This window comes from Streptomyces sp. NPDC057900 (assembly GCF_042887885.1).
Classification (GTDB): Bacteria; Actinomycetota; Actinomycetes; order Streptomycetales; family Streptomycetaceae; genus Streptomyces.
Genome location: NZ_JBHVOI010000004.1, coordinates 394,850 through 452,119, shown reverse-complemented (window position 1 = coordinate 452,119; position 57,270 = coordinate 394,850). Strand labels below are relative to the sequence as shown.

General features: G+C 71.8%; 45 protein-coding genes and 1 tRNA gene (2 of these 46 only partly in view). 18 read left to right on the top strand and 28 right to left on the bottom strand.

Features of this window, described 5'->3' with window-relative positions; genetic code table 11:
* From ACFVQ0_RS19520 to ACFVQ0_RS19485, 8 genes are all read right to left on the bottom strand, one after another.
* Window positions 1-655 carry the beginning of a lantibiotic dehydratase gene (locus ACFVQ0_RS19520; protein WP_390089576.1) on the bottom strand. The gene continues 2,069 nt to the left of window position 1, outside the view, so the window shows 655 of its 2,724 coding nt (coding positions 1-655); the start codon lies at window positions 653-655; its stop codon lies beyond the left edge, outside the window.
* Between the two features lie 47 nt (window positions 656-702).
* Entirely contained in the window at window positions 703-2,289 is a 1,587-nt protein-coding gene (locus tag ACFVQ0_RS19515) for a nitroreductase family protein (RefSeq protein ID WP_390089574.1), read from the bottom strand.
* A 28-nt stretch (window positions 2,290-2,317) separates the two neighbouring features.
* Window positions 2,318-4,294, bottom strand: a complete 1,977-nt coding sequence (locus tag ACFVQ0_RS19510; RefSeq protein ID WP_390089572.1) for a TOMM precursor leader peptide-binding protein — start codon at window positions 4,292-4,294, stop codon at window positions 2,318-2,320.
* Window positions 4,284-6,512 (bottom strand): TOMM precursor leader peptide-binding protein, encoded by a 2,229-nt coding sequence (locus ACFVQ0_RS19505; protein WP_390089570.1) that lies wholly within the window; start codon window positions 6,510-6,512, stop codon window positions 4,284-4,286. Before ACFVQ0_RS19505 ends, ACFVQ0_RS19510 begins: the two co-directional genes overlap by 11 nt.
* A gap of 4 nt (window positions 6,513-6,516) precedes the next feature.
* Window positions 6,517-8,298 carry a BTAD domain-containing putative transcriptional regulator gene (locus ACFVQ0_RS19500; RefSeq protein WP_390089568.1) on the bottom strand — a complete coding sequence of 594 codons (1,782 nt, stop codon included), beginning with the start codon at window positions 8,296-8,298 and terminating at the stop codon, window positions 6,517-6,519.
* Window positions 8,299-8,582: 284 nt separating this feature from the next.
* Window positions 8,583-11,162 (bottom strand): ABC transporter permease, encoded by a 2,580-nt coding sequence (locus tag ACFVQ0_RS19495; protein ID WP_390089566.1) that lies wholly within the window; start codon window positions 11,160-11,162, stop codon window positions 8,583-8,585.
* Window positions 11,159-11,947: an ABC transporter ATP-binding protein gene (locus ACFVQ0_RS19490; RefSeq protein WP_390089564.1), complete on the bottom strand. Its 789-nt coding sequence runs from the start codon at window positions 11,945-11,947 to the stop codon at window positions 11,159-11,161. The genes ACFVQ0_RS19495 and ACFVQ0_RS19490 overlap by 4 nt, the downstream gene beginning before the upstream one ends.
* A 419-nt stretch (window positions 11,948-12,366) precedes the next feature.
* Entirely contained in the window at window positions 12,367-13,821 is a 1,455-nt protein-coding gene (locus tag ACFVQ0_RS19485) for an MFS transporter (RefSeq protein WP_390089562.1), read from the bottom strand.
* A 247-nt stretch (window positions 13,822-14,068) separates the two neighbouring features.
* Between ACFVQ0_RS19485 and ACFVQ0_RS19480 the strand changes: the two genes are divergently transcribed.
* Window positions 14,069-14,524, top strand: a complete 456-nt coding sequence (locus ACFVQ0_RS19480; RefSeq protein WP_390089560.1) for a MarR family winged helix-turn-helix transcriptional regulator — start codon at window positions 14,069-14,071, stop codon at window positions 14,522-14,524.
* A gap of 25 nt (window positions 14,525-14,549) precedes the next feature.
* Here ACFVQ0_RS19480 and ACFVQ0_RS19475 read toward each other — a convergent pair whose 3' ends face one another.
* From ACFVQ0_RS19475 to ACFVQ0_RS19465, 3 genes are all read right to left on the bottom strand, one after another.
* A complete protein-coding gene (locus ACFVQ0_RS19475; protein ID WP_390089558.1) occupies window positions 14,550-15,443 on the bottom strand; it encodes a cellulose-binding protein in 894 nt (297 codons plus the stop codon).
* Between the two features lie 210 nt (window positions 15,444-15,653).
* Window positions 15,654-18,173 (bottom strand): SUKH-4 family immunity protein, encoded by a 2,520-nt coding sequence (locus tag ACFVQ0_RS19470; protein WP_390089556.1) that lies wholly within the window; start codon window positions 18,171-18,173, stop codon window positions 15,654-15,656.
* Between the two features lie 5 nt (window positions 18,174-18,178).
* Window positions 18,179-19,156 carry an SMI1/KNR4 family protein gene (locus ACFVQ0_RS19465; RefSeq protein WP_390089554.1) on the bottom strand — a complete coding sequence of 326 codons (978 nt, stop codon included), beginning with the start codon at window positions 19,154-19,156 and terminating at the stop codon, window positions 18,179-18,181.
* 304 nt (window positions 19,157-19,460) lie between these two features.
* Here ACFVQ0_RS19465 and ACFVQ0_RS19460 point away from each other — a divergent pair, with 304 nt between their 5' ends.
* Window positions 19,461-19,994 (top strand): YwqJ-related putative deaminase, encoded by a 534-nt coding sequence (locus ACFVQ0_RS19460; protein WP_390089552.1) that lies wholly within the window; start codon window positions 19,461-19,463, stop codon window positions 19,992-19,994.
* Window positions 19,995-20,004: 10 nt separating this feature from the next.
* Window positions 20,005-20,538, top strand: coding sequence for an SUKH-3 domain-containing protein (locus tag ACFVQ0_RS19455; protein WP_390089551.1), 534 nt, complete (start codon window positions 20,005-20,007; stop codon window positions 20,536-20,538).
* A 23-nt stretch (window positions 20,539-20,561) separates the two neighbouring features.
* Here ACFVQ0_RS19455 and ACFVQ0_RS19450 read toward each other — a convergent pair whose 3' ends face one another.
* Window positions 20,562-21,869 (bottom strand): sensor histidine kinase, encoded by a 1,308-nt coding sequence (locus tag ACFVQ0_RS19450; RefSeq protein ID WP_390089549.1) that lies wholly within the window; start codon window positions 21,867-21,869, stop codon window positions 20,562-20,564.
* 192 nt (window positions 21,870-22,061) lie between these two features.
* Here ACFVQ0_RS19450 and ACFVQ0_RS19445 point away from each other — a divergent pair.
* The 6 genes from ACFVQ0_RS19445 to ACFVQ0_RS19420 all read left to right on the top strand — a co-directional run bounded on the left by ACFVQ0_RS19445 (window position 22,062) and on the right by ACFVQ0_RS19420 (window position 26,863).
* A tRNA-Gln gene (locus ACFVQ0_RS19445) sits at window positions 22,062-22,133 on the top strand.
* Between the two features lie 108 nt (window positions 22,134-22,241).
* The gene (glmU, locus tag ACFVQ0_RS19440; RefSeq protein WP_390089547.1) at window positions 22,242-23,690 is read left to right on the top strand and encodes a bifunctional UDP-N-acetylglucosamine diphosphorylase/glucosamine-1-phosphate N-acetyltransferase GlmU; all 1,449 of its coding nucleotides are present in this window, start codon (window positions 22,242-22,244) and stop codon (window positions 23,688-23,690) included.
* 120 nt (window positions 23,691-23,810) lie between these two features.
* A complete protein-coding gene (locus tag ACFVQ0_RS19435) occupies window positions 23,811-24,785 on the top strand; it encodes a ribose-phosphate diphosphokinase (RefSeq protein WP_024490433.1) in 975 nt (324 codons plus the stop codon).
* Window positions 24,786-24,997: 212 nt separating this feature from the next.
* Complete coding sequence (locus ACFVQ0_RS19430) at window positions 24,998-25,585, top strand: 50S ribosomal protein L25/general stress protein Ctc (RefSeq protein WP_390089545.1); 588 nt, start codon at window positions 24,998-25,000, stop codon at window positions 25,583-25,585.
* Between the two features lie 104 nt (window positions 25,586-25,689).
* Window positions 25,690-26,283, top strand: coding sequence for an aminoacyl-tRNA hydrolase (pth, locus tag ACFVQ0_RS19425; RefSeq protein ID WP_390089543.1), 594 nt, complete (start codon window positions 25,690-25,692; stop codon window positions 26,281-26,283).
* Between the two features lie 109 nt (window positions 26,284-26,392).
* Window positions 26,393-26,863: a hypothetical protein gene (locus ACFVQ0_RS19420; protein WP_390089541.1), complete on the top strand. Its 471-nt coding sequence runs from the start codon at window positions 26,393-26,395 to the stop codon at window positions 26,861-26,863.
* Window positions 26,864-26,889: 26 nt separating this feature from the next.
* On the opposite strand, the gene ppc is transcribed toward ACFVQ0_RS19420, so the two are convergent.
* The gene (gene ppc, locus ACFVQ0_RS19415; protein WP_390089539.1) at window positions 26,890-29,619 is read right to left on the bottom strand and encodes a phosphoenolpyruvate carboxylase; all 2,730 of its coding nucleotides are present in this window, start codon (window positions 29,617-29,619) and stop codon (window positions 26,890-26,892) included.
* Between the two features lie 342 nt (window positions 29,620-29,961).
* Here ppc and ACFVQ0_RS19410 point away from each other — a divergent pair, with 342 nt between their 5' ends.
* The 3 genes from ACFVQ0_RS19410 to ACFVQ0_RS19400 all read left to right on the top strand — a co-directional run bounded on the left by ACFVQ0_RS19410 (window position 29,962) and on the right by ACFVQ0_RS19400 (window position 33,598).
* A complete protein-coding gene (locus ACFVQ0_RS19410) occupies window positions 29,962-30,936 on the top strand; it encodes an acyl-CoA desaturase (RefSeq protein ID WP_390089537.1) in 975 nt (324 codons plus the stop codon).
* Entirely contained in the window at window positions 30,933-31,619 is a 687-nt protein-coding gene (locus ACFVQ0_RS19405) for a TetR family transcriptional regulator (RefSeq protein WP_390089535.1), read from the top strand. The genes ACFVQ0_RS19410 and ACFVQ0_RS19405 overlap by 4 nt, the downstream gene beginning before the upstream one ends.
* A 308-nt stretch (window positions 31,620-31,927) precedes the next feature.
* Window positions 31,928-33,598 carry an FG-GAP repeat domain-containing protein gene (locus tag ACFVQ0_RS19400; RefSeq protein ID WP_390089533.1) on the top strand — a complete coding sequence of 557 codons (1,671 nt, stop codon included), beginning with the start codon at window positions 31,928-31,930 and terminating at the stop codon, window positions 33,596-33,598.
* 30 nt (window positions 33,599-33,628) lie between these two features.
* Here ACFVQ0_RS19400 and ACFVQ0_RS19395 read toward each other — a convergent pair whose 3' ends face one another.
* Window positions 33,629-34,426: a trans-aconitate 2-methyltransferase gene (locus ACFVQ0_RS19395; protein ID WP_390089531.1), complete on the bottom strand. Its 798-nt coding sequence runs from the start codon at window positions 34,424-34,426 to the stop codon at window positions 33,629-33,631.
* Between the two features lie 118 nt (window positions 34,427-34,544).
* On the opposite strand from ACFVQ0_RS19395, the gene ACFVQ0_RS19390 reads away from it, so the two are divergent.
* Entirely contained in the window at window positions 34,545-35,039 is a 495-nt protein-coding gene (locus ACFVQ0_RS19390; protein ID WP_073738442.1) for a MarR family winged helix-turn-helix transcriptional regulator, read from the top strand.
* Here the strand turns inward: ACFVQ0_RS19390 and ACFVQ0_RS19385 are convergent.
* A complete protein-coding gene (locus ACFVQ0_RS19385) occupies window positions 35,001-35,831 on the bottom strand; it encodes a LuxR C-terminal-related transcriptional regulator (protein ID WP_390089529.1) in 831 nt (276 codons plus the stop codon). The two genes, ACFVQ0_RS19390 and ACFVQ0_RS19385, sit on opposite strands and share 39 nt — an antisense overlap.
* 273 nt (window positions 35,832-36,104) lie before the next feature.
* Between ACFVQ0_RS19385 and ACFVQ0_RS19380 the strand changes: the two genes are divergently transcribed.
* Window positions 36,105-36,563 (top strand): GNAT family N-acetyltransferase, encoded by a 459-nt coding sequence (locus ACFVQ0_RS19380; RefSeq protein ID WP_390089527.1) that lies wholly within the window; start codon window positions 36,105-36,107, stop codon window positions 36,561-36,563.
* A 13-nt stretch (window positions 36,564-36,576) separates the two neighbouring features.
* Here ACFVQ0_RS19380 and galK read toward each other — a convergent pair whose 3' ends face one another.
* From galK to galT, 3 genes are read right to left on the bottom strand one after another with little or no spacing between them, the layout of a single operon-like run.
* Window positions 36,577-37,764, bottom strand: coding sequence for a galactokinase (gene galK, locus ACFVQ0_RS19375; protein WP_390089525.1), 1,188 nt, complete (start codon window positions 37,762-37,764; stop codon window positions 36,577-36,579).
* Window positions 37,761-38,741, bottom strand: coding sequence for a UDP-glucose 4-epimerase GalE (gene galE / locus ACFVQ0_RS19370; protein ID WP_390089523.1), 981 nt, complete (start codon window positions 38,739-38,741; stop codon window positions 37,761-37,763). Before galE ends, galK begins: the two co-directional genes overlap by 4 nt.
* Window positions 38,738-39,781, bottom strand: a complete 1,044-nt coding sequence (gene galT / locus ACFVQ0_RS19365; RefSeq protein WP_390089521.1) for a galactose-1-phosphate uridylyltransferase — start codon at window positions 39,779-39,781, stop codon at window positions 38,738-38,740. The genes galE and galT overlap by 4 nt, the downstream gene beginning before the upstream one ends.
* A gap of 277 nt (window positions 39,782-40,058) precedes the next feature.
* Here galT and ACFVQ0_RS19360 point away from each other — a divergent pair, with 277 nt between their 5' ends.
* On the top strand, window positions 40,059-41,729 hold the full coding sequence (locus tag ACFVQ0_RS19360) for a sodium:solute symporter family protein (RefSeq protein ID WP_390089519.1): 1,671 nt from the start codon (window positions 40,059-40,061) through the stop codon (window positions 41,727-41,729).
* A 15-nt stretch (window positions 41,730-41,744) separates the two neighbouring features.
* A complete protein-coding gene (locus ACFVQ0_RS19355; RefSeq protein WP_390089517.1) occupies window positions 41,745-42,050 on the top strand; it encodes a hypothetical protein in 306 nt (101 codons plus the stop codon).
* A gap of 43 nt (window positions 42,051-42,093) precedes the next feature.
* Here ACFVQ0_RS19355 and ACFVQ0_RS19350 read toward each other — a convergent pair whose 3' ends face one another.
* The 5 genes from ACFVQ0_RS19350 to ACFVQ0_RS19330 all read right to left on the bottom strand — a co-directional run bounded on the left by ACFVQ0_RS19350 (window position 42,094) and on the right by ACFVQ0_RS19330 (window position 50,899).
* Complete coding sequence (locus ACFVQ0_RS19350; protein ID WP_390089516.1) at window positions 42,094-42,786, bottom strand: response regulator transcription factor; 693 nt, start codon at window positions 42,784-42,786, stop codon at window positions 42,094-42,096.
* 223 nt (window positions 42,787-43,009) lie between these two features.
* Window positions 43,010-44,821 (bottom strand): PQQ-binding-like beta-propeller repeat protein, encoded by a 1,812-nt coding sequence (locus ACFVQ0_RS19345; protein ID WP_390089515.1) that lies wholly within the window; start codon window positions 44,819-44,821, stop codon window positions 43,010-43,012.
* Window positions 44,822-44,954: 133 nt separating this feature from the next.
* Entirely contained in the window at window positions 44,955-46,838 is a 1,884-nt protein-coding gene (locus ACFVQ0_RS19340) for a PQQ-binding-like beta-propeller repeat protein (RefSeq protein WP_390089513.1), read from the bottom strand.
* Window positions 46,839-47,109: 271 nt separating this feature from the next.
* A complete protein-coding gene (locus ACFVQ0_RS19335) occupies window positions 47,110-48,912 on the bottom strand; it encodes a PQQ-binding-like beta-propeller repeat protein (RefSeq protein WP_390089511.1) in 1,803 nt (600 codons plus the stop codon).
* Between the two features lie 163 nt (window positions 48,913-49,075).
* Window positions 49,076-50,899 carry an ABC-F family ATP-binding cassette domain-containing protein gene (locus ACFVQ0_RS19330; protein ID WP_390089509.1) on the bottom strand — a complete coding sequence of 608 codons (1,824 nt, stop codon included), beginning with the start codon at window positions 50,897-50,899 and terminating at the stop codon, window positions 49,076-49,078.
* Window positions 50,900-51,058: 159 nt separating this feature from the next.
* Between ACFVQ0_RS19330 and ACFVQ0_RS19325 the strand changes: the two genes are divergently transcribed.
* Complete coding sequence (locus tag ACFVQ0_RS19325) at window positions 51,059-51,724, top strand: lipoprotein (protein WP_390089508.1); 666 nt, start codon at window positions 51,059-51,061, stop codon at window positions 51,722-51,724.
* Window positions 51,725-51,752: 28 nt separating this feature from the next.
* On the opposite strand, the gene ACFVQ0_RS19320 is transcribed toward ACFVQ0_RS19325, so the two are convergent.
* From ACFVQ0_RS19320 to rsmI, 5 genes are all read right to left on the bottom strand, one after another.
* Complete coding sequence (locus tag ACFVQ0_RS19320) at window positions 51,753-52,652, bottom strand: 4-(cytidine 5'-diphospho)-2-C-methyl-D-erythritol kinase (protein WP_390089507.1); 900 nt, start codon at window positions 52,650-52,652, stop codon at window positions 51,753-51,755.
* Complete coding sequence (gene rsmA / locus ACFVQ0_RS19315; protein ID WP_390089506.1) at window positions 52,649-53,551, bottom strand: 16S rRNA (adenine(1518)-N(6)/adenine(1519)-N(6))-dimethyltransferase RsmA; 903 nt, start codon at window positions 53,549-53,551, stop codon at window positions 52,649-52,651. Before rsmA ends, ACFVQ0_RS19320 begins: the two co-directional genes overlap by 4 nt.
* Before the next feature lie 84 nt (window positions 53,552-53,635).
* Window positions 53,636-54,502 (bottom strand): TatD family hydrolase, encoded by an 867-nt coding sequence (locus ACFVQ0_RS19310; RefSeq protein WP_390089505.1) that lies wholly within the window; start codon window positions 54,500-54,502, stop codon window positions 53,636-53,638.
* Between the two features lie 39 nt (window positions 54,503-54,541).
* Window positions 54,542-54,958 (bottom strand): hypothetical protein, encoded by a 417-nt coding sequence (locus ACFVQ0_RS19305; protein WP_390089504.1) that lies wholly within the window; start codon window positions 54,956-54,958, stop codon window positions 54,542-54,544.
* A 160-nt stretch (window positions 54,959-55,118) separates the two neighbouring features.
* On the bottom strand, window positions 55,119-56,006 hold the full coding sequence (rsmI, locus tag ACFVQ0_RS19300) for a 16S rRNA (cytidine(1402)-2'-O)-methyltransferase (RefSeq protein WP_390089502.1): 888 nt from the start codon (window positions 56,004-56,006) through the stop codon (window positions 55,119-55,121).
* 61 nt (window positions 56,007-56,067) lie between these two features.
* On the opposite strand from rsmI, the gene ACFVQ0_RS19295 reads away from it, so the two are divergent.
* Window positions 56,068-57,270, top strand: the 5' portion of a protein-coding gene (locus tag ACFVQ0_RS19295; protein WP_390089501.1) for a dolichyl-phosphate-mannose--protein mannosyltransferase. Its footprint extends 576 nt past the window's final position; the window shows 1,203 of its 1,779 coding nt (coding positions 1-1,203); it begins with the start codon at window positions 56,068-56,070; its stop codon lies off the right edge, out of view.

Below are 57,270 nucleotides of genomic sequence, written 5' to 3'. Positions count from 1 at the left end.
CGCCGAGCGTGCCCAGTGCCACCCCGGTGAACGTGGAGAAGGGGCTGGTCTTGCAGGCCGTGCGGTACACGTAGGAGAGCAGCGAGCGTTCGATCTTGCGCTGCTTGCGGCCGGGGTTCGGGCCGCCGCCGTCCCTCACGTACGCGTCGAGCTGGGCGTCCAGCGTGGGGGACGCCAGCAGCAGCCCGTCGCGCAGCCGCTCCTCGCCCGCCGTCCGGCGCAGCGCCTCGCGGGCCCGGCCGGTCTCCGCCGCGAGCAGCCCGGCACCGGCGGCCCGTTGGCCGTCCAGCCGGCGTCTGGTGGTCAGCCAGTCGGACAGCGCGTCGGCCGTCGCCGGGTCGAGGTCCCGCACCGCGGCGAGGGACCGCTCTGCGGCGTCCGGTCGGGGCAGCCGGTTGTTGAAGACGTCGCGGCGCAGCTTGAGCAGCGTCCGGCGCAGCGCCTCGTCCTCGCTGCCGCCGACCAGGCCGTGGATCAGGTCGCCGAGCGCCTCGCCCCCGGCCCGCGACCGCTCGGTGGCGAGGAGGATTTCGTCGGCCCAGCGGCGGCTCTCCGGGCAGCGCAGCGCCTGCACGCTCTCCACCGGCAGCCCGGCGACCCGCAGCATGAAGCGGGGCCGGGTGACGGCGGGGGTGGGTGGGTTGTCCGGGGTCATTTCGGGGCTTCCCCTTCCGGTTACGGGCATCGTCGACGGGGTGGGGCTCAGGCGATCTCGTACCGGAAGTCGGCCGGGGCGGGCCGCTCGTTGCCGATCATCATGATCAGCAGCGGTGCCTCACCGGTCGCTCCGAGTCCGAGCTCCTCGGCGTAACTGAGGTTGTCGAAGCCGAGGGCGACCCCGCAGCCGGTGTGCACGGCGGACGCGGCGGTGTACACGGTCTGGGCGATCGCCCCGACGACGGCGTTGACCAGCCGGTATCCCCGGTCGCCGACAGCGTCGAGCACGGCGTGGGTGCGGACGGTGGGCACCAGGACGGCGGCCGCCTGTTCCAGGTTGTAGTTCGTCAGGAAGTAGTTGCGCTGGAGGAAGTCGCCGGGCCGGCCCGCCTTCACCAGGCGCAGGCTGTGCGCCTCGGCGTCGTACTCGTACGCCCCCGGAGTCAGCGACTCGACATGGCCGACGAACGCGTACAGCTTCGCCAGCCGCTGCCCGCCGTCGTCCCCGCCGATCCGTGAACCGGCCGCGGCGGCTGCCAGGCAGGACGCCAACTGCTCTGCCGTCAGCGGGTGCTGGGCGTCGAAGCGGCCGAAGCTGCTGCGCCGCTCGCGCAGGGCGGTGCGTACGTCGGTGCCGAGCGGCCCGGCGGGCGGCAGCGCCACCTCCGGGCGGGTCCGGTCCACGGGGTGCGCCGCCGCGGGGGCGAGGTCCGAGGGGCCCGGCCGCTCTGCGGCGTGCCCGGCGGTGACCGCCTGCATCCGGCGCAGCGCGTCGAAGGTGAGCACGGTGCGCGAGCGCTCCTGGTCCCGGTGGCGCACGGAGATCCCGGCGGTCGGGGCGGGGGAAGGCTCCGGGCGGGGGGCGGTGGCCGCCCACTTCAGCGGGACGACGGCGAAGAGGCCCTCCTCCTGCGTGTCCACGCCGAGCAGCCGCCCGAGCCGCTCCTCGTCGAACCAGAGCGCGGGCTCGACGGACAGCCCACGGGCGCCCGCCCACATCCGCCAGGTCTGGAGGCACGCGCCGAGGTCCATGGAGACGGCGTGGAAGGAGAAGTTGTTGTACTTGAAGGCGTTCTGCCAGTACTTGATGCCCAGGACCAGGTACTGGTCGGTGTCCGGCCCCGGCGCCCCGTCCCCGAGCGCCGCCCGTACCTCCCGCGACACCTCGCCGGTCAGCAGCCGCTGCATGGCGTGGTGGCGGGTGGAGTAGTAGTGGACACCCGGCGGTACGGGCCCGCTCGCCCCGGACACCCAGTACACGCTGACCGGGTAGAGGCCGCCGCCGGAGGCGGAGCCGCGGGACCAGTTGGCGAGCGGGTAGTGCGGCAGGGCGCTCAGGTCGGTGTTGGCCTGGACGCCGAGCCTGCGGCCGGTCAGCCCGTAGGAGTCGCGGAGCATCCCGGAGAGCGCCGGGAGGTCGAACTCCCCGTCCCTGGGGGCGTCCTGGTCCAGTCCCCGGCCGAGCGAGGCGTCGGCCGGGTAGCCGGACTCGGGCAGCGGCATGCTGTCGACGCCCGGGTAGTGCTTGCCCTTGCGCGGGCCGTCCGCCCAGTTCGGCACGTAGTCCACCGGCTCCATCGGGACCCGGTTTCGCTGGAGGATCGCGTCGGCGTATTCATGGGCGTACCCCATGGCAGGCTCCTTGGTCACGGGTGACGGATCACGGGAAGGGGTGGGGGGCCATGTTGAGTTCGGCGTCGGTGAGCACGCCCGGACGCAGCCCGGCGGCGCCCAGCGCGGTACGCAGCCTCGGCATGCCCAGCGCCCGCTGCCGCGTCCAGCCGAAGTCGATCGGCAGCAGCCCCGGCACGATGACGGAGACCGTGGTCAGGCCCAGTTCACGCTGTTCCGGCATGGTCTGGTCGACGACGACCACGTCGAACCCGGCGGCGGTGACCGCGTCCACGCACCGCGCCAGGTCCTCCCGCAGGTCGTCGGAGACGGCGGGCACGGAGCCGTCCCCGTAGAGCTCGTCGAAGGACCGGGCGCGCGGGCGCGGGGCTCCCGGTTCGCCGATCAGGAAGTGGGCGTGGCCGCCCATCTCGGGGACCCCGTAGGCCAGCGGGTGGTCGTGCAGCGCCTCGACCCGGCCGAAGTCGTCGGCCATGGCGCGCAGCCTGGGCAGCTCGCGCTCGGTGCGGCGGCGGAGGTTCACCGCGTCGGTGGCGATCTCGCAGAGCGCGCCGGACAGCGCCGCCTCCGGGTCGAGTCCGGCGCCCGCGCCGAAGCACATCAGGCCGAGGCCGCCGTCGGGCCGCACCGCGACTCCGGTGACGACGGGGACGGGGAAGGAGATCCGGGTGTCGAAGAAGCGGGCCTCGTAGCCGTACATCTCCAGCCGGTCGACCATCTGCCGGGTGGCCGGGCGGCGGCTGGTGCGCGGATCGATCTCGGGCAGGGCGGCCCGCCCGTACCAGGTCAGCAGGAACGCGTCGCGTTCGATGACCTCCATCAGGCCGAAGTAGACGGCCTCCTCCAGACAGCCGCCGGACGCGCAGCCGTTGGAGCTCTCCTGCACGAAGCGGTTCTCCAGGCCGGGTGCGTGGTAGTACGTGAGGACCTCCGGGACCAGGACCGGCCGGTTGTCGCGCAGCGAGTAGCCGTGCACCCAGGGGATCTCGCGGTCCGGGGAGAACGGCGGGACGTGCGGGTTGGCGCGGTGGAAGGCGTCGGAGTACAGCCCGCAGACGCGCGGGTCGAGGGCCCGCTCGCCCCGGCCGCGCAGCGCGTCCAGCGAACCCCGGAGCTGGGCGCGCTTGGCCCGCGAGCGCATGCCCGCGTACCGCTCCAGGCCTTCGAGCACCCCGATCCGCATGCTCTCGGCGAAGGTGTCGGCGTGACCGCCCCAGTACGTCTCGCGGAGGTACTCGCCCGAGCGCATGGAGAAGCAGCCGATGGTGGCGGAGGTCGACGTCGAGGAGACGTCCTGCACGACGGACGGGCCGAGCGAGCCGCAGACGGGGTTGGCATACGGCTCGACGGGCAGTTCGTACGTCCCGATGTCCCGGACCCGGAAGGTGCCGGGCCTCGCCTTGGGGGCGGGCCGCAGGGTGAGCACGGCGGCCGCCGCGGTGTCCGGTTCTACGTGTCCGCAGCGCGGGCACTCCGGATCGGGCACGAGCGGGTAGTGCCGGACCGTCAGGGTCTCCAGGTCCACCAGGTGCACGGCGGCGAAGGCACCGGTGTCCGGCCCGTGCCCGGCGGTCACGGCGGCGACGAGCCCGGCGAGGGCGTCGGCGGTGAACGGGGTGACGTAGGGGGATTCCCCGGCCGCCCTGGTACCGGAGCCGAGCTCCAGGGCCTCGCGCAGCGCGACGGACCGGACGGCCTGCCAGCGCCGCTCCAGGCAGTGCGCGCAGGGCCGCGGGCCGCTCCCGCGCGCGGCGGTGAAGGGGCCGACGACGGCGTGCCTGCCGTAGAGGCGGACGGGCACGGGCGTGGTGGTACCGGGGGCGGGCGCGGGTCCGGCCGGGGCAGGCGCGAACGCGTCGCTCACGCCCAGCGGCGCCACGTCCAGCGGCGGCGGGGTGCCGTGCCGGCCCAGCGCCTCGCGCAGGAGGACGGCGAGCAGGCGCGCGGACTCCCGCACCGGGCCCGCGACGCGCACGGGTGCTTCGACGGGCGTCTCAACGGGCATCGGGGGCACCCGCACCGTCCACCGTGAGCAGCACCCTGGCCGTGGCGATGCCCGCCGCCGCCAGGTCCGCCGGGGTGGTGTCCACGTACAGCGCGTCGCGTCCGGCGCGCCGCAGCCGCTCCAGCACCGCGTCGAACGTGGTCTCCGGGCCGCCCGCCGTGACCGGGGCGCCGGTCACCGCGACGGCCGCGGCGGCGAGGTCGCGGACGAGCGGGTCGCCCAGGTCCACGACGCCGCCCGGCTCCTCCGCGGCCAGCTGCGCCTGCCCCAGGAGATCCCGCAGCGCCGCGCAGACCGCCGCCCGCCGGGTGAGGCCCGCCCCGAGCGCCCAACGCCCGTGCCCCGAGGGCGCGTCGGCCTCCCGGGCCAGCACCGCGTGGGCCGAGGTGCGCTCCGCCTCACCGAGATCGAGCAGCTCCACCGCGAGGTCCAGGTTGGCCGCGGACTTCAGCAGGAACACCAGCTCCGGATCGTCCCCGCCGGCGGCGACCGGGCTGACGACGGTGGTGCCCCGGACCGCCCGCAGCAGCGCGTCGTGTGCCAGGGCCGACATCAGGCCGGTGCCCGCGGCCTCCCCCGCACCGGGGCCCGCGCCCGATCCGGCGGAGGTCGCGAGGTGCACCCGCTGGTGGTTGCCCGGACCGAAGGTGCGCACCGCCTCCGCGGGCACCCGCACGGGCTCCTTGGTGAGCAGCGAGGTCGCGAGGGTCCAGGCGGCCGGGGCCGCGCCGCTGCCGCCGGAGGTGGTGAACGCCTCCGCACCCAGCACCCGGTCCGCCCCCGCCGCAGCCGCTCCCGCAGCCGTCGCGGCCGGCGGCGGGACGACGTGCTCGACGTACGCCGCCGCCGCGGCGTACAGCGCCCGCATCCGCGCACCGGCCAGATGGTGCACGTCGAAGGCGGCGACCAGCCGCCGCACCCCCGCGCCGAGCGCCACCTCGACCCGGCTGACCTTCAGCGGGGTCTGGGTCAGCGCCTCGTCGTCGTACCGGCTGAAGACGCCGGTGTACGGGCGGACCAGCGCGGTGCTGATCCGGTTCAGCTCCTCGACCATCGCCTCCGCGTCCCGGGCCGTCTCCACCGTCGCGGTGACCGGCAGCGCCAGTCCTTCCGGCGGCGCGGCGGGCGGCTGCCCGTCGTCGGGCGCGGCGCAGCGGACGCAGCGCGGGTGGGGCCGCACGGGTTCGGCCCGCACGTCGAGCGAGGCCAGGTCCTGGATCAGTACCTGTCCGTCGGTCTCCGCGGGCAGCGCTCCGGTGGTGAGGCGGAAGATCTCGTAGCCGATGAGGTTGCCCACCATCGCGGCGACCGGCCCGGACACGCTGGCGCCGGACCCCGGGGTGGCGCCCGCGGCCTCGCCCCACAGCGCGGCGGCCTCCGCGGCGGACACGTTGCCGCCCAGCCGCAGCACCGCGCAGGACCAGCAGCCGGTGGAGGCGGCGGTGGCGAGCGGGCCGACCACGACCCGCTCGCCGAACATCCAGGCGGGTATCAGGGTGCGGCCCTCGGGTATCCCGGCGGCCAGCAGCCGGTGGGTGCGCGCCCCCGCCCCGGTGCCGCTCACCACGACGACGTCGTACCCGTCGAGCGCGTCCCAGTCAGCGTCCGCGCCGAGGCGGTCGGCCCGCGCACCGGCCCGCGCCGCCTCCGCCATGACCTCCTCGGACTCCGTCACCGTGCCGATCCGCGCGCAGCCGTTGCGCAGCAGGCTCAGCGCGCACCAGCGGGCGGTCTCGTCGTCGCCGAGCACGGCGACCCGGGTGGCGCGGAAGCGGGCGAAGCGTTCGGCCGCGCCGTCGGCGTAGTGGTCGACGTACGCGATCTGCGCCGCGAACCGTTCGGCGGCGGCCGCGTCCAGTACCGGTTCCGCCTCGCTCGGCGGCTCGGGCACGTCACGGGCGAAGCCGCGCCCGTACAACGCCTTGACCAGTTCGGCGGCCATCGCGCGCTGGGCGGTCCCGAACCCGGCGCAGAGGTCCGCGAGCCGGTGGTGGCCGGTCAGGTGCGGGACGACGAGGGAGGCGAAGCGGTAGGCGGTCCGGCCGGTCAGGTGGAAGCCGCCGTCGGCGTTGTGGAAGAGCACCCCGCCGGGGGTCTCGGTGAACAGCACGTCCCGCCGGATGCGCGGCCGGGTCGCGGCGAGCGCGTCGAACGTACCGGTCACGGCCGGGTCGGCAACGGCGCTCTCAGGTGCGGCAATCGGGGTGTTCGCGGCCATGGGGTCACACCTTCTCTGTGCGGCGGATGTGTTCCGGGGCGGTTCTGCGTACGTAGCTGCGGAGCAGTTCGTGGACCCGGTACGGGCCCGGCGGGCCGTCCTCCAGCAGTCCGGCGTCGGCCAGCTGCTCCAGGACCGCTTCGGTCACGGCCGGGCTGTCGTCGGGGCCGAAGGTGTCCCCCGGTGCCGCCGCGACCAGCTGGAACGCCTCGGACAGCCGGGGTTCCAGCCGGTTCAGCGCACCGTCGAGCAGGGCCCGTACGGAGATGTCGGGCGAGTCCGTCAGGGTGAGCCGGGCCAGCGGGTCCTCGCCCAGCCAGCCGACGGCGTCGGCGAGCCGCAGCCCCGGCCGGGTCAGCAGCCGGGCCGTCAGGATCCGCAGCGCGAAGGGGAAGTGCCCGCACAGCCGGGCGAGGCGGTGTGCCGCGTCCGGCTCCCCCTCGACCCGCTCGGCCCCGAGCACCGACAGCAGCAGGGCGTACGACTCCGCCTCGGTGAAGGCGGTGAGCCGGTGCACCCAGCCCCCGTGGGTGGCGATGAGACCGGCGAGCCCCATCCGGCTGGTGGTGATCACGGCCCCCCGCGCACCGGCGACCGGGGGCAGCAGCGGGCGCACCTGACCGGCGTCCACCACATCGTCCAGGACCAGCAGGACGCGGCCGCCGTCCGGCCCGGCCCGCAGGGCGTGGGACACCTCCGCCGCGATCTCCTCCGAGCGGCGCGCCCCGCCGTCCGGACGGGTCATCGGCACCAGCCACCGGCCGCCCGGGAAGGCGTCCCGCACGAGGTGGGCGACGTGGTGCGCGAGGGCCGACTTGCCGATGCCGGGCGGCCCGGAGACCAGGAGGGTCAGCGGGTGCGGGGCCTCTTCGCCGGGTTCGGCGGGGGCGGTGAGCCGGGCCGCCATGGCGGCGGTCTCGGCTTCCCGGCCGGTGAAGTTGGGCACCACGGGCACCGGACGGGCGGCGGGGCACGCGGGTGTTCCGGCCTCTGCGGTGGCCACCGGGGCGGCGGCCGGGAGCGCGGCCGGGCCGTGCCCGGTGCCGAGGTCCTCCCCCCGCAGGATCGCCAGCTCCAGCTGCTGGAGGGCGGGCGAGGGGTCGACTCCCAGCTCGTCCAGCAGGAACTCCTTGACCCTCCGGTACTCGGCAAGGGCCTGTGTCTGGCGGCCCGTCCGGTACAGCGCCTCGATCAACTGCTCGCGGAGCCGCTCGTTGTCCGGGTACGCCCGGGTGGCCGACCAGAGTTCGACCAGCGCCTCCCCGCACCGCCCGAGCCGCAGCAGCAGGTCGCAGACCCGCTCCACGCTGCGCAGCCGCTCCTCCGCGAGGCGGGGGACCTCGTCCCGGTGCAGCAGGTCGGAGCGCACATTGGTCAGCAGCGAGCCCTGCCAGAGCGACAGCGCGTCCTTCAGCGTGCTGAGTTCCGCGTCCGGATCGTCCGAGAGGGCCACCGCCCGGCGGATCTGGTCACGGAAGCCGAGCAGGTCCAGGGTGTCCGGGGCGGCGGTGATCCGGTAGCCGCCGGGCACGGCCTCGATCACCGTGCCGGTCACCCCGTGCCGGGTGAAGAGCCGGCGCAGCCGCAGTACGCAGGTCTGGAGGGCGGCCTTGGCGGTGACGGGCTGCTCCTCGCCCCACACGGCCCGCTGGAGGTATTCGGCGGAGACCACGGTGTTGGCGTGCAGCAGCAGCGCGGCCAGCAGGACGGTCGGCTTCGACGGCTGGAGCACCACGGCCTCGTTACCGTCCGCCAGGGTCAGCGGCCCGAGCAGCTGGAACCGCATCACGGCCGCCACACGGCCGCGGGGTGTGCGACACCGTCCGGCTGCCGCGAACGCGAGGACCTGGACACGATTCCCTCCGGCGGTTGCGTGACGCCGGGGGTTCCCGGCAGCACGACGATGCCAGCGGGCGGCGGGCAGGAGTCGGTGCGGCCGTGTCAGCTTGCTGCACGGCCGCGGCAGCTTCGTGCAGCCCCCTCCGGGTTTCCGCGGGAACGAATCCGGCCCCGGGGCGTCTGGAGGGACGTCCCGGGGCCGGAGGTTCTCAGTCTACGGTGAGCGCTGTCTCACCCGTCCGTGGCGATGGCGTTCAGGACGTTCATCCGACCGGCCCGGAACGCGGGGACCAGGGCGGCGAACAGTCCGACGAAGGCCGAGGCGACGAACACCGTGATGATGGTCGGCCAGGGGATCTCCAGGACGCCGAGGCCCTCCAGGGCCAGCAGCTTCTGGGCCGAGGTGCCCCAGCCCATCCCGAGGCCGAGGCCGAGCAGGGCGCCGAACAGGGCGATGACCACGGACTCCAGCCTGATCATGCGGCGCAGCTGGCGGCGGGAGAGGCCGATGGCGCGCATCAGGCCGATCTCGCGGGTCCGCTCGACGACCGAGAGGGCCAGGGTGTTCACGACCCCGAGGACCGCGACGATGATCGCCAGGGCGAGCAGGCCGTACACGATGTTCAGGAGCTGGCCGATCTGGTCCTTCAGGTCCTGCTTGAAGTCGGCCTGGTTCTGCACCTTGTACTGCGGGTACTCGGCGAGCGAGCTCTTGAGCGCGGCGTAGGCCTCCTTCTCCTTGCCGTCCTGCGCCTTGGCGAACATGATCACGTTCTTGGGCATCTTGTCCGCGGGGACGTACTTCTCGGCGGTCGAGGTGTTCATGTACATCGCGCCCTGGTCCACGCTCGTGTCGTCCGAGGTGATCGCGGCGACCTTGAGCTTCGCCGGGGTGCCCGCCTTGAACGCGACGGTGATCGTGTCACCGACCTTGATCCCGTGCGCGGTGGCGTAGTCCTCGCCGACCGACATCGCGTTCCTGCCGTAGGCCGCGGGCAGATCACCGGCGACGGTCTCGCGCCGCAGGTCCTGCGGGTACGTCGGGTCGGCGGCGGTGACGTGCTCGTCCGCCGTCGAGCCGTCGGGGTTGGTGAGCTTCGCGCCGAGGGACTTGTAGTTCGTGACGTGCTCGATGCCGGGTGCGGTCGTCAGCGCCTTCGCGGCCTGCGGGACGATCAGCTGGCCGGTGGACGATTGCACGATGAAGTCGGCGCCCACCGACTTGTCCAGCTCGTCGGTGGCGGAGGCGACCATGGAGGAGCCGACCACCGAGAGGCACGCCACCAGCGCCAGGCCGATCATCAGGGCCGCCCCGGTGGCTCCGGTGCGGCGCGGGTTGCGCAGTGCGTTGCGCTCCGCCAGCCGGCCGACCGGTCCGAAGAACCGGAGGACGACGACGCTGAGCGCCCGTACGACGACGCCGGCGAGCAGCGGGCCGATCACGATGAAGCCGATGAGGGTGAGGACCACGCCCAGGCCGAGGAAGGCCGAGCCGTCGCTCGACTTGTCCGCCTGGGTGGTCGCCCACAGGGCCGCCGCACCCGCGCCGGTCAGGACCAGGCCGATACCGGCCCTGATCCAGCCGGACTTGGCGTCCGCCGGGGTGCCGGCGTCGCGCAGGGCGGCCATCGGGGAGACCTTGCCGGCCCGGCGGGCCGGGATGTAGGCGGCGAGGACGGTCACGATGATGCCGAGCGCGAGCCCGGTCACCGGGGTCGTCCAGGCGATGGTGAGGTCCTGGGTGGACAGCTCCATGCCGACCGCGCCCATGACCTTCATCAGGCCGACGGCGAGGCCGACCCCGGCGGCGACGCCGAGGATCGATCCGACGACGCCGAGGAGCACCGCCTCCAGGAGGACGGACCGGTTGACCTGCTTGCGGCTGGAGCCGATGGCCCGCATCAGGCCGATCTCGCGGGTGCGCTGGGCGACCAGCATCGAGAAGGTGTTGACGATCAGGAAGATGCCGACGAGGAAGGCGATCCCGGCGAAGCCGAGCATCGCGTACTTCATGACGTCGAGGAAGGAGCCCATGGAGTCCTTGTTGGCGTCCGCCGCCTCCTGCTGGGTCTGGAGCTTGTACGCGGCGGAGCCGTCCAGGGCGGTGGCGACGTTCTTCTTCAACTGGGCGTCGCTGACACCCGGTTCGGCGGTGACGGAGATCTGGGTGAAGGCGTCGGCGCTGCCGAGGAGCTTCTGCTGGGCGGTGGCGGTGTCGAGGTAGACGATGGCCGCGCCCGGGTTGGTGACCTTGAAGGTGGCGATGCCGCTGATCTTCGCGCGGACGTCTCCGGTGACGGCGATGGTGCGCAGTTCGTCACCGATCTTCAGGTGGTGCTTGTCCGCGGTGTCGGCGTCGACCATGATCTCGGTCGGACCGCGCGGGGCGTGGCCGGAGGTGATCTCCATGGAACGCAGGTCGTTGCGCGTCCAGTTGCCGGCGAGCGTGGGGGCTCCGGTGTCGGAGCCCATGTTCTTGTTGTGGCTGTCGACGACGGTGACCGCGGAGCTGGAGACGGCGCCCTCGGCCGTCTTCACCCCGTCGGCCTTCTCGACCCGTGCGACGACGGAGGCGGGCAGCGACTCGGGCTTGCCGTTCTCGGGGGTGTCGTCGGCCTTGGCCTTCTTCGGGCTGACGGTGACGTCGGCGGAGGTGGCGGCGAAGAGCTTGTCGAACGTGGTGTTCATCGTGTCGGTGAAGACGAGCGTGCCGCACACGAACGCCACCGACAGCAGGACTGCGACGGCGGAGAGCGCCATCCGGCCCTTGTGCGCGAAGAAGTTGCGCATCGAGGTCTTCCAGACGGTCATGACGTCCGCCCGCGCGCGTCGAAGTCCTTCATCCGGTCCAGCACCTGGTCCGCGGTCGGGTTGAGCATCTCGTCGACGATGCGCCCGTCCGCGAGGTACAGCACCCGGTCCGCGTAGGAGGCGGCGACCGGGTCGTGGGTGACCATGACGATGGTCTGGCCCAGCTCGTCCACGGACTTGCGCAGGAAGTCGAGCACCTCGGCGCCGGCCCGCGAGTCCAGGTTCCCGGTCGGCTCGTCACCGAAGATGATCTCCGGCTGGGCGGCGAGCGCCCGCGCCACGGCGACCCGCTGCTGCTGGCCGCCGGACAGCTCGGTCGGCCGGTGCTTCAGCCGCTCGGAGAGGCCCACGGTCTGCACGACCTGCCGCAGCCAGGCGGCGTCCGGCTTCCGGCCGGCGATGTCCATCGGCAGCGTGATGTTCTCCAGCGCGTTCAGCGTCGGCAGGAGGTTGAACGCCTGGAAGATGAACCCGATCCGGTCACGGCGGAGCTGGGTCAGCTTCTTGTCCTTGAGGCCGGTGATCTCGGTCTCGGCGAGGTGGATCTGCCCGGATGTCACGGTGTCGAGTCCGGCCAGGCAGTGCATCAGCGTCGACTTGCCGGAACCGGACGGGCCCATGATCGCGGTGAACTGGCCCCGTGCGATGTCCACATCGACGTGGTCGAGGGCGACGACCCGGGTCTCCCCGGCCCCGTACGCCTTGACGACCTGCCGCGCCCGCGCAGCAACAGCCGTACGCCCTCCAGTGCCCTCGTGCCTGGGAATGGTTACAGCCGTTGTCACGGTTTATCTCCTATGTCGGTCAGCGCCGGGCAGTCGCCGTCTACGCCGAGTGTTCGCCGTCTGCTCTGAAGTCTGTCGGCCCGAGGGGGTCCGGCGCGCTGGTGCCCAGCGCAGTCTTCGGGTGGGGTTTTCCCCACCCCGCCCCCTGCGGTCCGCCGCAATCGCGGTGTGTGGAACACGCTACGGAGAGGACGGCACCGGCCACGTCCTCCGCCGGGAGGAACGGTCCCTGGGCAGAAGTAGGGAGCCACCCCTAGGGGTCTCGGCCCCTGGGTGGAGGGGCGTATCAGGGGCCGGTCCATGCGGCACGCGGCAGTCGGCACAACGAGGAGCGGGCCGGCTCCGGGAGACCTGTGGGGCTCCCGGAGCCGGCCCGGGAGCCGGACGGTCCGTTCGTACGCGGTGGCGCGGGGCGGTGATCAGCCCCTGGCCGGCGCCACCTCGGGCGAGGCGGTCGCGTCGGTCTTCTCACCGGTGGCAGAGCCGCGGACGGCCGGGATGAACGTCGAGATCACCGCCGCGATGACGGCGACGGCGCAGCCGAACATCAGGCCGGTACGGAACCCGGCCTCCGAGGTGAGGCTGAAGCCGCCCGTCTCCGTCGTCATCTGCGAGAGGACGGCGCCGATCACGGCGGCGCCGATCGAGGTGCCGAGCGCGCGCATGAGGGTGTTGAACCCGTTGGCGGCGGCGGTCTCGGACGCCGGGACCGCGCTCATGATCAGGGCGGGCATCGCACCGTAGGCGAGGCCGACACCGCTGCTGCTGACCATCAGGAACAGCATCAGGCCCCAGGCGGAGCCCATCAGGAGGATGCCGAGACCGTAGGCCGCCGCGATCACCAACACCCCGCTGATCAGCGTGAACTTCGGCCCGCGGGCGTCGGTGAGCTTCCCGCCCAGCGGGGAGACGATCATCATCATGATGCCGCCGGGAGCCATCCACAGACCCGCCGCGAGCATCGACTGGCCGAGGCCGTAACCGGTCGCCTCGGGGAACTGCAGCAGCTGCGGCGCGATCAGCATGCCCGCGTACATGCCGAAGCCGACGAAGAGCGAGGCGATGTTGGTGATGAGCACCCGGGGACGGGCCGTGGTGCGCAGGTCGACCAGCGGGTCCCTGGTGCGCAGCTCCCAGAAGCCCCAGGCCAGCAGCACCACGACGGCGGCGACGAACAGACCGATGGTCGTCGTGGAGCCCCAGCCCCACTCGGCGCCCTTGGAGACGGCGAGGAGCAGGCAGACCAGGCCGACGGCGAGGCCGAGGGCGCCGGGCACGTCGAACCGCTGCCCCTTGGCACCGGCCGGCACGTCCGGGATCAGGAACCAGATCAGCGCGAAGATGGCGAGGGCCAGCGCCGCGGAGCCCCAGAACAGTGCCCGCCAGCTGGCGTACTGGGCGACCGCGGAGGCGATCGGCAGGCCAAGGGCGCCGCCGATGCCCAGGGAGGCGCTCACCAGGGCGATGGAGGAGCTCAGCTTCTCCTTCGGCACCACGTCACGCAGCAGGGCGATGCCGAGCGGCACCATGCCCATGCCCATGCCCTGCAGACCGCGTCCGACGATCATCGGGACGACGGAGGAGGCGAGGGCGCACACCACGGAACCGACGAACAGCGGCACCGAACACACCAGCAGCATCCGGCGCTTGCCCAGCAGGTCGCCCAGCCGCCCGGAGACGGGCACGCACACCGCCGAGACCAGCAGGGTGACGGTGATCACCCAAGTGGCGTTGGACGAGGACGTGTTGAGGAGCTTCGGCAGCTCCGCGATGAGCGGTGTGACCAGGGTCTGCATGACCGCCGCCACGGTTCCGGCGAACGCGAGCGTCGCGACCACACCGCCCGTTCTGGCTGTCGGCTGGGGGGCATCCATGAGGAGGAACTCCTAAAAGGGTCGTCGTCCGGTCCGCCGGGACGTCCGCCGGACAGATCGCTGGGCAGGTCGCTGGGCAGGTCGCCGGACAGCCCGCTGGGCAGTTCGCCGGGCAGCCCGCCCGATACAGCGATGTGCATCGTACACGTCTAATGTGTCATACACACTACGTGGCAGATGCATGCCTCGTGAGAACATGATCCGGAGCCCACCGGCACGGCACAGCAGAGCAGGAGGCCGCAGAGATATGGCCAGGCCAACGGACCAAGTGGAGTACGAGCAGATGCTGCTCGGGCGGCACGACCTCGCCCACCAGCGGGGCGGACGGCACAAATACGCCCTGATGGACCGCAGCGCCTACATCCTGCTGAGCCGCATCCGGATCCAGGGCCCCATGTCCAACGGCGAACTGAGCGAGGCGTTCGGCCTCGACGCCTCCACCCTCAACCGCCAGACCGCGGCGGCCACCCGTGCCGGACTGGCCGAACGCATCGCGGACCCGGACGGCGGCATGGCCCGCAAATTCCGCATCACGGAGAAGGGCGCCGACCTCCTCGACCAGGAGCGCGAACGCGTCGTACGCGCCCTGGACCAGGTCATGCACGACTGGCCGGACGACGACATCGCCGCGTTCGCCGGCTACCTCAAACGCTTCAACAGCGGCATCGAGCAGCTCTCCAAGCAGCCCTGGCCGCGCCCCTGACCCCGGGCTGCCCCCGCCCGGCCCGTCAGTCCCCCGCCGGAGTCACCCGCCCGGTGAGCGCCGCCAGCGAGTTACGCACATGCGCCATGTGCGCCTGCACGTCCTCGCGCCCCTCCTCGTGCTCCCGCAGCACCCGCTCCGTCTCCCGCACCACCCGCTCCTCGCGCACCCGGGCGGCCGCGATCAGCTCCGCACCCCGCGCCTCCGCGTCCTCCTGCCCGTGCCGCGCGGCCTCCTCCGCCTCGGCCAGCGCCCGGCGCGCCTCGGCGAGCAACGCGTCCGCCCGGCCGGTCAGCTCCGTGTGCTCCGCCGACTGCGCCGCCTCCGCGTCCGCGATCTCCTGCCCGGCCGCCTTCCACCGCTCGGCGTGCTCCTGCTCCTGGTGCGCCAGCACACTCGCCGTCCGGCCGCGGGTCGCCTCCATCGCGGCGTCGGCCTCCTCGCGCACCGCCGTCGCCTCCAGCCGGGCCGCCGCCAGCGCCTCACCGGCCGCGCCCTCCGCCTCTGCCACCAGCCGCTCCGCGTGGTCCGTCGCGGCCGACCGCATCGCCTCGGCGTCCGCACGGGCCGACTCGCGCACCGCCCGCGCCGCCTCGTCCGCCGCGTCCCGCACGGACTGCGACTCCTCCTGCGCGGCCCCCCGCAACGCCTCCGCCTCGCCCTCGGCCAGCGCCAGGATCTGCTGCGCCCGCTCCCCCAGCGACGCGTAGTCCTGCGGTGCCAGCGCGGCGACGGCCTCGTCCAGCCGGGCGGACTCCGCGATCAGCGTCTCCGCCAGCGCCGTCAGCCGCGCCACCCGCTCCTGAGCCTCGTCCCGCTCGGCGGACAGCCCCGCCACCATGCGGTCCACCTGCTCCGGACGGTAGCCACGTCCGCGCACGCCGACGAAGCCGTGCGCGGACACCGGTGCAGAACTCATCCTTGACGCCTCTTTCCGACTCTCCGGGCCCGACCATCGAGCAATACGTCAAGGATGCGGCAATTGGCTGAGAAGTCGGAATCCTTTCGATGCTTTCCGGACGGAAGCGACCGGCGTCACAGACGGCAAAAGCGTGGTGCCCCGCTCCCAGCAGGAGTTCTGCCGGGAGCGGGGCACCACGCCCGCTGACGTGCTACGGATGTTCGACGATCAGATCAAGCCGTCCCACATCTGCTCCAGCAGCACCGACCACCAGCTCTCCGGCGACGCCAGCGCCGCCGGGTCCAGGGCGACCAGCTGCGCCTGGAAGTCGACCGTCCAACGGCCGGCCTGCTCCGGATTGAGCCCGTACCGCAGCCGCCACATCCGGCCCAGCAGGGCCAGAGACCGGGTGAACTCCGGCAGCCCGGTGTTCACGAACTGCGGCGCCACCGACTGCCCGCCGGGCCCCGCCTCCACCGGCACGGCCACGATGTTCGCCGTCCCGTACTGCACACAGATCGCCCGGCCGAAGTCCGAACCCATCACGAGGTACGAACCCGCGTCGGGCGCCGGCTGCACCTGGCGCTGCGCGGCCAGCTCGGCCAGCGTCGGCACCACCGGCTGACCCGGCTGCGCCCAGAAGAACGGCCCGAAGTCGGCGGGCAGCCCGGCCCAGACCAGCGTCCGCGCCACGATCTCCGGCACCCCCTGACGGGACACCGCACGCTGGTCGAAGCGGAGCACGCCCTGCGGACCGAACGTCTGCAGCAGCTCCTCCGCGATGGCCTCCGGCGGCACCGGCATCGCGGGCGGCAGCTGCGGCAACGGCGCCCGCACCGGCGCCGGACGCGCGGGACCGTCCGCCACCTGGTGCAGCTCGCCCTGATGGGTGAGCAGATGCTGCATGCCCTGCTGCCGGCTCGCGTGATCGGTGCCGTACGGAGCGACGCTGGTGATCCGCACCTGCGGCCAGGTCTCCCGGATCATCCGGGCACAGTAACCGCCCGGCAGCTCGCAGGACTCCAGCTCCGTGTGCAGCTCGATGACCTGCTGCGGCGGTACGTTCATGGCCCGCAGCTCGTGCAGCATCTGCCACTCGGGGTGCGGGGTGCCCGGCGCGGAACGCCGGATCAGCTGCTGCTCACTGCCGTCGGGGCCCCGGTAGCGCAGCACGGCCTGGTAGCCGGGGCCGACGGTCGGCTGTCCGGGGGGCGCCTGCGGATAGCCGTACGCCGCCGGCGGCGGGGTGTGACCGGGCGGCGGCAGCTGTCCGGGGACACCTCCCATCGACCCACCGGGCGGACCCATCTGCGCCGGACCCGCGAGCATCGTCGCCGCATGGTGCACACCGGCACCGGGCGGCGGCGTCGCGCCAGGAGGACCGGGCGGACCAGGAGGAGCGGCAGGACCGGGCTGACCCGGCTGCCCCGGCGGACCGGGAGGAGCGGGCGGACCGGGCGGACCGGGCGGACCGGGCGGCTGCGGCGCACCCGGGGCACCGGGCCGGCCGGGGGGACCGGGCGGACCGGGCGGCTGCGGCGCTCCGGGCGGACCCACCTGGGCGGGGGTCGCGAACATCGTGGCCGCCTGATGCACGTCGCTGCCGGGCGGCGGCGTCGCACCGGGCGGACCGGGCGGGCCGGGAGGCTGCGGAGCACCGGGCGGGCCGGGAGGCTGCGGAGCACCGGGCGGGCCCAGCTGCGGGGCGAGCTGCGTCGGCATGTACCCGCCCGCCGGGGCACCGGGCGCACCCGGTCCGGAGGGCGGCGGCACCGGCGCACCCGGCAGCGCGCCCGGAATACCGGGGGCGCCGGGCGGCGGCGGAGTCGTCGAGCCCCCACCACGCGCACCCCGCGGCGAAACGGCCGCCTTGCTGGTGGCCTCCTGCGAGATGTCCGCGGCGCCGGGAACACCGGGGGCGCTGGGAACACCGGGAGCAGCACCGGGGCCTTGGGGTCCGGGGTTCGGCGAGTCGAGCCCGGGCACGAGCTCCGTCCGGGGCAACTGGCTGCCCCCGGACATCAGGGCTGTCGGCGCCTCGGCCGATACCACCCTGGGCGGCTCCTCCTCGTCGTCCGCACCCGAGAGCGGCGGGGCGAACACCGTGGCCGGCAGCCCCACCTCCCCCTCGTCGGAGCCCGCGTTGGTATCGGTCCCCGCCCACGGCGTGGCCCCCACCGGGGGCTGCGGCGAGGACGCCTGAACACCCTCGTAGGCGGTGGGCTCGTAAGCACCCCGCCCGTCCGACGGAGAAGAGGGAGAGGGAATCGGCGCGGGCGCGGCAGGAACAGCGGGCGGGGCAGGCGCGGCGGGCGCAGCCGGGGGCGGGGCCTGCGGCGGGACCTGGCCCCCCGCGCCCTCCGCCCGCCGGTCCGGGATGCCGAGCTTGTCCGCCGCCTCCTGGAGCCACTCAGGCGGGCTCAACAGGAACGACGTCTGGTTCAGGTCGATGCGCTGCGGCGGCTCCGGAGCGGCCTGCGCCACCTCCGCGGCGCCGTACTCCTCCTCGTACCGCCGGATCACCTCACCGACCGGCAGGCCGGGCCACAACGTGGCCTCGCCGCTGTCCCTGGCGATCACCAGCCGCTGCCGGCCGCCGTCCGAGACCGGACCGTTCGCCCGGTCCTCTGCCCACACCACGAATCCCAGCTCGAACTCCCGCACCCGCACCTCGCGGTGCTGATACGCGGGAACGTCGCCGTTGACCCACTCGTCCGCGCGCTCCTGCGCCTGTGCGAAGGTCACCATCGCGCTCACCCCTCCACCGGGACGGCGCGCGCGAAGCCGCCGTCCACCATCAGGTTCGCCACCGTCTCCAACTCCGGCGGGTTGCCCGCGAGACGCTGGAGAAAGGCGTCGAAGTCCACGCCGCACGGCAACAGCAGCCGGTCCACCCGCTCCTGGACGCTCCAGCCGTCCTGATCCCGCGCGTCGTCGTACGCGCAGAACCAGACCGAACCGATGCCCTGGCCCCGGACCTTCACCGCGAGGATGCCGCCCTGGACGAAGCCGACCCCCAGGTAGTCCTTGGTCAGATGGTCCCGCAAACACTTGTTCACATAGACCAGGTCGTTCACGGCCGCCTCGTCGCGCACCGTGAAGAACGGCTGGTCGACCAGCAGCCCCAGCTCCGCGTCGAGCGCCGCCCCCACCGGGGCCGAACCGCCCGCCGCCTTCAGGAACGTGCGGTACGCACCCGGCAGCCGGTAGCCGAGGTCCTCCTCGACGCCCTGGACCTGCTGCTCGCTCACCGCCACGGCCCCCTTCGGGAGCCGGAAGTGGGCGGGCCGGGTCTCCTGGAGCGGACGCGTACCCCGCTTGTTCTGGTCCACCGCGGTCGTCGCCAGGCCACCGTGGTGCCGCAGCAGGGCCTTCACCTCGACCGGGACCAGCTCCATCCGCCGGCCGCCCGGCACGTGGTGCCAGGTCCAGCCGTGCGGGGTGGCGACCGCCGGAATCGTGTCCCACAGCTCGTGCCCGCTGGCCGCCAGCGCCGCGTTGGCCGACACGTAGTCCGTGAGCCGCAGTTCGTCGACACCGAAGCCCTGCGGGGGCTCCGCGATCTCGGCGGCGGCGCGCGCGTACGGCGCGAACTCCGGACACCCGTTCCCGTCCATGCGCACACCTCTGGGGTGGCGGGACGCCCGGACCGGGTCCGGGAAGTGCACGAGCTGCCCGGCGTAGGCCCCGTTCGGTGGCGCGGCTTGCTGCCCGAGCCGACCTGTCGTCATGGCGGTTGCCCCCTGCTGCGTCTGGCTGATGAGGACCGACCTGCCCATGGGGGCGGTCCAGGCACAGCCTATGCGGTGCCGCAAGGACGGGTCCCGCCCCACCGGCCCCCGAACATTTCCGTCACGAACCGTCACAACGCTGTGCCGGATGAGCGACGGCCGGGCCACCATCGGGCGACACGCGCACACCTTTTCCCGACCCAGCTTTCACACGACCCGACACATTTGGCAGGCTGTCACCCGCATACACGGGGGCGTGCACATTCGGCAGCGGCCGCTGCGGGCACGGGAGGGACAACGCACCATGCACACCGCACACTCTGCACACACCGTCACATCCGGGGACCCACGACTCAGCTGGAGCAGCACAGAGACCAGCCACGCACCCCGCCTCACCCAACGCCGCGACGGCATCCTGCCGGCCGTGGCCGCGGCGCTGTCCGTCCGCGGCGACACACTCACGTGCACCGCGGGCAAGGGCGACCAGCCACCCGTACTGCACCACCTCGTCCAGGACTTCCTGGACACCCTCACCAGCGGCCAGCGGGAACGCTTCACCGGCCGCTGCCCCGAAGCGATACTGCTCTCCCGGCACCTCACCGCCGCAGAGGCCGGCCGCTCCAAGCGCGCCCAGCGCAAACCCCTCACCAACGGCGAGGCCCGCCGCGCGCTCAAGCACGCCCGGCTCACCGCACGCCGCATCCGCGAGGACGGCGACCCCCTGCACGGCAGCTACGCACCGCCCTGCCGCTCCTGCTCGGTGATGCTCGCCCACTTCGGCGTACGACCCGTCGACCTCACCACCGCCGGAGCGGCGACCACCGCAGAGAAGGGCTGACCGCGCCCCCATGGCCGACCGACACGACCTCCCCGAACAGGCGAACCCGGCGAACCACGACCGCCAGGCCTCCACCCGCTTCCCCGTCGCCGTCGACGCAGCCCTGCGCGCGGCCGGCTGGCAGCCCGGCCGCTGGGACATCCGGCAGGCGGAGGAGTGGGCCGACGCGCTGCGCTCGCACGCCTCGCCGGCCGGGCACCAGCACGCCGTCTTCCCCTCGGCCGTGGAGGCCTGGGCCGAATTCGGCGGCCTCCACCTCACGCCCACCGCGCCCGGCCGCCAGATCGCACCCGCGACCGTGCGGATCGACCCGCTGCGCGGGCTGCACCTGGCCCGGACCCTGGGGGACCTGGGCCGCGCCCTGGAGACCGAGGTCGCCCCGCTGGGCGAGGAGGGGGACGGGCAGGCGGTGCTCGCGATCGACACCGAGGGACGGATCTACAGCATCGACCACACCGGCGACTGGTACCTGGGCCCCGACATCGACCAGGCCCTGTCCACCCTGGTCACCGGCGCCCAGCCGGAACGCCTCACCTCGGCCTGAGCGCTTCCGGCCCGTCGCGGGAGTCAGCGCGCCGGGCCGGAGGCGTCCGGCAGCACCGCGGAGACCCGGAAGCCGCCCGCGTCCGTCGGCCCGGAGACGAAGACCCCGCCCAGGCCGAGCACCCGCTCCCGCATGCCCACGAGCCCGTTGCCGCCGCTGGGCAGCCCGGCGTCCGCCGTGGCCGAGTCGGAGGGGCCGTTCTCCACCTGCATGGCGACCTCCGCGCCCCGGTGCGCCAGCCGCACCCAGGTCTTCGCGCCGGCCGCGTGCTTGTGCACGTTCGTCAGGGCCTCCTGCACGACCCGGTACGCGGTCTGCTCGACCTCCGGCGGGTACGGCCGCGTCTCGCCCTCGACCGAGAGCTCCACCGTCATGCCCGCCGCCCGCGACTCCCCGACCAGCGTCTCCACCTCGTCCAGCCGGGGCCCGTCCTCCGCCAGGACCGGGGCCGCCCGGCCGACGGAGGCGAGCGGCACCTTCGTCACCCGCGTCACCATCGGCTCCCCGGTACGCAGCACCCCGAGCATCTCGCGCAGTTCGGTCAGCGCCTGGCGCCCCATGTCACCGACGAGCGCCGCGTTGCGCACGGCCTTCGCCGGGTCCTTGGGCGCGACGGCCTGGAGCGCCGCGGCGTGCACGACCATCAGGCTCACCCGGTGGGCGACCACGTCGTGCATCTCGCGGGCGATCCTGGTCCGCTCCTCGGTACGGGCCCACTCGGCCCGCTCCTCCGCCCGGTCCGCGAGCAGCGACAGCTCCCGCTCCAGTGAGTCCGCCCGCTCCCGCAGGCTCTCCATCAGCCGGCGCCTGGCCCCTATGTAGAGGCCGAACAGCACGGGCGGCGCGGTGAGCCCCACCGCCATGAAGAGCGACAGCATCGGGACGTACCAGTCGCCCGGCCCGAAGTCGGCACTGGCCGACACCCCCTGCCGCAGCCGTACGTACGTGACGATGAACGTGCCGACCAGCGACATGCTCATCAGCACCACGGTGATCCGCCGGGGCACGTCGGACGCGGCCAGCGTGTACAGGCCGACGAGGCCCATCAGGAAGCCCATCTCGGCCGGCGTCGTGGCGACGGACACCAGCACCACGGCGATCGGCCACCGCCGGCGAACCAGCAGTACGGCCCCCGCCAGGAACCCGAAAACCACCCCCAGAGGCACCGGCAGCCCGGTGTCCCCCGCGAATTCCACCCCTTCCAGCGCACACTCCAGCGCCGAGAACAGCGCCAGTCCCACATCCAGTGCGACACTCCGTCGCCGTTCCCACCACCAGTAGCCGCGGGTGGTCGGTCCCGCCGCTTCCCGGTCTGCCCCCGTTGCGGTCATGGCATCCAGCGTACGGGCGGGCGCACCTCATTTTCGGGTGACCCGGACAGCACGTCGCACGTTCGAACGGAGACGAAATCCGCGTGCCCGAAAGCGCCGGACTTTGGCGTCGCGTCGAAGGGGCTCGGTACGGCATAGTGTTGGGTGCCGATCCGGCCGACCCGGACCCATGTCCGGTTCAGTCGGCATTGATCCCCCATGGTGTAATTGGCAGCACAGTAGCTTTTGGTGCTATTTGTCCGGGTTCAAGTCCTGGTGGGGGAGCCCAGTCACCGGGCCCCGACCCAAGCGGTCGGGGCCCGCACTCATGCCCGGTCGAACACCCCCCGGTATCCTGCGGATGTCCACCACCCGAAGCCGAAGGGCCAATCCGTGAGCTCCGAACGCCCGGCAGCCGTCGTCGTACTCGCAGCGGGTGAGGGCACCCGCATGAAGTCGAAGACCCCCAAGGTTCTGCACGAGATCTCCGGGCGCTCGCTCGTCGGACATGTCGTCGCGGCCTCCCGCGAGCTGGCGCCCCAGCACCTCGTCGTGGTCGTCGGCCACGCGAGCGAGCAGGTCACCGCTCACCTCACCGCCGCGGACGCCCAGGTGCGCACCGCCTACCAGGCCGAGCAGAAGGGCACCGGGAACGCGGTGCGCGTCGGGCTCGACGAGCTGGGCGGGACCGTCGAGGGCACCGTCATCGTGGTCTGCGGCGACACCCCGCTGCTGTCCGGTGAGACGCTCGCCGCGCTCGCCGCCACCCACACCGCCGACGCCAACGCGGTCACCGTGCTCAGCGCCGAGGTCCCGGACGCCACCGGGTACGGGCGGATCGTCCGGTCCGCGGCGACCGGCGCGGTCACCGAGATCGTCGAGCACAAGGACGCCACGGAGGCGCAGCGCGCCATCCGGGAGATCAACTCCGGGGTGTTCGCGTTCGACGGGCAGCTGCTCACGGACGCGCTCGGCAAGGTGCGCACCGACAACAGCCAGGGCGAGGAGTACCTCACCGATGTGCTGTCGATCCTGCGCGAGGCGGGGCACCGGGTCGGTGCCTCCGTGGCCGCCGACCACCGGGAGATCCTCGGCATCAACAACCGGGTGCAGCTGGCGGAGGCCCGCCGGCTGCTGAACCAGCGGTTGCTGGAGCGGGCGATGACGGCCGGGGTGACCGTGGTGGACCCGGCGTCGACGCTGATCGACGTGACCGTGACGTACGAGCGGGACGCGATCGTGCACCCGGGTACGCAGCTGCTGGGGGCGACGCATCTCGGGGAGGACGCCGAGGTGGGGCCGAACTCGCGGCTGACGGACACCGTCGTGCACGCGGGCGCCCGGGTGGACAACACCGTGGCGGACGGGGCACAGGTGGGCGCGGGCGCCCTGGTCGGCCCGTACGCGTACCTGCGGCCGGGGACGAGGCTGGGCGCGAAGGCGAAGGCCGGTACGTACGTGGAGATGAAGAACGCCACGATCGGCGAGGGGACGAAGGTCCCGCACCTGTCGTACGTCGGTGACGCGACGATCGGCGACCACACCAACATCGGTGCCGCGAGCGTGTTCGTGAACTACGACGGTGTGGCCAAGCACCACACGACGATCGGCTCTCACTGCCGTACCGGATCGGACAATATGTTTGTGGCGCCTGTCACGGTCGGGGACGGTGTCTACACCGCGGCCGGGTCTGTCATCACGAAGGACGTGCCGTCCGGTTCGCTGGCCGTGGCCCGTGGCCAGCAAAGGAATATCGAGGGTTGGGTGGCCCGGAAGCGTCCGGGCAGCGCGGCCGCGCAGGCGGCTCAGGCCGCGTCGGAGGAGGCCGGCGGCGAAAGCTGACCGGAATCAGGTGCGTCGCGCACGGCGTACCGTGATAGATGCTCACCCCATTTCGGCTGGCTCGTTGCACATCGGGACATCTGCGTGCAGCGCCAGGAACACGTCTGAGGAGACTGTGCTGTGACCGGGATCAAGACGACCGGCGAGAAGAAACTGATGTTCTTCTCCGGCCGCGCCCACCCCGAGCTGGCCGAGGAGGTCGCGCACCAGTTGGGTGTGGGCCTCGTGCCGACGAAGGCCTTCGATTTCGCCAACGGTGAGATCTACGTCCGCTTCCAGGAGTCCGCCCGCGGCGCCGACTGCTTCCTGATCCAGAGCCACACGGCTCCGATCAACAAGTGGATCATGGAGCAGCTGATCATGCTGGACGCGCTGAAGCGCGCGTCGGCCCGCTCCATCACGGTGATCGTGCCGTTCTACGGCTACGCCCGCCAGGACAAGAAGCACCGCGGCCGTGAGCCGATCTCGGCCCGTCTGATCGCGGACCTGATGAAGACGGCGGGTGCGGACCGCATCCTCACCGTCGACCTGCACACCGACCAGATCCAGGGCTTCTTCGACGGTCCGGTCGACCACCTCTTCGCGCTGCCGATCCTGGCCGACTACGTCGGTGCGAAGGTCGACCGCTCGAAGCTGACGATCGTCTCGCCGGACGCGGGCCGGGTCCGGGTCGCGGACCGCTGGTGCGACCGGCTGGACGCCCCGCTGGCGATCGTGCACAAGCGCCGCGACAAGGACGTGCCGAACCAGGTCAGCGTCCACGAGGTCGTGGGCAACGTCGAGGGCCGGGTCTGTGTCCTGGTCGACGACATGATCGACACGGGCGGCACGATCTGCGCCGCCGCGGACGCGCTGTTCGCGCACGGTGCGGAGGACGTCATAGTGACGGCGACCCACGGTGTGCTCTCCGGTCCTGCGGCGGACCGGCTGAAGAACTCCAAGGTGAGCGAGTTCGTGTTCACCGACACCCTGCCGACGCCGGGTGAGCTGGAGCTCGACAAGATCACGGTGCTCTCGATCGCGCCGACGATCGCCCGCGCGGTGCGCGAAGTCTTCGAGGACGGTTCGGTGACGAGCCTCTTCGAGGAGCAGTAGGCGGTTCCCTGCGGGGAATTGCCGCAGGGAAAAGCGTCACAGAAGATCCACTTTGGGGTGCGGCCTCCCCGCCGGGTAGACTCAGCGAGTTGCTCGGCGAGGGAGGCCGTACTCATAGGTACGGCGGTCCGTTATCGACGCGCTCTTCGTAGCAGGCCTGTCGTGGGCCGGGTGACCTTCCGCAGTTTTGTCACCTTACGAGGAGTGCAGTCATGGCCGAGATCAAGCTCAACGCCGAGGTCCGTTCCGAGTTCGGCAAGGGCGCCGCCCGCCGCACCCGTCGCGCCAACCTCGTCCCCGCCGTCATCTACGGCCACGGCGCCGACGCCGTCCACATCACGCTGCCGGCCCACGAGCTGCAGCTCGCGCTCCGTACCGCCAACGTGCTGATCGGTCTTGAGATCGACGGCAAGGACGCGCTGGTCATCCCGAAGGCCGTGCAGCGCAACGCCCTCAAGGGCAACATCGAGCACGTCGACCTGCTGACCGTGAAGCGCGGCGAGAAGGTCGAGGTCGAGGTCGCGGTGCACGTCGAGGGCGAGCTGGCCCCGGGCAGCAACCTGCTGGAGTACGTGCAGAACACCCTGCTCGTCGAGGCCGAGGCCACCCACATCCCCGAGTCCGTCACGGTCTCCATCGCGGGCCTGGACGCCGGTGCCTCCATCCTCGCCAAGGACATCCCGCTGCCCAAGGGCTCCGTGCTGGCCGGCGACGAGGACGCTGTCGTGCTCCAGGTCGTCTCCGCCCAGGCCGAGGAGCCGTCCGCGGACGCCGCCGAGGCCGAGGGCGCCGAGGCCTGAGCCTCGTCCCACCTGCTTGACTGAGGGGCGGCGGATCTCCGTGAGGAGGACCGCCGCCCCGTCTTTCTGTCCGCCACCCGCCGTACCCGAGGAGACCCAGCGCGATGTCCGACGCCACCGACCCCTGGCTGATCGTGGGCCTGGGCAATCCCGGTCCCGAGTACGCGGCGAACCGGCACAACGTGGGCTTCATGGTGGCCGATCTGCTCGCGGAGCGGATCGGCGGGAAGTTCAAGCGGGCGTCGAAGGCCCAGGCGCAGGTGCTGGAGGGCCGGATGGGTCCGCCGGGGCCGTCGAGCCGCCGGGTGGTGCTGGCGAAGCCGATGTCGTACATGAACCTGTCCGGTGGTCCGGTGACGGCGCTGCGCGACTTCTACAAGGTGCCGCTCGACCATGTGGTGGCCATCCATGACGAACTGGACATCGATTACGGGTCGCTGCGGCTGAAGCTGGGCGGCGGCGACAACGGTCACAACGGGCTGAAGTCGATGACGAAGTCGATGGGGCCCGACTATCACCGGATCCGGTTCGGGATCGGGCGTCCGCCCGGCCGGATGCAGGTTGCCGATTTCGTCCTGAAGGACTTCTCGTCCACGGAGCGCAAGGAGCTGGGTTTCCTGGTGGACCGGGCGGCGGATTCGGTGGAGTGCCTGCTGGCGGAGGGTCTGGAGCGCGCGCAGAGCGCGTACAACTCCTGAGCCCCGGCCGCGAACGACCTGCGGCGAATTCCGACATACCTGCCGGTAACCGGGCTGTTTTCAGCCACGGCTTGACCGGGCGTGGGGCGCTGGCCAAGGATCGGCCCCCATGAAGCGCAGCTCCTCCCAACGTGCCCTGCACCACGGCCGCACCGCGGCTCTCGGCTGCGTCGTCCTGCTGTTGCTGGTGGCGGGGGTGCTGGCGTCGTGGGACTCGGCGCAGCACATCGTGCTGGCCAAGGGGCGTGAGCACGGCACGATGACGGTCACCGGGTGCGGCAGCGAGGTGTGTACCGGGCCGTACGTGCCCACGGACGGGGGTTCCGGGCGGTCCCGGGTGTCGGTGGACAAGTCCGTGGCGGCGAAGAAGGGGGACCGTTTCCCGGTCGTCGTGAAGCCGGGCACGTTCGAGGTGGTGCGGACGGGGACGCCGGGTTTCCTGCACGCGTGGGTGCCGCTGGGCGGTGCGCTGGTGCTCGCGGCGCTGGTGATCGGTGGTGGGATGCGGCTGCCCCGGATCGCGTGGGGTGCCGGGATCGCGGGTGCGGTCCTGCTGGTGGCGACGTTCTTCGCCCTGTGACGGGACCGCACCCGCGACGGCTCTGATCAGCCGGTGTTACGGAGTCCTGCGGCCACGCCGTTGACGGTGAGCAGCAGCGCGCGGGCGAGCAGCGGGTCGGGCTCCTCGCCGCGTTCGGCGGCCTGGCGCTGGCGGGCCAGCAGGGATACCTGGAGGTAGGAGATCGGGTCCAGGTAGGCGTCCCGGATGGCGAAGGTCTGCTGGAGCACCGGGCTGGTGCCGAGCAGTTCGGTGTTGCCGGTGATCTTGAGGACTTCGCTGACGGTCAGCGCGTGCTCGGCCTCGATGGTGTCGAAGACGTGCTTGAGCTCGTCGGGGACGAGGGTGTCGACGTAGTGGCGGGCGATGCGCAGGTCGGTCTTGGCGAGGGTCATCTCGACGTTGGAGAGGAAGTTCTGGAAGAAGTGCCAGTGTTCGTGCATCTCTTCGAGAACGGTGTCGAGACCGGCTTCGCGCAGGGCCTTGAGGCCTGAGCCGACGCCGAACCAGCCGGGGACGATCTGCCGGGACTGGGTCCAGCCGAAGACCCACGGGATGGCGCGCAGTCCGTCGAGCGAGACGCCCGAGCCGGGGCGGCGTGAGGGCCGCGAGCCCAGGTGCAGGTCGGCGAGCTGGTCCACCGGGGTGGAGGCGAGGAAGTACGTCGGCAGGTCGGGGTCCTCGACCAGCTTGCGGTAGGCGGCGTGGGCGGCGTCGGAGACGGTGTCCATGGCCGCGTCCCAGCGGGCCAGCGCCTCGTCCGACTGACGGGGCGCGGTGTGCAGCGCGGAGGCCTGGAGGGTGGCCGCGACGGTCAGTTCCAGGTTCTCGCGGGCGAGCGCCGGGATGAGGTACTTGTCGGAGATGACCTCGCCCTGCTCGGTCACCTTGATCTCGCCCTCCAGGGTGCCCCAGGGCTGCGCGAGGATCGCGTCGTGCGAGGGGCCGCCGCCGCGGCCGACGGTGCCGCCGCGGCCGTGGAAGAGGCGCAGGCGTACGCCGTAGCGGTGGGCGACGTCGCGGAGCCGGCGCTGGGCGCGGTGGATCTCCCACTGGGAGGTGGTGATGCCGCCGAACTTGGAGGAGTCGGAGTAGCCGAGCATGACCTCTTGGACGTCGCCGCGGAGCGAGACGAGGCGGCGGTAGGAGGGGTCGGCGAGCATCTCGTCGAGGATGACGTCGGCGGCCTTGAGCTCGTCGGTGGTCTCCAGGAGCGGGACGATGCCGATCTTGGCCCAGCCGGCGTGCAGGTCGAGGAGACCGGCCTCGCGGGCGAGGACGGCGGCGGCGAAGACGTCGTCGGCGCCCTGGCACATCGAGATGATGTAGGACTCGATGACCTCGGGGCCGAAGCGCTCGAAGGCCTGGCTGATGGTGTGGAAGACGCCGAGGGTCTTCTCGCCGGCGGCGTCGAGCGGGGCCGGGGTCGGGGCGAGCGGGCGGCGGGAGCGGAGCTCCTTGGCGAGGAGCTTCTGCCGGTAGTCGCGCGGCATGTCGGCGTAGCGCCAGGACTCCTCACCGAGGCGGTCGAAGAGCTGTCCGAGCGCGTGGTGGTGGGCGTCGGCGTGTTCGCGTACGTCCATGGTGGCGAGCTGGAGACCGAACGCGGCGAGGGTGCGGATGGTGCGGTCCATCCGGCCGTCGGCGACGATGGCGCCCTTGTGCTCGCGCAGCGAGGTCTGGATGAGGGCGAGGTCCGCGATGAGTTCGGCGGTGCCGAGGTAGTCGCAGCCGGGGCGGTGCGGGGTGCCGGAGGCGAGGCGCTCGCGGGTGTTGACGAGCTTCTGCCGGATGCAGGTGGCCTTGAGCCGGTAGGGCTCCTCCGCGTTCAGCCGCTTGTAGCGGGGGCTGATCTCGGGGAGTGCGTCCAGGTCGGCCCGGAGGGAGGCGTGCAGCTCGTCCGTGGCTCCGGTGTAGCGGATGGAGTTGGAGAGGAGTCCGCGCAGCTGGTCGACGAGTTCGAGGGCGTCGGTGATGCCGTGCTCGTGCTGGAGGATCAGCACCTCCCAGGTGACGGCGGGCGTCACGTTGGGGTTGCCGTCGCGGTCGCCGCCGATCCAGGTGCCGAAGGTGAGCGGGCGGGTGCCGGCGGGCAGTTCGACGCCGACGCGCTCCAGCTCCGCGGCCAGGTCCTCCAGGACGTCGCCCACGGCGTTGGCGTGGAGTTCGTCGAGGTAGTAGATGGCGTTGCGGGCCTCGTCGGCGGGCTCCGGGCGGACGACGCGCAGCTCGTCGGTCTGCCAGATGAGGTCGATGTTCTCGGCGAGCCGGATGTCCTGGCGGCGCCGGTCGGCCTCGATGACGGGGGTTTCCAGGAGTGCGGCGATGCGGCGGAGCTTGTTGAGTACGGAGCGCCGCGCGGCCTCTGTGGGGTGCGCGGTGAAGACGGGCCGTACGTTCAGGTTCTTGACGGTCTCGCGCAGGTGCTCGGGGTCCGCGTCCTTGAGCCGGTCGGCGGTGCGGGCGAGGAGACCGCCCTCCGCGGCGCGCCGGTCGCGCATCTCGTGGGCACGGTGGACCTGCTCGGTCACGTTGGCGAGGTGGAAGTAGGTGGAGAAGGCGCGCACGAGCTGTGCGGCGGTCTCCAGGTCCGTGTCGCCGAGGAGTTCGGCCGCGGCCTCGCCGTCGGTGCGGGTCAGGGCGCGGACCCGTTCGACGAGGTCGAGGAGGTCCTGGCCCTCCTGGCGTACCAGGGTCTCGCCCAGGAGGTCGCCGAGGCGGCGGATGTCGGCGCGCAGCTCGGGGCTGGCGGCAGGGGTCTGGTCGGCACTGCTCACAGTGTGCGGCTCCTTGCAGTGGTTGAGCACGGGATCCGGGGCCCGCGGCTGGCAGCGGGTGCCACGCCACCCCCGGGAAAGCAGAGTGCGGACCGCGCTGTCCGACCTCTCCAGGATAGGTGTCCGTGCTTTGGGTGCTGTTCGCGCCCCGACAGGTGTCCGCACTTCAAGACGGGTGGCCGCGGGGTACGCGTTCTGTCCCCTACCCCGTATGACACCACTCTGCGCGGGTCGGCCGCTCCCTCTTGTGGCGGGGCTCCGCGCTGCCATACTTACGACGCCGTAGGTTACGGATGCGTAGCCCACGCATTCCGTCGCGTTCTCACCCACAGGGGACTCCCCATGAAGACCAGCCCCGATGTGATCGAGGCCGCTCCGGCGGCCGACGTTCCTCCCTCCGCCACGCTCGGCGGGGACAACAAGCGGTCGATCGAGCAGTTCGCGCTTCTGATGTTCATCGTCGTGCCGTTCCTGGCCCTGGTCGCGGCGGTGCCGCTGGCCTGGGGCCGTGGTGTCAGCTGGCTCGATCTGGGTCTGCTGGTGGCGATGTACTTCATCGGCTGCCACGGCATCACGATCGGTTTCCACCGTTATTTCACCCATGGCTCGTTCAAGGCGAAACGTCCGCTCCGCCTCGCCCTGGCCGTGGCCGGTTCGCTCGCGGTGGAGGGTCCCCTGGTGCGCTGGGTGGCCGATCACCGCAAGCATCACCGCTTCTCGGACGCCGAGGGCGATCCGCATTCCCCGTGGCGTTTCGGTGAGACGCTGCCGGCCCTGATGAAGGGGCTGTGGTGGGCGCACATCGCATGGATGTTCGACGAGGAGCAGACGCCGCAGCAGAAGTACGCCCCCGATCTGATCAGGGACCCCGCGATCCGCGGGATCTCGCGCCACTTCCTGTCCTTCACGATCGCCTCGCTGGCGATCCCGCCGCTGGTCGGCGGCCTGGTCACGATGTCGTGGTGGGGGGCGGCGACGGCGTTCTTCTGGGGCTCCCTGGTCCGGGTCGCGCTGCTGCACCATGTGACGTGGTCGATCAACTCGATCTGCCACGCGGTCGGCAAGCGCCCGTTCAAGTCCCGTGACAAGTCCGGCAATGTCTGGTGGCTGGCGGTCCTCTCGTGCGGCGAGTCCTGGCACAACCTGCACCACGCGGACCCGACGAGCGCACGGCACGGCGTGATGCGCGGTCAGATCGATTCGAGTGCCCGGCTGATCCGCTGGTTCGAGAAACTGGGCTGGGCGACGGATGTGCGCTGGCCCGACTCCGCCCGTATCGAGTCCCGGCGCCACCCGGCGGAGGCCGACGCGGCATGATTGACGACGTGGCGACCGACGGAAGCACCGGCAGTGAGAAATCCCGCGCACCCTCCACCCGGCGGGCCCGCCGGGTGCGGATGACGGGCAAGGAACGCCGCGAGCAACTGCTGGACATCGGTCGCACGCTCTTCGCCGACAAGGGTTTCGAGGGCACTTCGGTGGAGGAGATCGCGGCGCGAGCCGGGGTCTCCAAGCCGGTGGTCTACGAGCACTTCGGCGGCAAGGAGGGGCTGTACGCGGTGGTGGTGGACCGGGAGATGCGCCAGCTCCTGGAGATGGTGAACACCGCGCTCACCGCCGGTCACCCGCGTGAGCTGCTGGAGCAGGCGGCGTTCGCGCTGCTGGACTACATCGAGACCTACACGGACGGGTTCCGGATTCTGGTCCGGGATTCGCCGGTCGCCCAGTCGACCGGTACCTTCGCCTCGCTCATCAGCGATATCGCCACGCAGGTGGAGGACATCTTGGGGCTGGAGTTCAAGGCCCGGGGCTTCGATCCGAAGCTGGCTCCGCTGTACGCGCAGGCGCTGGTCGGCATGGTGGCGCTGACCGGTCAGTGGTGGGTGAACGCCCGTAAGCCGAAGAAGGCCGAGGTGGCGGCGCATCTGGTGAATCTGGCGTGGCACGGGCTGGAGAACCTGGAGCCGAAGCCTCGCCTGATAGGCCACCGCAAGAGCTGACACGGGAGACGCCCGGCCGGCCGCGGCGCGGCTGTGGTGCGGCCGCGGCGCGGCTGCGGCGCTTTCCGGCCGAGACCTTGATCCCTTGCTGAACCGCTCCTGCCCCGGGGGCCACGGTTGTAGAGTCTGTGGCTATCCCGGGAACACTTCACCCTGCGCGTGACGCGCCTGTGAAGACGTTTCTCCCGGTTCCACCACGTACCCCTGGGGGGGCTTTGTCTTCTGTGGAACCCGGCCGTGCCGTGCCCGCGCGCTCGAAGCGCGCGCGGCGGATCGCGACCTGCACCGCAATCGTTCTCTCGGCCGGCATGCCGCTGGCCGCTCCGGCCTCGGCCGACGGACCGGCGCCCGCGCCGCGCGGCGCCACCGTGCCGCGCGTGCCCGCCGCCGACGCACCGCCCTCGCTGACGCTGCCGAAGCACCCGGCGAAGAAGTCACCGGCCGCCGCCGCACGGGGGGCCAAGGCCGCGGCGGCGCCCGCCAAGCCGCTGTTCGACGTGGACGGCGACGGCTACACCGACACCCTGTACCGGGGGATCGACGGGCACTACTACGTCGTTCCGACGAACGGGACGAGCTCCTACGAGTTCGCCCTGAACGCCGAGGACCCGGACGAGAGGTTCAAGGACGTCATCACGCCGGGCGACCTGAACGGCGACGGCAGGCCAGAGCTGCTCACCCTCTCCGCGACCGGCAAACTCTCGCTCCGCCAGGTCCGGAGCGCCGACAGCGCCGGTCGCGCCGACTGGTCCGGCACCGGCTGGCAGAAGTACAACAAGCTCGTCGCCGTGGGCGACCTGACCGGCGACGGCCGGGGCGACCTGCTCGCCCGCACACCGGCCGGCGACATCTACCTGTTCGCGGGGACCGGCACCGTCACCGGCGCCCCCTTCAAGGCGGGCGTCAAGGTCGGCTACGGGTGGGCCTCCTACGACCAGATCGTCGGCGCGAACGACGTCGACGGAGACGGGACCGGCGACCTCTACGCCCGCACCCCGACCGGTGACCTGTACTACTACGCGGGTACGGGGAAGGCCTCCGCCCCGTACAAGGCACGCGTCAAGGTCAACTACGGCTTCGACACGTACAACCAGATCGTCGCCACCGACGACGTCACGGGTGACGGCCTCGGTGACCTGATGGCCCGTACGCCGGGCGGCACGCTGTACGCGTACGACGCCACCGGCAAGGGCACCTTCCTCAAGCGGAAGCAGATCGGCACCGGCTGGAACGTCTCCTCGCTCTTCGCGGGCCAGGGCGGCAACCCGGACTTCGGCAAGAACGAGCTGATGGCCCGCACCACGGGCGGCACGCTCTACTGGTACTACGCGATGAACAACGGCAAGCTCAGCGCCCGCGTCCAGGCCAGTGACAGCGGCGGCTGGGCCGGCGCCGCCATGAGCTTCCCGTCGTCGCTCGACAACGACGGGTACGCGAACCTGCTGGAGAACTACAAGGGCACCCTCTACAACGAGGGCTCGCGGGTCAGCAGCGGCTGGAGCTCGTACAACGCGCTCATCGGCCCCGGCGACCTGAGCGGCGACGGCAAGGCCGACCTGATCGCCCGCAACACCGCCGGCGATCTGCACCTCTACCGGGGCAACGGCGCGGGCACCGGCTTCGCCGCCAAGGTCAAGGTCGGCTACGGCTTCAAGTCGTACACGCTCGTCGGCGCCGGCGACCTCAGCGGCGACGGGCTGGCCGACATGGTGGCCCGCAAGTCGGACGGCACGCTGTACCTGTACAAGGGCACGGGCTCGGCCACCAAGCCGTTCAAGGCGCAGGTCAAGATCGGCACCGGCTTCAACACCTACAAGAAGCTCGCCGCGCCGGGCGACATCAACGGTGACGGCAAGGCCGACCTGATCGGTGTCGACGCCAAGGGAGACGCGTACCTCTACACGTCGACCGGCACCGGGAAGATCTCCGAGCGCGTGAAGATCGGCTACGGCTGGAACAGCTACAACAACCTGTACTGACGGAGGCGGGGCGCCCCGGTGGCGGGGCGCTCACTTCTCCCGGCGGGTGACGGCGAAGATACGGCGGAACGGGAAGACGGTGCCGTGCGGGCCCGCCGGGTACGCGGTGCGCAGCAGGTCGCGGTATTCGGTGAGGAAGGCGCTCCGGGCCTCCTCGTCATCGGCCAGGGCGGTGAGGACGGGGCGCAGGCCGGTGCCCTTCACCCAGTCGAGCACGGCGTCCTCGCCGGGCAGCAGGTGCAGGTACGTGGTCTCCCAGACGTCCGGGGTGCGGCCGGGGCCGGTCAGCCGGTCCAGGTAGCCGGCCGGGCTGAGCACCGCGTCCGCGTGGCGCAGCAGGCCGCCCAGCCGGGAGCGCCAGCGCGGGGAGGCGGCCAGTTCGCGCATCAGGACGTGGCTGGGCTGTTCGAAGTTGCCGGGCACCTGGAAGGCGAGGGTGCCGCCGGGGCCGAGTGCGTCCAGCCAGTCGGGGAAGCGGTCGGCGTGGTGCGGCACCCACTGGAGCAGGGCGTTGGAGACGATGAGGTCGTACGGCTCGTCCGGGGTCCAGGTCGCGGCGTCGGCCTCGGCGAAGTCCAGCAGGGCGGTGGCGTGGGCGCGGGCCCGTTCCAGCATCTGCGGGGAGTTGTCGTAGCCGGTGATCCGGGCGCCGGGCCAGCGTTCGGCCAGCAGGGCGGTGACGTTGCCGGCGCCGCAGCCGAGGTCGGCGATCCGGGGGACGGGGGCGCCCGGGAGCGGGGGGACGCGGGCCAGCAGATCATGGAAGGGGCGGGTGCGGTGGTCCGCGTGGCGCAGGTACTGCTGCGGATCCCAGATCGGTGCGGTCATGGGGCCAGGATCATCCCGGAAGTATCTTGATGTCAAGAGATTCGATCCCAAGAGGCTCGAATTCAAGAGACTTGGATTCAAGAGACTTCATGTCGACAGACCATCTACACTGATCCACATGGAGGACGAGGTAGACCGGCTGGTCGCTGCATGGCGCCGAGAGCGCCCCGACCTCGACGTGGAACCACTTGAGGTTCTCAGTCGCGTCTCCCGGCTGGCCCGCCACCTCGACCGGGCCCGCAGGATCGCCTTCTCGGAGCACAGCCTGGAGCCGTGGGAGTTCGACGTCCTCACCTCGCTCCGGCGGGCCGGTGACCCGTACCAGCTCTCCCCCGGCCAGCTGCTCACCCAGACCCTGGTCACCTCGGGCACGATGACCAACCGCATCGACCGGCTGACCAAGAAGAACCTCGTCGAACGGCTCCCCGACCCGAGCGACCGCCGAGGGGTGCTGGTCCGGCTCACCGCGGAGGGCCGCGACAAGGCCGACCAGTCGCTGGCCGGACTGCTCGCGCAGGAGCGCGCCATCCTGGGCGAGCTCTCCCGCCACCAGCGCGGCGAACTGGCCGGTCTGCTACGCCAGTTGACTGCCCCTTTCGACAACATCCCCTAGTCCCGCGACCTGTCCTGGCTCCTGGTCCGCCTGCGGATCCGCCGGGCCCACGCCCGCCCGTCTGGCCAGCGCGACCGCCGCCAGCGTCGAGTGCACCCCCAGCTTGCCCAGCACGTTCTGCATATGGGTACGCACCGTGTGCGGGGAGAGGAAGAGCCGCTCCGCCACCGCCTTGCGGCCGAGCCCGGCCACCATGCAGCGCAGCACCTCGCGCTCGCGCGGGGTCAGCGACTCGACGAGCTGCTCGCTCTCGCTGCGGTGCTTGCGGTCCGCCAGCATTTCCCGCAGCACCCCGGTGAGCAGCGCGGGAGGCAGATGCGTCTCGTCGCGCAGCACCCCACGGATGACCGCGAGCAGCCGCTGGAGCGAGCAGTCCTTGGCGACCCAGCCGCAGGCACCGGCCTGGAGCGCGAGCGCGGCCCGGCGCGGGTCGTCCTTCTCCGCGAGCACCACCGTGCGCACCGAGGGCCGGTTCGCGCGGACCCCGGCGACCAGCGAGATGCCGTCGGCCTGCGGACCGCCTCCGGCCGGCCGGTCGGGGACCGCCACCGGGCCGGTGGCCCCGCGGCCGCCCGCCGGGGCCAGGATGCCCAGTTCGGCGTCGACCAGCATCACGTCGTAGCCGCGCCCCTCCGCGGCCGCGCGCTCCAGGCAGCGCAGGGCGGCCGGGCCGCTGCCCGCCGCCGAGACGTCCACATCGGGCTCGGCCGCGAGCGCCGCGGCGAGCGATTCGGCGAAAATACGGTGGTCGTCGACCACGAGAACCCGGATACGGACCACAGGCACCCCCATGCTGTGCGTTCTGGGGCGCCCCGTAGCGCGCGCCCCCCGTCAGCGACGGACCGGCACGGGTGCGACGCCCGGAACGGGGAGTCGGACCGCGGTGCCACGGCCGCCGCCGTGCACCGGTTCGCCCACCCCCACCCGGGTGTCGCACCCGGCTGTCTCGTACCCCTGAATCAGCACCGGCCCCCACCGGTGCCGTACATCAGCGTACGGGCGGCCGACCGGGGCGGGAGGGGATTCGCGGAACTGGGTGGTGGGACAGCTCTTAGGGTGTGATGCATGTTCCGTCTTGAGACAGAAGTGGACAGAGAACGCCGTCAGTTGCTCAGCAGGCGGCTCCGTGAGGAGAACACCGCCGGTTCACCGCAGATCCGTGCGCTGCGGGGCGGCCCCGCGGCGCGCGAACTCCCGCTGGAGGTGTGGGCGCTGGACGCCCACGGGCAGGTCGCCGCCGGGCTGACCGGGCGCACCTGGGCGCACTGGCTCCATGTGGACCTGCTCTGGGTCGACCCCGGGCACCGGGGGCACGGCCTCGGCTCGCGGCTGCTCGCCGAGGCGGAACGGGTGGCCCGCGCGGACCGGGACTGCACCCGCTCCCGGCTGGAGACCTGGGACTTCCAGGCCCCGGAGTTCTACCGGAAGCGGGGTTACGAGGTGACGGGCCGGGTCGAGGACTACCCGCCGGGCGTCACGGAGTTCACCCTGACCAAGCGGCTCGGCGGACCGGCCGCCGGGTAGTCCCCCGGCCCGGTCAGGCGATCCGGTGGGCGCCCGCCGACGGGACGGCCGGGAAGACCCGGGGCGCCGCGTAACCCGCGGAGGTGAACGCCTCCAGGACCGATTTGGTGACCGCGTCCGCCCGCCCCTCCTCCAGGAGCACGATCGCGGAGCCGCCGAAGCCGCCCCCGGTCATCCGGGCACCGAGCGCCCCGGCCTCGTTCGCCGCCTCGACCACCAGGTCCAGCTCCACGCAGGAGACCCGCAGATCGTCCCGGAGCGAGACGTGGCCCGCCGTGAGGACGGGGCCCGCCGCGCGCACGTCGCCCGCGTCGAGCAGCGCGATGACCTGCTCGACGCGCTGGTTGTCGCTGACCACATGGCGCACACAGCGCACGACGGACTCGTCCGCGCCGGCGGCGGCCAGCGTGTCCAGCCCGGCGCCGAGGCCCTCGTACGGGAGCTCGCGTAGCGTGCGGATACCGAGCAGTCGGGCGCCCTCCTCGCAGGCCGCGCGGCGTTCCGCGTAGGCGCCGTCACCGAGTGCGTGCTTGACGCGGGTGTCGACGACGAGGAGCTGGAGGCCGTGGGCGGCCAGGTCGAAGGGGACCTGCCGGACGGTGAGGTCGCGGGCGTCCAGGTGCAGGGCGTGGCCCTCTGTGCAACAGGCGGAGGCCATCTGGTCCATGACCCCGCAGGGGACGCCGACGAAGGCGTTCTCCGCGCGCTGGGCCAGTACCGCCAGCTCTGCGTGGCCGAGCCCGAGCCCGAACAGGTCGTTCAGGGCGAGCGCGGTGACCACTTCGAGGGCGGCGGAGGAGGAGAGCCCGGCGCCGGTGGGGACGGTGGAGGTCAGCTGGATGTCTGCGCCGGTGACCGGGTGGCCGGCCTCGCGCAGCGCCCAGACGACACCGGCCGGGTAGGCGGCCCAGCCGTGGCCCTCGTTCGGGGCCAGCCCGTCCACGCGGAGCTGGACGACGCCGCCCGGCACATCGGTGGAGTGCAGCCGCAGGACGCCGTCGGTGCGGCGGGCGACGGCGGCCCGCGCGGTGTGCGGCAGCGCGAGCGGCATCACGAAGCCGTCGTTGAAGTCGGTGTACTCGCCGATCAGGTTGACCCGGCCGGGGGCGGCCCAGACCCCCTCGGGCGCGGTCCCGTACAGCTCGGTGAAGGAGGTGGTGAGCTCAGTGGGAGCGGCGGTCGGCTCAGCGGTGTCGGTCATGGTGCGGTGGGCTCCTCTCGGCGGGCGAACGTCCAGGCGTCGGAGACGATTCCGGCCAGGTCCGCGCGGGTCGGCTGCCAGCCGAGGCGCTCCCTGGCGGTGGCGGCGGAGGCGACGAGGACGGCCGGGTCGCCGCCGCGGCGCGGGGCCGCGGTCTCGGGGACGGGGTGGCCGGTGACCTCGCGGACCGTCTCGATGACCTCGCGGACCGAGAAGCCGTTGCCGTTGCCGAGGTTGCAGATCAGGTGCTCGCCCGGGGCGGCGGCGTCCAGGGCGAGGAGGTGCGCCTCCGCGAGGTCCGCGACGTGGATGTAGTCGCGGACGCAGGTGCCGTCGGGGGTGGGGTAGTCGTCGCCGTACACCGAGATCGACTCGCGCTGCCCGAGGGCGACCTGGAGGACCAGCGGGATCAGGTGGGACTCGGGGGTGTGCCGCTCGCCGCAGCTGCCGTAGGCGCCCGCCACGTTGAAGTAGCGCAGCGAGACGGCGGCGAGCCCGTGGGCGGCCGCCTCGCCGGTGATCATGTGGTCGACGGCGAGCTTGGTGGCGCCGTAGGGGCTGGTCGGGGCCGTGGGGTCGGCCTCCGTGATGGGGCTGGAGACGGGTTCGCCGTAGGTGGCGGCGGTGGAGGAGAAGACCAGGGTGCGCACCCCGGCCTCGCGCATGGCGGCGAGCAGGGCGGTGGAGCCGCCGACGTTGTTGACCCAGTACTTCTCCGGATCGGTGACGGACTCCCCGACCTGGGAGTACGCGGCGAAGTGCAGCACCCCGTCGTAGGAGGGGTCCAGCCACTTCGCGGCGTCCTGGATCCGGCCCTCGACGAACTCGGCACCGGCCGGGACGCCCGCGCGGAATCCGGTGGAGAGGTCGTCGAGGACGGTGACGGTGTGACCCGCCTCCAGCAGGTGCTGGGCGACCACGCTCCCCACGTATCCCGCGCCGCCGGTCACCAGGTACTTCTTGGGGGACTTGCTCACTCGCTCGCTACCTCTCGCAGTCGCGCGGCCGCGGCCTCCGGCGGCACATCGTTGATGAACACACTCATGCCGGATTCGGAACCCGCGAGGAACTTCAGCTTGCTGGTGGTCCTTCGGACGGTGAAGAGCTCAAGGTGGAGGGCGAACTCCTCCCGGTCCTGGATGCCGAACGGTGCCTGGTGCCAGGCCGAGATGTACGGCGTCGGCGGGTGGTCGGGGCCGAATATCCGGTCGAACCGCCTCAAGAGTTCCAGATAGACCTGTGCGAACTCCGTGCGCTCCGCGTCGTCGAGCTCCCGCAGGTCGGGGACGCGGCGCAGCGGGTAGAGGTGGACCTCGTACGGCCAGTGGGCCGCGTACGGGACGAACGCCACCCAGTGCTCACCGGAGAGCACGATCCGGTCGCCGTCGGCCAGCTCCCGGGCGACGATGTCGTCGAAGAGGTTGCCGCCGGTCTCCGCGCGGTGCTTCTCCATCGAGCGGAGCATCAGCTCGGTGCGCGGGGTGACGAACGGGTAGCCGTAGATCTGTCCGTGCGGGTGGCCGAGCGTCACGCCGATCTCGGCGCCCCGGTTCTCGAAGCAGAACACCTGCTCGACCTGGTCGAGCCCGGCGAACTCGGCCGTGCGGTCGGTCCAGGCCTCCAGCACGAGCCCGGCCTGCTCCTCGGTGAGGTCCGCGAACGAGGCGTCGTGGTCGGAGGTGAAGCAGACGACCTCGCAGCGGCCGGAGTCGCCCGCCAGCGAGGGGAAGCGGTTCTCGAAGACGACGACGTCGTAGTGGTCGTCGGGGATCTCGCTGAGCCGCCCCTCCCGGGACGGGCAGAGCGGGCACTCGTCGGCCGGCGGGTGGTACGGACGGCCCTGGCGGTGCGAGGCGACGGCGACGCTGTCCCCCAGCAGGGGGTCCCGGCGGATCTCGGAGGAGGTCGCCACGGCGTCGAGCGGCCGCCCGTCGACGGCGTCCCGGACCTCGTCGTCACGGCTGTCGAAATAGAGCAGCTCCCGGCCGTCGGCGAGCGTCGTAACCGTCTTCTTCACCAGACTCCTCCCAAACATAACTCAACACAAGGAACCACAAATCAACAGGCGCGTCAATGAGTCCAGGCCAATCGAGTGCGGACCGATGTGAGCCGCATCTCGCACAGGCAACTGACAGGATCTGATCGCACCCCGTGGGGTTCTCGTGGGTTAGGGCCGGGTTTTCGGGCCATACGATCACAATCAAACAAAGATGCTCAATGGAACTGTTCATTTTCTGAACACAAGGGCGTAGTTTCCTTCGGGTTCAGTACACGCAACGAAGCGAGTTCCCCCCATGCACCCTCTGGCATCCGGGCTCCGGCTCCCCACGAACGGGCTCGATTACACGATCCTGGCGATCTACTTCGCCGTGGTTCTCGGCATCGGCTTCGCTGCCCGGCGAAGCGTGAAGACGAGCCTCGACTTCTTCCTCTCCGGACGGTCACTGCCCGCGTGGGTGACCGGTCTGGCCTTCGTGGCGGCCAACCTCGGCGCCACCGAGATCCTCGGCATGGCGGCGACCGGCGCCCAGTACGGCGTCGCGGTCGTCCACTGGTACTGGATCGGTGCCATCCCCGCGATGGTCTTCCTGGGCCTCGTGATGATGCCCTTCTACTACCGGTCGAAGGTCCGCTCCGTACCGGAGTTCCTGCTCCACCGCTTCGACAAGTCGGCACACCTGCTGAGCTCCATACTCTTCGCCTTCTCGGCGGTCCTGATCGCGGGCGTCAACCTGTACGCCCTGTCGATCGTCGTGGAGGCCCTCCTCGGCTGGCCGCAGTGGGTCGCGATCGTCGTCGCGGGCCTCTTCGTCCTGATCTACATCACCATCGGCGGGCTCTCCTCCGCCATCTACAACGAGGTACTGCAGTTCTTCGTCATCCTCGCCGCGCTGATCCCGCTGACCGTGCTGGGCCTCAAGCGCGTCGGCGGCTGGGACGGGCTGAGCGACTCGCTGACGTCGAGCCACGGTTCGAACTTCATGAGCGCCTGGGGCGGCACCGGCATCGGTGACGCCAACCCGCTCGGCGCCAACTGGCTGACGATCGTCCTCGGCCTGGGCTTCGTGCTCTCGTTCGGCTACTGGACGACGAACTTCGCAGAGGTGCAGCGCGCCCTGTCCGCGAAGAACCTCTCGGCCGCCCAGCGCACCCCGCTGATCGCCGCGTTCCCGAAGATGTTCATCGTCTTCCTGGTGATGATCCCCGGCCTGGTCGCCGCCGTGATCGTGCCGAACATCGGCACCGCCGGATCCGGTACCACGTACAACGACGCGATCCCGCTGCTGATGCGGGAGCTGCTGCCCAACGGTGTCCTCGGCATCGCGGTGACCGGTCTGCTGGCCGCGTTCATGGCGGGCATGGCCGCCAACGTCTCCTCGTTCAACACCGTGTTCACCACGGACATCTGGGCGCGGTACGTGAAGAAGGACCAGTCGGACGCGTACTACCTGCGCTTCGGCCGGGGCATCACGGTGATCGGGGTGCTGGCCTCCATCGGCACGGCGTTCATCGCCGCCAGCTTCTCCAACATCATGAGCTACCTCCAGACGCTGTTCTCGTTCTTCAACGTGCCCCTTTTCGTCGTATTCATTATCGGGATGTTCTGGAAGCGCGCCTCGATGAAGTCCGGTGTCTGGGGCCTGCTGGCCGGCACCACGGCCGCGATGGTCAACTACTTCGTCATCTACAAGCAGGGCATCATCGACATCCCGAGCGACCAGGGCGCCAACTTCGTCTCCGCGATCGTCGGGTTCGTCGCGGGCGCCGTCGTGATGGTCGTCGTCACGCTCTTCACCGCCCCCAAGCCGGAAGCCGAACTGGCCGGTCTCGTATACGGAACCGAGTCACCGGGCCTCGAAGAGGCGCCCGCGGAGGGCGACGACGCCTGGTACCGCAGGCCGGCCCTGCTGGGCTGGGGCGCGATCGTGCTCGCCGCCCTGTGCTACGTCCCCTACTCGTTCTGATCGGAGCAACTCACCATGTCCGACATGCACAAGGAAGTCTCCGATCTGGAGCAGAAGTCCGCCACGGCGGCCCGCCTCTTCGACATCAGGCGGATCATCGGCGGTCTCTTCGTGGTCTACGGAGTCATCGTCACCATCGCCGGGATCAACCCGTCCGACGCGGACCTGAAGAAGGCGGAAGGCGTCCACATCAACCTGTGGACCGGCCTGGCCATGCTGGCGCTCGGGCTGTTCTTCCTGGTCTGGCTGAAGCTGCGCCCGGCCCAGCCGCCGGCCGTCGCCCCGGACGCCCCGGACACCACGGACGCGCCCGGCGGCTGAGTCGCGGGAGCACCCCGGAGTACGCGGCAGGGGCCGGACACCGTCAGCCGACGGGGTCCGGCCCCTGCCGCGTACTCGCCGCCCGGTCCAGCAGTCCGGTACGGGCGGCCAGCGCCGCCGCCTCCAGCCGGGAGCCGACGCCCAGCTTCATCAGGACCCGCTGCACATGGGTACGGGCGGTGCTCGGCGCGATCCGCATCCCGGCCGCGATCAGCCGGGTGCCCTCCCCCTCCGCGACCCGGACCAGCACCTCGACCTCGCGCGGGGTGAGCAGCTGGAGCAGCCGCTGCCCCTCGTCGTCCGGCTGGACCGCCGGGTTGAGCAGCTCCGCGAAGGCGCCCTGGAGCAGTTGCGGCGCGATCGCCGCCTCACCGGCCCGCGCCTTGACGATCGCCCGCTCGACGCCCTCGATGCGCTCGTCGTGACGTACGTAGCCGGCGGCGCCGGCGGCGAAGGCGGCCGCGATCCCCAGCGGGCTGGGCACCGGGCCGAGCACCACGACCGCGATCTGCGGGCGCTCGCGCCTGATCCGCGCGATCGGGTCGAAGGCGCCCGGTTCCGCGGGTGCGGCGGTGCCGAACAGGCAGACCTCCGGAGCCCGGCTCACCACCAGATCCGCCGCCCCCGCGGTGGGAGCGGCGGCGGCGAGCACCCGGTGACCCCGTAGTTTGAGCGCCGAGGCGAGCGCCTCGGCGAGCAGTCGGTGGTCATCGACCACCATCAGCCGCACGCCCATCGAGCAAACCCCCGTAGCACCGGCACCGGGCCCCCCGGCTTTCTAGACCCGGCAAGTTACACGCATGTTCGACGCCGCGTGCGTCTTCGGCGGGAGAAGACCCGTGGAATGAGCACGGATTACCCAATCGGGTTCTGTTCCTGTCCACTTGACGTCCACAAAGCACCCGGCCCCGCCGGTCGAGGGATCGACGGGCGGGGCCGGGTGGGGTGTTGACGTCAGGTCAGTTCGCGCCGAACGAGACGACGAGGTACTCCTTGTCGTCCAGCGAACTCGTGCTCGGCTTGCTGATCATGGTCTCGGAGATGTACAACCGGCCGCCGCTGTAGCGGTATTCGGCGTACTCCGGGGAGAAGCTGGTCTCCGCGTCCCGGACCGACTCGTCGCTCGGGTTCTCCATCAGCACCGTCTGCTTGAAGGTGCTGCCGTCGATGGAGACGACCTGGCCGCCCTTGTCGTACGGGGGCTCCTTGTACGCGATGATGTTGCCGCCGTCCATGCGGAGCGGGAACAGCGTGTAGTCGTCGCCCGCGTCGGCCCGGTCGCTGGTCTGCTTGCCGGTGGTCAGGTCGAAGGAGACGATCTCGTTGGTGTCGCTGTTGTCCTCGCCGCCGTCGTGCTCCTCCGTCGGGAGGTAGATGCGGTTGTTGCCGACGGCGAGCTGCTGGCAGCTCTCCACCTCGGTGGAGCCGCACTTGGCCGCGTACTTCTCCGCGTCGGCCGGAATGCGGACGAGCAGCTTGCCGGTGGCGGCGTCGATCGAGAAGAAGTCGGAGATCCCGCTGCCGTCACCCGCGGTGTCGCCGACGTCGGCCGCGACGACCAGGGGCTTGGTGGAGACGATGCTCGCGTACTCGACACCGGGCGGCATCTTGTACGAGGAGAGCGGGGCGCCCGTGGTCGGGTTCAGCGCCTGGATGGTGAGCTGGGGGTCGTCGTACGAGCCGCACTTGCGGACCACGGCGAGCGCGTCGCCGCCGGCGTACCCGGTGTCGTAGCAGCGGTCGGTGCTCACCTTCGGCTTCCAGCGCTCCGCGCCGGTGCTCAGGTCGAACGCGGCACCGCCCTCGGAGCCGGCCGCGGCGACGGTGGTGCCGCTGAGGGTGACCTCGGCGAACCGGACGGGGGCGTCGCCGCCGGTGGCCGCGGTCACCGACTTGCTCCACATGAGCTTGCCGGTGGCGAGGTCCAGGGCACCCACGTGGTCGCAGGGCTGGTACTTCTTCGCCGCGGTCCGCTTGCCCGCCTCGAAGACGATGGCCGTCTTGAAGTCCTTGCTCATGTGCCGGGAGGCGGCGCAGAGCTGGCCCGGCAGCGGGATCGACCAGAGCTTGGTGCCCTTGGCCGGGTCGTAGCCGATGATCTCGTTGACGCCGGTCTTGACGTACGCCTTGTCCGTGAGCCAGGAGCCGTCGACCGTGGTGACCTCGGTGACCTTGGGCTGCGGCAGCTGGAAGGCGACCGAGGACTTGGTGTTGGCCGGGGCCTTCTCCTTGCCCCCGCCGCCGCCCTTGCCGTCGCCGCCCTTGCTCTCGCCGTCGGTGCCGGCGGAGGTGGACGCCTCGTCCTTCTTGTCGCCGCCGTCGTCACCGCTGGAGGCGTACCAGAGGCCGCCGCCGACGATGAGCACCACGGCGACCACCGCGGCGACGATGATCTGTGCCTGGGTGGAGAACTTCTTCGGCCCGTTCCCGTTCTGCGGCGGCTGGGGCGGCTGCTGCATCGGGGCGGTCGGGTATCCGTAGCCCTGCTGCGGCTGGCCCTGCTGCGGGTAGCCGTAACCGGGCTGCGGCGGCTGGCCCTGCGGGTAGCCGTAACCGGGCTGCTGCTGGGGCTGGCCCGGCGGGAACCCGTAACCGGGCTGCGGCGGCTGGCCCTGCGGGGGCGTCTGCGGGTAGCCGTAGCCGGGCTGCTGCTGGGGCGGGCCCGCGGGCGGCGGTGTCGGGGCGCCGAAACCGCCGGGCGGCGGGTCCTGCGGTGCGCCGAACCCGCCCTGCGGCGGTTCGTTGGGCGGCGGCTGGGGCGGCTGCGTCATGGCGTTGGGTACCTCTGGAGAAGGAGAAGGAGAGGGCGGAGAAGAGTCGGTCGGGGTGGGCCGGAGCCGGCCGGGGGCGGTCTGCTGCCGTCCTCGGCCGGCGGGGTTCCTGCGGGTGCCGCGGCGGGAGCCGTTACTTGCCGAAGGCCATCATGGTCTTCGTCTCCAGCTCTTCCTTGTCGTTACTGGCGCTGACCCGCCCGCTCACGACGAACGAACGGCCACCCTCGTAGAGGATCTTCTCGTTGTAGAAGGAGCTCTCGATCTCCGACGTCGAGTCCGGGTGCTGGAGCACCATCTGCGGGGTGCCCCCGGTCGGCGCGAGGCTGGCGATCCCGCCGCCCTTGCCGTAACCGGCGTCCACGTAGAGCAGCAGGTTGCCGCCCTCCATCCGCAGCGGCCGCATCGTCTGCTCGGCCGGGGCGTTGGCCTTCCACTTGGTCTTGCCGGTGTTCAGGTTGAACGCGACGACCTTGTTGGTACGGGCGGAGCCGCTGGTGTCGTCCTGCGTCGCCATGTAGAGCGTGTTGGGGTCGGTCGCGACCCCCGCGCAGCCGTCGACGGACTTGCCGAAGATGGCGAACATGCCGCCGCAGTTGGTCGCGAACGAGTCGCCCTTGTCACTGACGATCTGGGAGCGCAGCGAGCCGTTCTCCTTGAGCGCGAGGATGCTCCACTTCTTGCTGTCGCCGCTGCCCTTGGTCAGCGAGACGATGAGCGGGCTCACCGAGTAGAAGCGGTCGATCTCCCAGCCGCGCGCGGGCTTGTACGTCCACTTGGGCTTGCCGGTGACCGGGTCGATCTCCTCGACCTCGTGCTGCGGGTTCTCCACGTCCTCCGTACGGCAGTTGGTCGCGGCGATCAGCTTGGTGCCGCCCGCGAAGGAGAACGGCTGGCAGTTTCCGGCGCGCTTGCCGAACAGTGCCTTGCCGTCGCTCACCCGGAAGGCGTTGGAGGCGCCGGTGCGGCCGACCGTCACGGTGTTGCCGCTGATCGCGAGCGAGATGTCGGACAGCATGTCGAACAGACCACTGCTCTTGATCGACTTCTTCCAGCCGGTCTTGCCGGTGTTGAGGTCGATCAGCTGGAGGTCCGCGCAGTCCGCCTTGTCCGTGGTGCCGTTCTTCACCCCGATGACGATCTTGCCGTCGGTGGTGGTCTGCGCCGGTGCGGAGCAGATGTCCGTGCCCAGCTTCAGCGTCCACTTCTGCTTGCCGTCGGCCACCGAGTAGCCGGAGACGGTGCGGTACATGCCCTTGACGATGGTGTCGCCGACTATCCAGGGGCCGTACACGTCGGCGCCGTTGCGCGGCAGGTCGACGTCGTTCTTCTGCAGCCAGAGGACCTTGGCCTCGCCGTCCTTGCGCCCGGCGTTCAGGTCGTCGTTGCCCTCACGGCCCGTGCCGTTGCCGTCGCCCTCGTCCACGGAGGGCGAGACGGACGGCTTCGCGTCGTCGGTGCTCTTCTCGGCGACGGGCTTCTTGTCGTCGTCGCCGCCGCTCGTGGCCAGATAGACACCGCCGCCGATGACCAGCAGCGCGGCGACCGCGGCCGCGATGATCATCGCGGGCTTCCCCTTGAAGGGGCCGCGCCCGCCGGGACCCGCCGGACCGCCGGGGACGGGCGCGCCGGGGTACTGCTGCTGCGGATAGCCGTAACCGGGCTGCTGCGGCTGGCCGTACGGGCCCGGCTGCTGCGGCTGGCCGTAGGGGCCGGGCTGCTGGGCGTACGGGCCCGGCTGCTGCTGACCGTACGGACCGGGCTGCTGGCCGTAGGGACCCGGCTGCTGCGGCTGACCGTAGGGACCGGGCTGCTGCGGCTGGCCCGGCTGCTGCGGGTAGCCGTAGCCCGGCTGCGCGGTCGGCGGGCCCGGCGGGGTGGCCGGTGCCTGGGGCGGCTGCGCGGGCGGCGGCGGCGTCTGCGGCGGGCCCTGGGGCGGCTGCGGGACCCCCTGCGACGGCTCCTTCGGAGCGCCGAAGCCTCCCTGCGGCGGTTGCTGGCTGGGCGGCTGGGTCATCAGCGCGTCCCCCTTCGTGCGGTCCGGTGCCCGTTCCGGACTCCCCCGCGATTCCACCGTGCTCCAGGAGTCGGTCTAGACCCCCTGAATCCCCGGTGAAATGGAGCGAATCGGGCATGGATCCCGCAGTGTTACGACAGTCGAGCGGGGCTTCTTTCTACCACCCGTCCCACCGCCCGCCCCGGCTCGGTCCACCCCTGTGCCCAAGGGAGAACCGGCCCGTGATGCTGCCGTTACGCCTACGCGAGTCCGACCGACGGCCTACGGCCCGTCAGTTCCCGAAGGCGACCATCGAGCGCTCCTCGATCTCGTCCCCGTCCTCGATGCCGCTGATCCTCGCCTGCGCGAGGTACGAGCGTCCGCCCACGTAGACGATGCGCGAGAGGGAGAAGCCGCGCTCGGTGGGGGCGCCGGACACCGGATGCCGCAGCACCGGGCTCCAAGTGCCGCCGGTACCCGGTACGGAGACGATGCCGCCCCCCTTGTTCTTGGCGGCGCCGAGATACATGAACAGCTTGCCGCCCTCCGTCCGCAGCGGGGTGAGGGACTGCTTGGCCGGCGAGGCGACCGACCACTTGTACTTGCCGGTGGTCAGGTCGAAGGCGGCGACCTTGTTGCCGTCACCGGTCTTCAGGTCGACGGCCTTGGTCGCCATGTAGAAGGTGTTCGCGTCGGCGGCCACCCCGAGGCAGTTGTCGAGGTTGGGGCCCTGGACGATCACGTCCGCGTCGCACGAGACCGCGTACTCGCCCGGCCCGCCGGAGAGCTGGGTGCGGTAGGTGCCGTCCGCGTTGAGGACGAGGATGCCCCACTTCTTGTCCGTCTGCGTGAGCGAGACGACTATGGGGTTCGTCGAGTAGATCTGCGCGACCTGCCAGCCCTTCTTGACCTTGTACGTCCACAGCCGCTTGCCGGTGGCGGGGTCGATCCGCTGCACCTGGTGTTCCTTGTGGTCGTCGGCGGCCGTCTGACAACTGGCCGCCGCGATAGCCACGTCGCCACTGGCGAACCCGAACGGCTGGCAGTTGCCCGGCAGTTTCCCGAACACCACCTTTCCGTCACTGACCCGGAAGGCGTCGGACCTGGAGGTGCGCCCCACGGTCACGGTGCTGCCGTTGGTGGACATCCTGAGGTCGGAGAGCCCGTCCCAGACGCCCTGGCGGACGTACGTCTTGTGCCAGCCCGCCTTGCCCGTCGTGAGGTCGACCATCTGGAGGCCGTTGCACTCCGAGTCGCCCGAGGTGGTGCGCTTGACGCCCAGCACGATCTTGCCGTCGGCGGTGGGCTGCGAGGGCGCCGCGCACACGCTGGTGGTCAGCCGCAGGCTCCACTTGACCGAGCCGTCCGTGGAGTCGTAGCCGGTGACGGTGCGGTACATCGCGGTGACGACGGTGTCCCCGGCGAACCACGGCCCGTACACGTCCTCGCCGCCCTGGGGCAGATCGACGCCGCCCTTCTGGAGCCAGAGCATCTTCGCCTCGCCGGGCTTGCGATCGGCGTTGACGGCGGCGGCCTCCGCGGCGGGGCTGATCGTGTCGTGGCCCCCGGTACCGGTCGGCACGGGCGAGGGGGACGAGGAGGAGGTGTCCGGCGTCCCCGAGCTGTGCCCGGGTCCGGCCGTGGGCTTCCCGCTCCCGCCGTCCCCGTCGAGCGCGAACCAGATACCGGCACCGGCCAGCAGCGCCACCGCGAGCACGGCGCCGACTATCGCCCCGGTCCCGCCCCGGAACCGCCCGCCGCCCCCGGACCCGCCGGACTGCGGAGGCGGGGGCGGCGGCTGCTGCCCCGGATAGCCGTAACCGGGCGGGACCGGCTGCGCGTAGGGGCCGGGCTGCGGCGGGTACCCGTATCCGGGCGCGGGTGCGGGCTGCGGCGGATGCCCGTAACCCGGGACGGGCTGCGCGGGCTGGGCAGGCTGGGCGGGCTGTCCGTACGGGCCCGGCTGTGCGGGTGCCGCGTACGGGCCGGACGGCTGCGCCGTGCCCTGGCCCGGTGGCGGGAACGTCTCGGGCGGCGGCCCGTACGGGGCTCCGAACTCACCCTGCGGCGGCTGCTGTCCGGGCGGCTGGCTCATCGGCCCGTCCCCCTGTTCCTTTGTCACCTGCGGTGTGGCACGGTCCGGCTACCGCGCCGGGCAAGATCTCTTTCTACCATCTGCCCCACGAGCCCCACAGGCCCCCACCGACCACACCAGCCGCACCGGCCACATGAGTTATGCGGCTGGTGCGGCTCAGCGGTCAGGCGTCCTCGGCCAGTTCCAGCCAGCGCATCTCCAGCACGTCGCGCTCCGCGACCAGTTCACGCAGCTCGGCGTCCAGCTTCGCCACCTTCTCGAAGTCCGTCGCGTTGTCCGCGATCTGGGCGTGCAGCGTCGTCTCGCGGGTCGACATCTTGTCGAGCTGCCGCTCGACCTTCTGCAGTTCCTTCTTGGCCGCGCGCGCCTCCTGCGGCGAGACGCCGGGGGCCGGTGCGGCGGCGGGCTGCGAGGACGACGTGGGCGCCACCGCGGCGGGGGTGCCCGCCGCCGCCATCTGCCGCCTGCGCTCCAGGTACTCGTCGATGCCGCGCGGCAGCATCCGCAGCGAGCGGTCGCCCAGCAGCGCCAGCACCCGGTCCGTGGTCCGCTCGATGAAGAACCGGTCGTGCGAGATCACGATCATCGACCCGGGCCAGCCGTCGAGCAGGTCCTCCAGCTGGGTCAGGGTCTCGATGTCGAGGTCGTTGGTGGGCTCGTCGAGGAAGAGGACGTTGGGCTCGTCCATCAGCAGCCGAAGGATCTGGAGGCGGCGCCGCTCACCACCGGACAGGTCGCCGACCGGGGTCCACTGCTTCTCCTTGGTGAAGCCGAACTGCTCGCAGAGCTGCCCCGCCGTCATCTCCCGGCCCTTGCCGAGGTCGACCCGGTCGCGCACCTGCTGCACCGCTTCGAGCACCCGGAGGTTCGGGTTCAGCTCGGAGACCTCCTGGGAGAGGTAGGCCAGCTTGACCGTCTTGCCGACGACGACCTTCCCGGCCGCGGGCTGCGCGTCGCCCTGGGTGCGGGCGGCCTCGGCCAGGGCCCGCAGCAGGGAGGTCTTGCCCGCGCCGTTGACCCCGACCAGGCCGATCCGGTCGCCGGGGCCGAGCTGCCAGGTGAGGTGGGTGAGCAGCGTCTTGGGTCCGGCCTGGACGGTCACGTCCTCCAGGTCGAAGACGGTCTTGCCGAGCCGGGCGTTGGCGAACTTCATCAGCGCGCTGGTGTCGCGGGGCGGCGGCACGTCCGCGATCAGCTCGTTGGCCGCCTCGATGCGGTAGCGCGGCTTGGACGTGCGGGCGGGGGCGCCGCGCCGCAGCCAGGCCAGCTCCTTGCGCATCAGGTTCTGCCGCTTGCCCTCCTCCGTGGCGGCGATCCGCTCCCGTTCGGCACGGGCGAAGACGTAGTCGCTGTAGCCGCCCTCGTACTCGTGGACGGTGCCGCGCTGGACGTCCCACATGCGCGTGCAGACCTGGTCGAGGAACCAGCGGTCGTGGGTGACGCAGACCAGCGCGGAGCGGCGGGCGCGCAGGTGACCGGCGAGCCAGGAGATGCCCTCGACGTCGAGGTGGTTGGTCGGCTCGTCGAGGACGATCAGGTCCTGTTCCGCGATGAGCAGCTTGGCGAGCGCGATCCGGCGGCGCTCACCACCGGAGAGCGGTGCGATGACGGTGTCCAGGCCGTGCTCGAAGCCGGGCAGGTCGAGACCGCCGAACAGCCCGGTGAGCACGTCGCGGATCTTGGCGCTGCCCGCCCACTCGTGGTCGGCCAGATCTCCGATGACCTCGTGGCGGATGGTCGCCTTCGGGTCGAGGGAGTCGTGCTGGGTGAGGACACCGAGGCGCAGCCCGCCGTTGTGGGTGACGCGGCCGGTGTCCGCCTCCTCCAGTTTGGCGAGCATCCGGATGAGGGTCGTCTTGCCGTCGCCGTTACGGCCGACGACACCGATCCGGTCCCCCTCCGACACGCCGAGGGACACACCGTCGAGCAGCGCACGGGTGCCGTACACCTTGCTGACCTGCTCGACATTGACGAGGTTGACGGCCACAAACGCTCCAGCTCGAAGGGAGAACACTGAACCTTCAGCGTAGTCGCCACGGCGCGGAGCTCCTTACGAGCGCCCGCTCACCCCGGTTCCCTGCGGTACCTTGCCCGAATTGATCAAGATCCGGGCGGGTTCCCGGGTCTCACCGGGGTGGGGAACTTCATGAGACGACGTACGGTTCGCGGGCCGGTGCCCGTCCTGCTGGCATCGGTCGCGCTGCTGGCGTCCGCCGCGCTGACCGGCTGCTCCTCCGGGTCCGGCGGCGGTACGGAGGCGGACCCGCAGCAGGGCGGCAAGGGGGGCGCGCACGGGGCGGGCGACAAGGCCGTGGCCAGGGGCGGCACGGTCGGGGGCGCCGGTTCCGGCTGCGAGCTGCCCGTCGTCTTCGACCTGGCGCGGCACTGGAAGGCGAAGGCCGTGGTGCCCGAAGAGCCGGACTCGGAGTTCGCCGCGCTCGGCCGGCAGGGCCCGGTGGCCATGGTGTGCGAGATCGACGCGAAGCCGGCCGGGCACATCGGATTCCTGCGGGTGTGGCAGGGCGACGCCGGGTCCGGCACACCGCGCGAGGCGCTGGAGGGCTTCGTGAAGGCCGACGAGAACGCCTCGAAGGTCACGTACACGACGTCCACGGCCGGGAAGCTGTCCGTGGCCGAGGCCGGCTACACCGTCCACAGCAAGATCATGGAGGAGTCGCGCCCGGCCCGCGCCTTCGCCGTCGCGACCCCGGACGGGCCGGTGGTGGTGCACCTGGGCGGTCTGGACGCGCAGGAGCACGCGGGGATGCTCCCGGCGTTCGAACTGGCGAAGCGGAGCGTCCGGCTCGGGTGAGGGGGCCGTACGCTCCGGCCCACCCCCGTCAGCGGAGTGTCGCCCCCGGCGCCGGGGACGTCGCGATCCGGGCGGTGCGGCAGGTCGCGGAGGCGGTCAGGGCGTCCGCGATCTTCCTGGCAGAGGCCTCGTCCTCGGCCAGGAACGCGGTGGTCGGGCCGGAACCGGAGACCAGCGCGGCCAGGGCGCCCGCGCCGGTGCCCGCCGCCAGGGTGTCGGCCAGCGAGGGCCGCAGCGACAGCGCGGCGGGCTGGAGGCCGTTGCTCAGGGCGACGGCGAGGGCCGTGGTGTCGCCGGTCCGCAGAGCTTCCAGGAGCACCGGGGACGCGACGGGCTCCGGTACCGCCATCCCCGCCGTGAGCCGGTCGAACTCGCGGTAGACGGCCGGGGTGGAGAGGCCGCCGTCCGCGACGGCGAAGACCCAGTGGAAGGTGCCGCCGGTCTCGGCAGGGGTGAGCTGCTCGCCCCGGCCGACGCCGAGGGCCGCGCCGCCGACCAGGCTGAACGGGACGTCGCTGCCCAGGTCCGCGCAGATGGCCAGCAGCTCGTCGCGGGAGGCGCCGGTGGACCAGAGCGCGTCGCAGGCCAGCAGGGCGCCGGCCCCGTCCGCGCTGCCGCCCGCCATCCCGCCCGCGACCGGGATGTCCTTGTCGATGTGGATGTGCACCCGGGGCTCGATGCCGTACCGCCCGGCCAGCGCGATCGCGGCGCGGGCGGCGAGGTTGGTGGCGTCCAGCGGGACCTGGGCGGCGTCCGGCCCGGCGCAGGTGACGCGCAGTTCGTCGGCGGGGGTGACGGTGATCTCGTCGTAGAGGCCGACGGCGAGGAAGACGTTGGCCAGGTCGTGGAAGCCGTCGGGGCGCGCGGCGCCGACCGCGAGCTGCACGTTGACCTTGGCGGGGACCCGGACGGTGACGCTCTCGCTCATGCGGACGGCTCCGGCTCGTTCTCGGCGGACTCGGCTTCTGCGGGCTTGTGCTCGGCGATGGCGGCGAACTCCTCGACGGTCAGCGCCTCGCCCCTGGCCTGCGGCGAGATCCCGGCCGCGACCAGGGCGGCCTCCGCGGCGGGCGCGGAGCCCGCCCAGCCGGACAGGGCCGCGCGCAGGGTCTTGCGGCGCTGGGCGAAGGCGGCGTCGACGACCGCGAAGACCTCGGCCTTGCTCGCCGTGGTCGCGACCGGCTCGGCGCGGCGCACCAGGGACACCAGCCCGGAGTCGACGTTCGGCGCGGGCCAGAAGACCTTGCGGCCGATGGAGCCGGCGCGCTTGACGTCCGTGTACCAGTTGGCCTTGACCGACGGCACCCCGTAGACCTTGTTGCCCGGCCGCGCGGCCAGCCGGTCGGCCACCTCGGCCTGGACCATGACCAGGGTCCGCTCGATGGTCGGGAAACGGTCGAGCATGGTGAGCAGCACCGGCACGGCGACGTTGTACGGAAGGTTGGCGACCAGCGCGGTCGGCGGCGGGCCCGGCAGCTCCCGTACCAGCATCGCGTCCGAGTGGACGAGGGCGAACCGGTCCGCGCGCTGCGGCAGCCGGGCGGTGACCGTGGCGGGCAGGGCGGCGGCGAGCACGTCGTCGATCTCGACGGCGACGACCCGGTCCGCCGCCTCCAGCAGCGCCAGGGTCAGCGAGCCGAGGCCGGGGCCGACCTCGACCACCACGTCGTCCGGACGGACCTCGGCGGTCCGCACGATCCGGCGGACCGTGTTGGCGTCGATGACGAAGTTCTGGCCGCGCTGCTTCGTGGGGCGTACGCCCAGCGTCGCGGCCAGCTCGCGGATGTCTGCGGGGCCCAGGAGGGCGTCGGGCTCTGTGGTGCTCACCCGTTAAGCGTAAGTGGCTCACGGACCTCTTTCGCCGGCCGCGCGGCCGGGCTCCGCGAGTCGGCTCACGGAGCCCGGCACCGCTCAGTAGTCGAACGCCCGCGCCGTGTTGTCGGCGACCGCCGAGGCCAGGGTGGACTCGTCGACGCCCTTCACCGCCGCCATGGCGCGCAGCGTGACCGGAATCAGGTACGGCGCGTTGGGCCGTCCGCGGTACGGGGCCGGGGTGAGGAAGGGGGCGTCCGTCTCGACCAGGACCAGTTCGAGGGGCGCCACGACGAGCGCGTCCCGCAGCGGCTGGGCGTTCTTGAACGTCACGTTGCCCGCGAAGGACATGAAGTACCCGGCGTCCGCGCAGATCCGGGCCATGTCCGCGTCGCCGGAGTAGCAGTGGAAGACGGTCCGCTCGGGGGCGCCCGCGTCGGCCAGGACGCGCAGCACATCGGCGTGCGCCTCGCGATCGTGGATGACGAGCGCCTTGCCGTGCCGTTTGGCGATCTCGATGTGGGCCCGGAAGGACTCCTCCTGGGCCGCCACGCCCTCGGGGCCGGTCCGGAAGTAGTCGAGTCCGGTCTCCCCGACGCCGCGCACGTGGTCCAGCGCGGCCAGTGCGTCGATCTCCGCGAGGGCCTCGTGCAGCGCCGCCGTGCCACCGGCCTCGCGCGCGCCCTGCCGCGAAGAGCCCTCCGGATCGCCGTGCACGATCCGGGGCGCCTCGTTGGGGTGCAGGGCCACCGCCGCGTACACGCTCGGGTGGGCGGCGGCGGTCTCCGCGGCCCAGTGGGAGCCCTTCACGTCGCAGCCCACCTGGATCACGGTGGTCACGTTCACCGCGGCGGCCCTGGCGAGGCCCTCCTCCACGGTGCCGTCCTGCATGTCCAGGTGGGTGTGCGAATCGGCGACCGGCACCTCAAGGGGTTCGGGCAACGGCGGGGCTTCGGTACGGCTCATGGCCACGATGGTACGAGGACGGGGCCAGGAGCCCGGGGCTCACCTGCGGTGGAAGGGGTGCAGCAGGTCCGCGAGGTGCCAGTGGTGCTCGCCCGCGGGGGCGGCGGTGGCGGCCACGGCCTCCGCCTTCCGGTCGCGGACGTCAGCGGTGGTGCCGGCGTCGGCAGGCTTACCGGCCGGGTTGCCGTCGACGGGGAGCGGGTTGCGCATCAGCTGCTGGACGGTCGAGACCCGGCCGGATCGCATGATGCGCACGACGTGCCCACCGCAGTTGGCGCAGGTGGGTGTGGAAAGGGGGGAGGGCACGCGCTCGCCGTCCGCCTTGTAGACCACGAAAGCGTTGTTGGAGGCGTCGACGTGGTGCTCTATCTCGTATGCCTGTTCCCAGCCGTGTCCGCACCTCATGCAGGCGAAGGCGTATGCCTCGTGCACGGTGGTTGCTGCGATCTCACTCATGCCTGCTCCTCTTGTCCGCCGGACAAGCACTCCGGAGAATGCGTCCTGTTATCCAGTGGACGCCTTTACCGGCACAAGCGCACCGGGCCCTGTCGAGTGTTGGAGCGGTCTTGGCCTTCTCGTGGCAAAAGGGGCCGGTACGCGGCTTTCGCTTTGCCTTTCACGATAGTCCTTTGCCCTCGGAAGGGCCGGTCCGAGCCGCGTTCTTTGCCGCGACCACCGCGTCGAACACCTCGCGTTTGGGCAGGCCGGCGGCGGTGGCGACGGCGGCGATCGCCTCCTTGCGCCGCTCCCCCGCCTCCTCTCGCACCCGCACCCTGCGCACCAGCTCCTCCGCGTCCAGTTCCTCGGCCCCGGAGACGGCCGCGCCCTCGACGACGACGGTGATCTCGCCGCGTACGCCCTCGGCCGCCCAGGCGGCGAGTTCGCCCAGCGGGCCGCGCTTCACTTCCTCGTAGGTCTTGGTCAGCTCACGGCAGACGGCGGCGCGCCGGTCCGTCCCGAATACCTCGGCCATCGCGGCGAGGGTGTCGTCGAGCCGGTGCGGGGCCTCGAAGAAGACCATGGTGCGGCGCTCGGCGGCGACCTCGCGCAGCTTGCCGAGGCGCTCGCCGCCCTTGCGCGGCAGGAAGCCCTCGAAGCAGAACCGGTCCACCGGCAGCCCGGACAGGGCGAGCGCGGTGAGCACCGCGGAGGGGCCCGGCACCGCGGTGACCTTGATGTCCTTCTCCACGGCGGCGGCGACGAGCCGGTAGCCGGGGTCCGAGACGGACGGCATCCCGGCGTCCGTGACCAGCAGTACCCGGGCCCCGCCGGTCAGCGCCTCGACGAGTTCCGGCGTACGGGCGGACTCGTTGCCCTCGAAGTAGGACACGACACGCCCCGTGGTGTGGACGCCCAGCGCCTGGGTCAGCCGGCGCAGCCGGCGGGTGTCCTCCGCCGCGACGACGTCCGCCGTCTCCAGTTCGGTCGCGAGGCGTGGCGGGGCGTCCGCCACATCTCCGATGGGGGTCCCTGCGAGTACCAGCGTTCCAGTCGTCTCCGTCACAAGTCCATCCTCCCAGCACGGGCGGCACCACTCGCACAGATGCGTTCCCTACGATGGCGCGGTGACGAGTACAGCGCCCGATGCCCGGCAGGGCCAAGACGCCGGGGATCAGTACGGCCCGGAGCCGACTTCCTGGCAGCAGCGGCTGCGCCGCTTCGGCCATTCACCTCGGCCGGGGATCGGGCTGCGGGAACGGCTGGTTCCGCCGTACACCCGCCCCGGGAACCGGCTGTGGGCGGTGCTCGGGGTGCCCCCGGTGCTCGCGGACCGGCTGCTGCGCTGGTCGGCCTGGGGCGGTCCGCTGCTGGTGGCGCTGGTCGCCGGGGTGCTGCGGTTCTGGAACCTGGGCAGCCCGCACGCGGTGATATTCGATGAGACGTACTACGCCAAGGACTCCTGGGCGCTGATCAACCAGGGCTACGAGGGGGCCTGGCCCAAGGATGTCGACAAGCTGATCCTGGACGACCCGTCCAAGGTGAGCGTCCCGGTCGACCCCGGTTATGTGGTGCACCCGCCGGTCGGCAAGTGGATCATCGGGATCGGTGAGCAGATCTTCGGCTTCACGCCGTTCGGCTGGCGGTTCATGGTCGCGGTGCTCGGCACGCTGTCGGTGCTGATGCTGTGCCGGATCGGCCGCAGGCTCTTCCGCTCGACGTTCCTGGGCTGTCTGGCGGGCGCGCTGCTCGCGGTGGACGGGCTGCACTTCGTGATGAGCCGCACGGCGCTGCTCGACCTGGTGCTGATGTTCTTCGTGCTGGCCGCGTTCGGTTGCCTGCTGATCGACCGGGACTGGGCGCGCCGCCGGCTCGCGGCCGCGCTGCCGGTCGACGCGGACGGGGTGCTGCGGCCGGACGTCGGCGTGGCGGAACGGCTGCGGCTGGGCTGGCGGCCGTGGCGGATCGCGGCCGGGCTCATGCTGGGGCTGGCCTTCGCCACCAAGTGGAACGGGCTGTACATCCTGGTCGCGTTCGGCCTGATGACGGTCCTGTGGGACGTGGGCGCGCGGCGTACGGCGGGCGCGATGCGGCCGTACACGGCGGTGCTGAAGCGGGACCTGGTCCCGGCGTTCGTCTCCACGGTGCCGGTGGCGATCCTGACCTATGTCGCCTCGTGGACCGGCTGGATCATCCACAACTCCCCCACCCGGCACGGCTACTACCGGGACTGGGCGGCGACCGACGGCAGGGGCGGCAGCTGGACGTGGCTGCCGGACTGGCTGCGCAGCCTGTGGCACTACGAGTACCAGGTCTACGAGTTCCATGTG

Coding starts and splice junctions, on each gene's coding strand:
- ACFVQ0_RS19410 (WP_390089537.1), top strand. CDS start 29,962: ATGAAGACCAGCCCCGATGTGATCGAGGCCGCTCCGGCGGCCGACGTT.
- ACFVQ0_RS19355 (WP_390089517.1), top strand. CDS start 41,745: ATGTCCGACATGCACAAGGAAGTCTCCGATCTGGAGCAGAAGTCCGCC.
- ACFVQ0_RS19455 (WP_390089551.1), top strand. CDS start 20,005: ATGGCCGACCGACACGACCTCCCCGAACAGGCGAACCCGGCGAACCAC.
- ACFVQ0_RS19310 (WP_390089505.1), bottom strand. CDS start 54,502: ATGAGCCGTACCGAAGCCCCGCCGTTGCCCGAACCCCTTGAGGTGCCG.
- ACFVQ0_RS19350 (WP_390089516.1), bottom strand. CDS start 42,786: ATGGGCGTGCGGCTGATGGTGGTCGATGACCACCGACTGCTCGCCGAG.
- ACFVQ0_RS19335 (WP_390089511.1), bottom strand. CDS start 48,912: ATGAGCCAGCCGCCCGGACAGCAGCCGCCGCAGGGTGAGTTCGGAGCC.
- ACFVQ0_RS19320 (WP_390089507.1), bottom strand. CDS start 52,652: ATGAGCGAGAGCGTCACCGTCCGGGTCCCCGCCAAGGTCAACGTGCAG.
- ACFVQ0_RS19510 (WP_390089572.1), bottom strand. CDS start 4,294: ATGCCCGTTGAGACGCCCGTCGAAGCACCCGTGCGCGTCGCGGGCCCG.
- ACFVQ0_RS19480 (WP_390089560.1), top strand. CDS start 14,069: ATGGCCAGGCCAACGGACCAAGTGGAGTACGAGCAGATGCTGCTCGGG.
- ACFVQ0_RS19305 (WP_390089504.1), bottom strand. CDS start 54,958: ATGAGTGAGATCGCAGCAACCACCGTGCACGAGGCATACGCCTTCGCC.
- ACFVQ0_RS19385 (WP_390089529.1), bottom strand. CDS start 35,831: ATGGGGGTGCCTGTGGTCCGTATCCGGGTTCTCGTGGTCGACGACCAC.
- ACFVQ0_RS19505 (WP_390089570.1), bottom strand. CDS start 6,512: ATGGCCGCGAACACCCCGATTGCCGCACCTGAGAGCGCCGTTGCCGAC.
- ACFVQ0_RS19475 (WP_390089558.1), bottom strand. CDS start 15,443: ATGAGTTCTGCACCGGTGTCCGCGCACGGCTTCGTCGGCGTGCGCGGA.
- galK (WP_390089525.1), bottom strand. CDS start 37,764: ATGACCGACACCGCTGAGCCGACCGCCGCTCCCACTGAGCTCACCACC.
- ACFVQ0_RS19465 (WP_390089554.1), bottom strand. CDS start 19,156: ATGACGACAGGTCGGCTCGGGCAGCAAGCCGCGCCACCGAACGGGGCC.
- ACFVQ0_RS19395 (WP_390089531.1), bottom strand. CDS start 34,426: ATGACCGCACCGATCTGGGATCCGCAGCAGTACCTGCGCCACGCGGAC.
- ACFVQ0_RS19360 (WP_390089519.1), top strand. CDS start 40,059: ATGCACCCTCTGGCATCCGGGCTCCGGCTCCCCACGAACGGGCTCGAT.
- ACFVQ0_RS19495 (WP_390089566.1), bottom strand. CDS start 11,162: ATGACCGTCTGGAAGACCTCGATGCGCAACTTCTTCGCGCACAAGGGC.
- ACFVQ0_RS19485 (WP_390089562.1), bottom strand. CDS start 13,821: ATGGATGCCCCCCAGCCGACAGCCAGAACGGGCGGTGTGGTCGCGACG.
- ACFVQ0_RS19470 (WP_390089556.1), bottom strand. CDS start 18,173: ATGGTGACCTTCGCACAGGCGCAGGAGCGCGCGGACGAGTGGGTCAAC.
- ACFVQ0_RS19430 (WP_390089545.1), top strand. CDS start 24,998: ATGGCCGAGATCAAGCTCAACGCCGAGGTCCGTTCCGAGTTCGGCAAG.
- ACFVQ0_RS19500 (WP_390089568.1), bottom strand. CDS start 8,298: ATGCGGTTCCAGCTGCTCGGGCCGCTGACCCTGGCGGACGGTAACGAG.
- ACFVQ0_RS19390 (WP_073738442.1), top strand. CDS start 34,545: ATGGAGGACGAGGTAGACCGGCTGGTCGCTGCATGGCGCCGAGAGCGC.
- ACFVQ0_RS19405 (WP_390089535.1), top strand. CDS start 30,933: ATGATTGACGACGTGGCGACCGACGGAAGCACCGGCAGTGAGAAATCC.
- ACFVQ0_RS19515 (WP_390089574.1), bottom strand. CDS start 2,289: ATGGGGTACGCCCATGAATACGCCGACGCGATCCTCCAGCGAAACCGG.
- ACFVQ0_RS19380 (WP_390089527.1), top strand. CDS start 36,105: ATGTTCCGTCTTGAGACAGAAGTGGACAGAGAACGCCGTCAGTTGCTC.
- ACFVQ0_RS19420 (WP_390089541.1), top strand. CDS start 26,393: ATGAAGCGCAGCTCCTCCCAACGTGCCCTGCACCACGGCCGCACCGCG.
- ACFVQ0_RS19450 (WP_390089549.1), bottom strand. CDS start 21,869: ATGACCGCAACGGGGGCAGACCGGGAAGCGGCGGGACCGACCACCCGC.
- ACFVQ0_RS19340 (WP_390089513.1), bottom strand. CDS start 46,838: ATGACCCAGCCGCCCAGCCAGCAACCGCCGCAGGGAGGCTTCGGCGCT.
- ACFVQ0_RS19400 (WP_390089533.1), top strand. CDS start 31,928: ATGCCGCTGGCCGCTCCGGCCTCGGCCGACGGACCGGCGCCCGCGCCG.
- ACFVQ0_RS19325 (WP_390089508.1), top strand. CDS start 51,059: ATGAGACGACGTACGGTTCGCGGGCCGGTGCCCGTCCTGCTGGCATCG.
- pth (WP_390089543.1), top strand. CDS start 25,690: ATGTCCGACGCCACCGACCCCTGGCTGATCGTGGGCCTGGGCAATCCC.
- ACFVQ0_RS19345 (WP_390089515.1), bottom strand. CDS start 44,821: ATGACGCAGCCGCCCCAGCCGCCGCCCAACGAACCGCCGCAGGGCGGG.
- ACFVQ0_RS19460 (WP_390089552.1), top strand. CDS start 19,461: ATGCACACCGCACACTCTGCACACACCGTCACATCCGGGGACCCACGA.